The organism is Pseudomonas sp. MEJ086 (assembly GCF_030209025.1).
In the GTDB taxonomy this organism is placed as follows: Bacteria; Pseudomonadota; Gammaproteobacteria; order Pseudomonadales; family Pseudomonadaceae; genus Aquipseudomonas; species Aquipseudomonas fulva_A.
This window is the reverse complement of sequence record NZ_JARVSV010000012.1, coordinates 57,672-114,454: the sequence shown is the minus strand read 5'-3', so window position 1 is coordinate 114,454 and position 56,783 is coordinate 57,672. Positions and strand designations below refer to the sequence as shown.

52 protein-coding genes and 2 pseudogenes (2 of these 54 cut by a window edge) are annotated in these 56,783 nt (G+C 64.3%); 43 read left to right on the top strand and 11 right to left on the bottom strand.

Annotated elements, in window-relative coordinates; all coding sequences use genetic code 11:
* From QRN22_RS09720 to QRN22_RS09710, 3 genes are all read left to right on the top strand, one after another.
* Positions 1-1,307: the 3' portion of a sensor histidine kinase gene (locus tag QRN22_RS09720; RefSeq protein WP_042553420.1), read on the top strand. Its footprint begins 457 nt before the window's first position; 1,307 of the gene's 1,764 nt are visible here — the last part of the coding sequence; its start codon lies off the left edge, out of view; its stop codon occupies positions 1,305-1,307.
* On the top strand, positions 1,304-2,653 hold the full coding sequence (gene mifR / locus QRN22_RS09715; RefSeq protein ID WP_042553421.1) for a two-component system response regulator MifR: 1,350 nt from the start codon (positions 1,304-1,306) through the stop codon (positions 2,651-2,653). The genes QRN22_RS09720 and mifR overlap by 4 nt, the downstream gene beginning before the upstream one ends.
* 184 nt (positions 2,654-2,837) lie before the next feature.
* Complete coding sequence (locus tag QRN22_RS09710) at positions 2,838-4,142, top strand: MFS transporter (protein ID WP_042553422.1); 1,305 nt, start codon at positions 2,838-2,840, stop codon at positions 4,140-4,142.
* Between the two features lie 293 nt (positions 4,143-4,435).
* On the opposite strand, the gene QRN22_RS09705 is transcribed toward QRN22_RS09710, so the two are convergent.
* On the bottom strand, positions 4,436-5,392 hold the full coding sequence (locus QRN22_RS09705) for a CobW family GTP-binding protein (RefSeq protein ID WP_042553423.1): 957 nt from the start codon (positions 5,390-5,392) through the stop codon (positions 4,436-4,438).
* A 99-nt stretch (positions 5,393-5,491) separates the two neighbouring features.
* Here QRN22_RS09705 and QRN22_RS09700 point away from each other — a divergent pair, with 99 nt between their 5' ends.
* A complete protein-coding gene (locus tag QRN22_RS09700; protein WP_042553424.1) occupies positions 5,492-5,845 on the top strand; it encodes a hypothetical protein in 354 nt (117 codons plus the stop codon).
* Between the two features lie 131 nt (positions 5,846-5,976).
* On the opposite strand, the gene QRN22_RS09695 is transcribed toward QRN22_RS09700, so the two are convergent.
* From QRN22_RS09695 to dksA, 3 genes are read right to left on the bottom strand one after another with little or no spacing between them, the layout of a single operon-like run.
* Positions 5,977-6,624, bottom strand: coding sequence for a DUF1826 domain-containing protein (locus QRN22_RS09695; protein WP_042553425.1), 648 nt, complete (start codon positions 6,622-6,624; stop codon positions 5,977-5,979).
* Complete coding sequence (gene zigA, locus QRN22_RS09690) at positions 6,621-7,823, bottom strand: zinc metallochaperone GTPase ZigA (RefSeq protein WP_042553426.1); 1,203 nt, start codon at positions 7,821-7,823, stop codon at positions 6,621-6,623. Before zigA ends, QRN22_RS09695 begins: the two co-directional genes overlap by 4 nt.
* A gap of 25 nt (positions 7,824-7,848) precedes the next feature.
* A complete protein-coding gene (gene dksA / locus QRN22_RS09685; protein WP_042553427.1) occupies positions 7,849-8,253 on the bottom strand; it encodes an RNA polymerase-binding protein DksA in 405 nt (134 codons plus the stop codon).
* Between the two features lie 82 nt (positions 8,254-8,335).
* Here dksA and folE2 point away from each other — a divergent pair, with 82 nt between their 5' ends.
* From folE2 to QRN22_RS09620, 13 genes are all read left to right on the top strand, one after another.
* Positions 8,336-9,232, top strand: coding sequence for a GTP cyclohydrolase FolE2 (folE2, locus tag QRN22_RS09680; protein WP_042553428.1), 897 nt, complete (start codon positions 8,336-8,338; stop codon positions 9,230-9,232).
* A gap of 415 nt (positions 9,233-9,647) precedes the next feature.
* On the top strand, positions 9,648-10,238 hold the full coding sequence (locus tag QRN22_RS09675) for an amino acid synthesis family protein (RefSeq protein ID WP_042553429.1): 591 nt from the start codon (positions 9,648-9,650) through the stop codon (positions 10,236-10,238).
* A gap of 13 nt (positions 10,239-10,251) precedes the next feature.
* Positions 10,252-11,085, top strand: coding sequence for an alpha/beta fold hydrolase (locus QRN22_RS09670; RefSeq protein ID WP_042553430.1), 834 nt, complete (start codon positions 10,252-10,254; stop codon positions 11,083-11,085).
* The gene (locus QRN22_RS09665) at positions 11,082-12,563 is read left to right on the top strand and encodes an aldehyde dehydrogenase (RefSeq protein WP_042553431.1); all 1,482 of its coding nucleotides are present in this window, start codon (positions 11,082-11,084) and stop codon (positions 12,561-12,563) included. Before QRN22_RS09670 ends, QRN22_RS09665 begins: the two co-directional genes overlap by 4 nt.
* Positions 12,564-12,583: 20 nt before the next feature.
* The gene (locus QRN22_RS09660) at positions 12,584-13,069 is read left to right on the top strand and encodes a flavin reductase family protein (protein WP_042553432.1); all 486 of its coding nucleotides are present in this window, start codon (positions 12,584-12,586) and stop codon (positions 13,067-13,069) included.
* A 245-nt stretch (positions 13,070-13,314) separates the two neighbouring features.
* On the top strand, positions 13,315-14,766 hold the full coding sequence (locus QRN22_RS09655) for an NAD-dependent succinate-semialdehyde dehydrogenase (RefSeq protein ID WP_042553433.1): 1,452 nt from the start codon (positions 13,315-13,317) through the stop codon (positions 14,764-14,766).
* 176 nt (positions 14,767-14,942) lie between these two features.
* On the top strand, positions 14,943-15,341 hold the full coding sequence (locus QRN22_RS09650; protein ID WP_042553434.1) for a carboxymuconolactone decarboxylase family protein: 399 nt from the start codon (positions 14,943-14,945) through the stop codon (positions 15,339-15,341).
* A 37-nt stretch (positions 15,342-15,378) separates the two neighbouring features.
* Positions 15,379-16,128, top strand: a complete 750-nt coding sequence (locus tag QRN22_RS09645) for a GntR family transcriptional regulator (protein ID WP_042553435.1) — start codon at positions 15,379-15,381, stop codon at positions 16,126-16,128.
* 5 nt (positions 16,129-16,133) lie between these two features.
* Positions 16,134-16,697, top strand: coding sequence for an NUDIX hydrolase (locus QRN22_RS09640; RefSeq protein WP_042553436.1), 564 nt, complete (start codon positions 16,134-16,136; stop codon positions 16,695-16,697).
* Positions 16,698-16,827: 130 nt separating this feature from the next.
* Positions 16,828-17,541 (top strand): GntR family transcriptional regulator, encoded by a 714-nt coding sequence (locus QRN22_RS09635; RefSeq protein WP_042553437.1) that lies wholly within the window; start codon positions 16,828-16,830, stop codon positions 17,539-17,541.
* Positions 17,538-18,554 (top strand): ADP-ribosylglycohydrolase family protein, encoded by a 1,017-nt coding sequence (locus QRN22_RS09630; RefSeq protein ID WP_042553438.1) that lies wholly within the window; start codon positions 17,538-17,540, stop codon positions 18,552-18,554. Before QRN22_RS09635 ends, QRN22_RS09630 begins: the two co-directional genes overlap by 4 nt.
* Before the next feature lie 70 nt (positions 18,555-18,624).
* Positions 18,625-20,088 (top strand): purine-cytosine permease family protein, encoded by a 1,464-nt coding sequence (locus QRN22_RS09625; RefSeq protein WP_042553439.1) that lies wholly within the window; start codon positions 18,625-18,627, stop codon positions 20,086-20,088.
* A complete protein-coding gene (locus QRN22_RS09620) occupies positions 20,078-21,010 on the top strand; it encodes a PfkB family carbohydrate kinase (RefSeq protein ID WP_042553440.1) in 933 nt (310 codons plus the stop codon). The genes QRN22_RS09625 and QRN22_RS09620 overlap by 11 nt, the downstream gene beginning before the upstream one ends.
* 127 nt (positions 21,011-21,137) lie before the next feature.
* On the opposite strand, the gene QRN22_RS09615 is transcribed toward QRN22_RS09620, so the two are convergent.
* Positions 21,138-21,431 (bottom strand): DUF1330 domain-containing protein, encoded by a 294-nt coding sequence (locus QRN22_RS09615; protein WP_042553441.1) that lies wholly within the window; start codon positions 21,429-21,431, stop codon positions 21,138-21,140.
* Positions 21,432-21,505: 74 nt separating this feature from the next.
* Between QRN22_RS09615 and ribBA the strand changes: the two genes are divergently transcribed.
* The 8 genes from ribBA to QRN22_RS09575 all read left to right on the top strand — a co-directional run bounded on the left by ribBA (position 21,506) and on the right by QRN22_RS09575 (position 31,102).
* The gene (ribBA, locus tag QRN22_RS09610; RefSeq protein ID WP_042553442.1) at positions 21,506-22,612 is read left to right on the top strand and encodes a bifunctional 3,4-dihydroxy-2-butanone-4-phosphate synthase/GTP cyclohydrolase II; all 1,107 of its coding nucleotides are present in this window, start codon (positions 21,506-21,508) and stop codon (positions 22,610-22,612) included.
* Between the two features lie 386 nt (positions 22,613-22,998).
* A complete protein-coding gene (locus QRN22_RS09605; RefSeq protein WP_042553443.1) occupies positions 22,999-24,024 on the top strand; it encodes a polyamine ABC transporter substrate-binding protein in 1,026 nt (341 codons plus the stop codon).
* Between the two features lies 1 nt (position 24,025).
* A complete protein-coding gene (locus QRN22_RS09600; protein WP_042553444.1) occupies positions 24,026-24,934 on the top strand; it encodes an ABC transporter permease in 909 nt (302 codons plus the stop codon).
* A gap of 5 nt (positions 24,935-24,939) precedes the next feature.
* A complete protein-coding gene (locus QRN22_RS09595) occupies positions 24,940-25,749 on the top strand; it encodes an ABC transporter permease (RefSeq protein ID WP_042553445.1) in 810 nt (269 codons plus the stop codon).
* Positions 25,750-25,766: 17 nt separating this feature from the next.
* Positions 25,767-26,915: an ABC transporter ATP-binding protein gene (locus QRN22_RS09590; RefSeq protein WP_042553446.1), complete on the top strand. Its 1,149-nt coding sequence runs from the start codon at positions 25,767-25,769 to the stop codon at positions 26,913-26,915.
* Between the two features lie 316 nt (positions 26,916-27,231).
* Positions 27,232-28,242, top strand: a complete 1,011-nt coding sequence (locus QRN22_RS09585) for an ABC transporter substrate-binding protein (protein ID WP_042553447.1) — start codon at positions 27,232-27,234, stop codon at positions 28,240-28,242.
* Between the two features lie 149 nt (positions 28,243-28,391).
* Complete coding sequence (locus QRN22_RS09580; RefSeq protein WP_042553448.1) at positions 28,392-29,435, top strand: LLM class flavin-dependent oxidoreductase; 1,044 nt, start codon at positions 28,392-28,394, stop codon at positions 29,433-29,435.
* A gap of 272 nt (positions 29,436-29,707) precedes the next feature.
* Positions 29,708-31,102 carry a purine-cytosine permease family protein gene (locus QRN22_RS09575; protein ID WP_042553449.1) on the top strand — a complete coding sequence of 465 codons (1,395 nt, stop codon included), beginning with the start codon at positions 29,708-29,710 and terminating at the stop codon, positions 31,100-31,102.
* A 105-nt stretch (positions 31,103-31,207) separates the two neighbouring features.
* On the opposite strand, the gene QRN22_RS09570 is transcribed toward QRN22_RS09575, so the two are convergent.
* Entirely contained in the window at positions 31,208-31,831 is a 624-nt protein-coding gene (locus tag QRN22_RS09570) for a LuxR C-terminal-related transcriptional regulator (protein WP_042553450.1), read from the bottom strand.
* 204 nt (positions 31,832-32,035) lie between these two features.
* Here QRN22_RS09570 and QRN22_RS09565 point away from each other — a divergent pair, with 204 nt between their 5' ends.
* The 12 genes and pseudogenes from QRN22_RS09565 to QRN22_RS09515 all read left to right on the top strand — a co-directional run bounded on the left by QRN22_RS09565 (position 32,036) and on the right by QRN22_RS09515 (position 44,359).
* Positions 32,036-32,563: a dimethylamine monooxygenase subunit DmmA family protein gene (locus tag QRN22_RS09565; RefSeq protein ID WP_042553451.1), complete on the top strand. Its 528-nt coding sequence runs from the start codon at positions 32,036-32,038 to the stop codon at positions 32,561-32,563.
* Positions 32,560-33,486, top strand: a complete 927-nt coding sequence (locus QRN22_RS09560; RefSeq protein ID WP_042553452.1) for a PDR/VanB family oxidoreductase — start codon at positions 32,560-32,562, stop codon at positions 33,484-33,486. The genes QRN22_RS09565 and QRN22_RS09560 overlap by 4 nt, the downstream gene beginning before the upstream one ends.
* Before the next feature lie 15 nt (positions 33,487-33,501).
* Positions 33,502-34,518 (top strand): heme-dependent oxidative N-demethylase family protein, encoded by a 1,017-nt coding sequence (locus QRN22_RS09555; protein WP_042553453.1) that lies wholly within the window; start codon positions 33,502-33,504, stop codon positions 34,516-34,518.
* 26 nt (positions 34,519-34,544) lie between these two features.
* A complete protein-coding gene (locus QRN22_RS09550) occupies positions 34,545-35,675 on the top strand; it encodes an aminomethyl transferase family protein (protein WP_042553454.1) in 1,131 nt (376 codons plus the stop codon).
* Positions 35,676-35,754: 79 nt separating this feature from the next.
* Positions 35,755-37,125, top strand: a complete 1,371-nt coding sequence (locus QRN22_RS09545) for a trimethylamine monooxygenase (protein ID WP_042553455.1) — start codon at positions 35,755-35,757, stop codon at positions 37,123-37,125.
* Between the two features lie 9 nt (positions 37,126-37,134).
* Positions 37,135-39,480, top strand: coding sequence for a trimethylamine N-oxide demethylase (locus QRN22_RS09540; RefSeq protein ID WP_042553456.1), 2,346 nt, complete (start codon positions 37,135-37,137; stop codon positions 39,478-39,480).
* 62 nt (positions 39,481-39,542) lie between these two features.
* Positions 39,543-40,271 (top strand): annotated as a pseudogene (locus QRN22_RS09535) (PAS domain-containing protein); the annotation flags it as partial.
* Between the two features lie 15 nt (positions 40,272-40,286).
* Positions 40,287-40,517 (top strand): annotated as a pseudogene (locus tag QRN22_RS26590) (methyl-accepting chemotaxis protein); the annotation flags it as partial.
* Positions 40,518-40,742: 225 nt separating this feature from the next.
* Positions 40,743-42,113, top strand: coding sequence for an ammonium transporter (locus QRN22_RS09530; protein ID WP_042553458.1), 1,371 nt, complete (start codon positions 40,743-40,745; stop codon positions 42,111-42,113).
* Between the two features lie 48 nt (positions 42,114-42,161).
* Positions 42,162-42,341, top strand: coding sequence for a hypothetical protein (locus QRN22_RS09525; protein WP_042553459.1), 180 nt, complete (start codon positions 42,162-42,164; stop codon positions 42,339-42,341).
* Between the two features lie 348 nt (positions 42,342-42,689).
* On the top strand, positions 42,690-44,009 hold the full coding sequence (locus tag QRN22_RS09520; protein WP_042553460.1) for an ammonium transporter: 1,320 nt from the start codon (positions 42,690-42,692) through the stop codon (positions 44,007-44,009).
* Positions 44,010-44,020: 11 nt separating this feature from the next.
* The gene (locus tag QRN22_RS09515) at positions 44,021-44,359 is read left to right on the top strand and encodes a P-II family nitrogen regulator (RefSeq protein ID WP_042553461.1); all 339 of its coding nucleotides are present in this window, start codon (positions 44,021-44,023) and stop codon (positions 44,357-44,359) included.
* 150 nt (positions 44,360-44,509) lie between these two features.
* On the opposite strand, the gene QRN22_RS09510 is transcribed toward QRN22_RS09515, so the two are convergent.
* From QRN22_RS09510 to glnT, 5 genes are all read right to left on the bottom strand, one after another.
* Positions 44,510-44,845 (bottom strand): DMT family transporter, encoded by a 336-nt coding sequence (locus QRN22_RS09510; protein ID WP_042553462.1) that lies wholly within the window; start codon positions 44,843-44,845, stop codon positions 44,510-44,512.
* 120 nt (positions 44,846-44,965) lie between these two features.
* A complete protein-coding gene (locus QRN22_RS09505) occupies positions 44,966-46,288 on the bottom strand; it encodes an FMN-binding glutamate synthase family protein (RefSeq protein WP_042553463.1) in 1,323 nt (440 codons plus the stop codon).
* Positions 46,289-46,302: 14 nt separating this feature from the next.
* Complete coding sequence (locus tag QRN22_RS09500; protein ID WP_042553464.1) at positions 46,303-46,986, bottom strand: GltB/FmdC/FwdC-like GXGXG domain-containing protein; 684 nt, start codon at positions 46,984-46,986, stop codon at positions 46,303-46,305.
* Positions 46,987-46,998: 12 nt separating this feature from the next.
* On the bottom strand, positions 46,999-47,904 hold the full coding sequence (locus tag QRN22_RS09495; protein WP_042553465.1) for a class II glutamine amidotransferase: 906 nt from the start codon (positions 47,902-47,904) through the stop codon (positions 46,999-47,001).
* Positions 47,905-47,976: 72 nt separating this feature from the next.
* On the bottom strand, positions 47,977-49,311 hold the full coding sequence (glnT, locus tag QRN22_RS09490; protein WP_042553466.1) for a type III glutamate--ammonia ligase: 1,335 nt from the start codon (positions 49,309-49,311) through the stop codon (positions 47,977-47,979).
* Between the two features lie 245 nt (positions 49,312-49,556).
* On the opposite strand from glnT, the gene QRN22_RS09485 reads away from it, so the two are divergent.
* The 6 genes from QRN22_RS09485 to QRN22_RS09460 all read left to right on the top strand — a co-directional run.
* Positions 49,557-50,156, top strand: a complete 600-nt coding sequence (locus QRN22_RS09485; RefSeq protein ID WP_042553467.1) for a helix-turn-helix domain-containing protein — start codon at positions 49,557-49,559, stop codon at positions 50,154-50,156.
* 500 nt (positions 50,157-50,656) lie between these two features.
* Positions 50,657-51,523 (top strand): formyltetrahydrofolate deformylase, encoded by an 867-nt coding sequence (gene purU, locus QRN22_RS09480; RefSeq protein WP_042553468.1) that lies wholly within the window; start codon positions 50,657-50,659, stop codon positions 51,521-51,523.
* On the top strand, positions 51,520-52,398 hold the full coding sequence (folD, locus tag QRN22_RS09475; RefSeq protein ID WP_042553469.1) for a bifunctional methylenetetrahydrofolate dehydrogenase/methenyltetrahydrofolate cyclohydrolase FolD: 879 nt from the start codon (positions 51,520-51,522) through the stop codon (positions 52,396-52,398). Before purU ends, folD begins: the two co-directional genes overlap by 4 nt.
* Complete coding sequence (locus tag QRN22_RS09470; RefSeq protein WP_042553470.1) at positions 52,398-53,639, top strand: FAD-dependent oxidoreductase; 1,242 nt, start codon at positions 52,398-52,400, stop codon at positions 53,637-53,639. Before folD ends, QRN22_RS09470 begins: the two co-directional genes overlap by 1 nt.
* 13 nt (positions 53,640-53,652) lie before the next feature.
* The gene (locus tag QRN22_RS09465; RefSeq protein WP_042553471.1) at positions 53,653-53,949 is read left to right on the top strand and encodes a sarcosine oxidase subunit delta; all 297 of its coding nucleotides are present in this window, start codon (positions 53,653-53,655) and stop codon (positions 53,947-53,949) included.
* On the top strand, positions 53,946-56,783 hold the 5' portion of the coding sequence (locus tag QRN22_RS09460) for a 2Fe-2S iron-sulfur cluster-binding protein (RefSeq protein WP_042553472.1). It continues 60 nt past the right edge of the window; the window shows 2,838 of its 2,898 coding nt (coding positions 1-2,838); it begins with the start codon at positions 53,946-53,948; its stop codon lies off the right edge, out of view. The genes QRN22_RS09465 and QRN22_RS09460 overlap by 4 nt, the downstream gene beginning before the upstream one ends.

Below are 56,783 nucleotides of genomic sequence, written 5' to 3'. Positions count from 1 at the left end.
TGACCAGCGGCATCCCCGGTTACTTCCTGTCCCACGCGGTACGCGACGGCAGCGGGCGGTTTCTCGGCACCGTGGTGGTCAAGCTGGAGTTTCCCAGTATCGAGCAGGCCTGGAGCCAGAGCCCCCACGTGCTGCTGGTCAGTGACCGGCAGGGCATTATCTTCATCGCCAACCGCCCTGCCTGGCGCTATCGCGAGCTGCTGCCCATTTCCGCGGCGGTGCGCGACAAGCTCGCCGCCACCCGCCAGTACGACAAGAAACCCCTGGCGCCCTTGAGCTACCGGCAGCGCCAATCCCTGGCCGATGAAGGTCGCCTGGTGCACATCGTCAACCGCGAACTGGCCGGTGATTACCTGTGGGAAACCCGCGCCCTGGCAAGCGAAGACTGGACGCTGCACCTGCTGCGCGACACCCGCAGCATCGCCGACAGCACCCACACAGCCAGCCTGGCGGCCGGTGGTGCATGGCTGGCGCTGTTCCTGCTGGGCCTGGTGGTGCATCAGCGCTGGCGCATCGCGCGCCTCCGGCAACGGGCCAGTGACGATCTGCAGGCGCTGGTCGAGCAGCGCACGGCAGCGTTGCGTACCGCCCAGGATGGCCTGGTACAAGCCGCCAAACTGGCGGCCCTCGGACAGATGTCCGCCGCCCTCGCCCACGAGATCAACCAGCCGCTGACCGCCCTGCAGGTACACCTCGGCACGCTGCGCATGATCCTCGCCGACGGCGAACTGGAGGAAGCGCGCCAGTCTCTGGTCCGCCACGAAGAATTGCTGCAGCGCATGGCGGCGCTGGCTGGCCACCTGAAAACCTACGCCCGCAAGAGCCCGGGCGGCTTGCGCGAAACCCTCGAGCTGGGCGCCGTGCTCGACAAAGCCCTGCAACTCTTGGAGCCACGCCTGCGCGACGTCGAGGTACAGATCCAGCGCACGCCGGAGCAGCCGGCCTGGGTCGCCGGCGACGCGATACGCCTGGAACAGGTGCTGGTCAATCTGATCCGCAACGCCCTCGATGCGATGCAGCAGAGCCCGGCTCCACGCCTGGCATTCGAACTGACGCTCACGGACGATCACTGGTCGCTGCATATCGACGACAGCGGCGCGGGTATCGATGCCGAGGCCTTGCCGCAGTTGTTCGATCCATTCTTCACCACCAAACCGGTGGGCGATGGCCTGGGCCTCGGCCTGGCGGTGTCCTACGCCATCGTGCGTGAACTGGACGGCGACCTGCTGGCCGCCAACCGCCCCGAGGGCGGCGCGCGCTTCACCCTACGCCTGCCCGCTGCCACCGCCCCACAGGAGTTCGCATGACACCCAGCGTGATTTTCGTCGATGACGAGGCGCCCATCCGCGACGCCGTGCGCCAATGGCTCGAGCGTTCCGGCTTTCAGGTGCGTCTGTGCGCCAGCGCTCGTGAGTGCCTGGAGCTGCTGCCCGAGGACTTTCCCGGCGTGGTGATCAGCGACCTGCGCATGCCCGGGATGGATGGCATGGCGCTGCTCGAACAGGTGCAGGCGCGCGATGCGGAACTGCCGTTCCTGCTGGTGTCCGCCCATGGCGACGTGCCCCAGGCCGTGGAGGCCATGCGCCTGGGCGCCTACGATTTCATCGAGAAACCCTTCACCCCGGAACGCCTGCTCGGCAGCCTGCGTCGCGCGCTGGAAAAGCGTCGCCTGACCCAGGAAAACCGCCAGTTGCGCCAGCAGGTCGAGCACAAGGACGAACTGGCTGGCCGCCTGCTCGGCTTCTCCGCGGCCATGGTGCAGTTGCGACGTCAGGTGCTCGAACTGGCGCACACGCCGGCCAACGTGCTGATGCGTGGCGAAACCGGCAGCGGCAAGGAGCTGGTCGCCCGCTGCCTGCACGACTTCGGGCCACGGGCCAAGGGCCCCTTCGTCGCGCTCAATTGTGCGGCGATCCCGGAGAACCTCTTCGAGAGCGAGCTGTTCGGCCATGAGAGCGGTGCCTTCACCGGCGCCCAGGGCAAGCGTATCGGCAAGATCGAACACGCCAACGGCGGCACCCTGTTCCTCGACGAAATCGAAAGCATGCCCCTGGGCCAGCAGGTCAAACTGCTGCGCGTGCTGCAGGAGCGCCAGCTCGAACGGCTCGGCTCCAATCAGGTGATCGCCCTCGACCTGCGCGTGGTGACCGCTACCAAGCCGGATCTGCATGAGCGCGTGCGCGACGGCCAATTCCGCCAGGATCTGCTGTACCGCCTCAATGTCGCCGAGCTGCAGCTACCGGCATTGCGCGAGCGCCGCGAGGACGTACCCATGCTGTTCGAACACCATGCCAGGCAGATCGCCGAGCGCTTCGAGCGCCCGCTGCCGGCAGTCACTCCGGCACTGCTCGCCCATCTGCTGGCTCATGACTGGCCGGGCAACGTACGCGAGCTGGTCAACGCCGCCGAGCGTCACGTGCTGGCGCTGTCCGGCTCCGGCAACCCGCCTGCCGCTGTGGATAACTCGCTCAGCGCGCGCATGGAGAACTTCGAGGCGCAATGCCTGCGCGAGGCCCTGGCCAGCTGCCACGGCGACATGAAGCTGGTCACCGAGCTGCTGCAACTGCCGCGGCGCACGCTGAACGAAAAGATGCAGCGCCATGGCCTGCTGCGCACGGATTTTCTCGACAGCGACGCGCCCAGCGCGAGCTGAACCGCCTGGCAAGATTCCGCCAACCAACCTGCAGCACTAGCAGATTTCCGCTAGCAACCACCTTCTCGATTTCGTCATAACGCCCACAGGGCGGGGCTTTCAGCGGCTGGCACAGCTTCTGCAATGGCCCAGCCAGCGCCTGCACTGGCGTACAAGAATAATGACGAGATCGAGGTTCCCTCTGATGGAAAGCACCAGCACGCTGTCTGCCCCCGCGCAAACGCGCACCACGTCCCAACGCATCAAATCCATTTTCAGCGGCTCGGTCGGCAACCTCGTCGAATGGTACGACTGGTATGTCTACGCCGCTTTCTCGCTGTACTTCGCCAAGGCCTTCTTCCCACAGGGCGACATGACCGCCCAGTTGCTCAACACCGCTGCGATCTTTGCCGTCGGCTTTCTGATGCGCCCCATCGGTGGCTGGCTGATGGGCATCTACGCCGACCGCAAGGGCCGCAAGGCTGCACTTATGGCCTCGGTGCTGCTGATGTGCTTCGGTTCGCTGATCATCGCCCTGACCCCCAGCTATGAAACCATCGGCGTTGCCGCGCCGGTGCTGCTGGTGATCGCACGGCTGCTGCAGGGCCTGTCGGTCGGTGGCGAATACGGCACCTCGGCCACCTACCTGTCGGAGATGGCCACCAAGGAACGCCGCGGCTTTTTCTCCAGCTTCCAGTACGTGACGCTGATCTCCGGCCAGCTCATCGCCCTGGCGGTGCTGATCATCCTGCAGCAGACGCTGACCGTCGAGCAGCTGGAAACCTGGGGCTGGCGTGTGCCGTTCGTGATCGGCGCGCTGTGCGCGGTGGTCGCCATGTACCTGCGTCGCGGCATGGAGGAAACCGACTCGTTCAAGAAGACCGAGGCGCCGAAGGAAAACATCATGCGCACCCTGCTGCGCCATCCCAAGGAGTTGCTCACCGTGGTCGGCCTGACCATGGGCGGCACCCTGGCCTTCTACACCTACACCACCTACATGCAGAAATACCTGGTCAACACCGTGGGCATGAGCAAGAACGACTCGACCATGATCTCGGCCGCCACGCTGTTCCTGTTCATGCTGCTGCAACCGCTGGTGGGCGCGCTGTCCGACAAGATCGGTCGACGCCCGATCCTGATCGCCTTCGGGGTGCTGGGCACGCTGTTCACCTACCCGATCCTCACCACGCTGCACACGGTGCAGAGCTGGTGGGGCGCGTTCTTCCTGATCATGGCGGCGCTGATCATCGTCAGTGGTTACACCTCGATCAACGCGGTGGTGAAGGCCGAGCTGTTCCCCACCGAGATTCGCGCCCTGGGCGTCGGCCTGCCCTACGCGCTGACCGTGTCGATCTTCGGCGGCACCGCCGAATACGTGGCGCTGTGGTTCAAGAGCGTGGGCATGGAGAGCGGCTTCTACTGGTACGTGACCGGTTGCATCGCCTGCTCGCTGCTGGTGTACATCACCATGAAGGACACCCGCACCCACTCGCGGATCACCACGGACTAGCCTGCCAGGCCGGGCGCCCTGAGCGGCGCCCTTCTTAGAACCTGTTCACGATCTTTCGGATCCGCTTCAGCGCTTTGACTGCAAAGTGGCGGAAGCAGCCGTTCGGTTTGGTGGGCTGAAGCCCACCCTACAGCTGAATGGTGGGAGTAGAAGCTCGGTCTACATTCTGTGGGAGCGGGCCATGCCCGCGAAAAAATCGCGGGCATGGCCCGCTCCCACAGGTACTGCACCGATGACCGCTATCGCCTTGTAGCAGGCTATTTATGCCGCCCAAAAAGATCGTCAAAAGGCTCTTAAAGTCGGCAGGCCGCCATGCCGGCCTGCAGCGTCGCCTCGTTCTGAGCGCCGGCGAAGATCAGCTCCAGCCGCGAATCCTTGCGCCACTCGCTGTTCTGCCAGTGCAGCGCCTGCCCCTCCAGGGCATTGACCGACAGCCAGCCGGCATTGGTCTGCACCACCAGCTTGGCGCGCCGCCATGGCAGCGGCGTCAGCCACTGCTGCATCCGCAGCAGGTCGAAACGCTGACTGGGGTGCCAGCGCCAACCGATGCTCCAGCCCTCGGGCTGATCCTGAACCAGGCAGATCGGCTCCTCGGCGCTACGCCAGACGGTGACAGCAGGTAACGGGCCATCCGGCAAGCAGCGGCCATCGGTCACGGTGCCCACTGCATCAGCCAATGGCAGACGGTCGAACGGCAGCAGACCCTGGCTGGTCCAGTACAGTGCATGCGGCAGGCTTCGCGCGATGCGCGCACGGCTCGCCTCATCGACCTCTTCACTCTTGTTCAGCACCAGCAGCCCGGCATGGGGCAAAGCGTCACGCTGGTTGTCGGCGAGCGGCCGATCGGCAGCCAGCGCGGCGGCATCGATCACCATCAGCAGCGGCTGCACCGCCAGCACGCCTTCCCAGGGCGCCTGGCCCAGCTGCTCCAGCAGACTCGAGGGATGCCCCAACCCGGATGGCTCGATGAACAGGCGATCCGGTCTGGCCTTGCGCAACAGTCGACCGAGACCGACCTGAAAAGGCACGCCATTCACACAGCACAGGCAGCCACCGGCCACCTCGCTGAAACTCAGGCCATCCTCGTCACGGCTGAGCAGCGCGGCATCCAGACCGATCTGTCCGAACTCGTTGATCAGCACTGCCCAGCGCTCGTGCGCAGGCCGCTGGGCCAGCAACTGGCGAATCAGGCTGGTCTTGCCAGCGCCCAGTGGGCCGGCGATCAGGTGGGTAGGTATCTGTTTCAGCATGGCGCCATGGTGCCGGTTAGGTGGCCCGAGGAAAAGCTCGGCTTGCGGTAACCTCGCCACAGACTCTACAGTTCTGCATCATTTTCTGGAGTTGGGTCGATGCGCCGTTTGCTGCCTCTGGTGTTGTGTAGTCTCTCCGGCCTGGCCTGGGGCGAAGCCTGTGTGGTGCACAGCCAGGCCGAGCGCCTGGACGTGAAGGTCTGCCAGCAGAACCGCAGCATCCCGCCCAACCTGTTTCGCACCGGTTTCTGCCAGCCGCAGCTCAAGGGCCAGAAGGTCGATGTCAGCTTCGTCGAGCAGTGCCCCACCGGCGCCTTTGGCGTTTGCCGCAACGCCAAGGTGGGCGGCACGCCCTACCAGCAGGACGTTCACTACTACGGGGTAGCCAACGACGCCGCCTACCTCAAGCCATTCTGCGAACAGCAAAGCAAAGGCGTTTGGATGGCCTACTGAGCCGTCATCCAATCGTCATCCACGTGGGTCTTAATACAGTCTCTCTTCGCAGCCGGTCAGGCACTGGCTGCTCTATCGCTGCGCCTGGGCGCAGCTTTTTTTTGCCTGCCGTTCGAGCAGTCGCTGCCGCGTCACGCCAGCCAGTCCAGAGTCAGCAACAAACGCCGCTCTCCTGCCGGCAACGCTGGCGAGCGATGCACCAGACCTCGGCCTTCGTTGCCGATCCAGCGCTCGCCCTTGAGCAGCGCGACATGACCGCAGCCAATCTGCTCGACCACGGCATTGTCCGCCGGCAGCGCCTGGGGGCCACCGAGTTGCTGACGTGATACCGCGCCTTCACGCAGCCACTGACTGCCGGGGCCGGCGTAGCTGGTGATCAGCCGCAACGGCACACGGTCGACGTGGAAACGCGGGCACATGGCACCATCCAGCGCGCGCAGGCGCAAACCGATGCTGCGGGCGTCGAGCAGGCAGGCGTAGGCGCGGATCAGCCAGGCCACGTCGGCGAGAAACGCCGCCTGGCCGGGAATATCGCTGTAGCCGGCGAGCAAGCCGGGCAACGCGGGCTCGGCATCGGCGTCGCTCAGGTCGATGCTCAGCGATTGCGCCAGGGGCTCCCCCTGGGCCAGCAAGGTGCTGGCGAAGCCGGACAGGTGGTCCGGCAGCCTGCGCTGCCAGACCGCCAGATTGACCTCGTCACGCAACGCCTCGCCAAGCACGTCGATCTCTTCACCGCAAACCTGTTGCGGCATCACACGGGGTTTGAACGCCAGGATCATGCGGCCTCCTGCCAGGGTCCGAAAGGATCGGGCAACAGCCGCCAGGCCTCGGTGCCGGCAGCCATTTCCTCGTCGCTGAGCAGGCAGTCGTCCAGCTCCGCGTGCAGCAGCGCAAAGTCGATGTTCTGGCCGATGAATACCAGCTCCTGACGGCAATCACCGCTGGCGGCGTCCCACTGGCGGATGATGCCCTTGAGGCCATCTTCATCCTGGGGCCACTGGCTCTTCGGCACGAAGCGCCACCAGCGCCCGGCCAGGCCGTGGCGCATCAGGCCACCGGCCTGGGACCAGCTGCCGGCTTCCTGATACTTGCTGGCCAGCCAAAAGAACCCCTTGGAGCGCAGCAGCCTGCCGTTGCTCCACTCGCGGCTGAGAAAATCGAAGAAACGCTGGGGATGAAACGGCCGGCGCGCCCGGTAGGCACTGGAGGCGATGCCATACTCTTCGGTTTCCGGTACGTGCTCACCGCGTAGTTCCTTCAGCCAGCCCGGCGACTCGGCGGCACGTTCGAAGTCGAACAGGCCGGTGTCGAGGATCGCCTTCAGCGGTACCGCGCCCATGCTCATCGGCAGAATCTCGGCGCGGGTATTGAGGCCGCGCAGGATGGCAGTCAGCTCTTCGCGCTCGGCCTGGCTGATCAGGTCGATCTTGCTGATCAGCAGCACATCGGCGAACTCGATCTGTTCGATCAGCAGGTCACTGATCGAGCGTTCGTCGTCCTCGCCAAGGGTCTCGCCACGGCTGGCCAGGCTCTGGGCAGCCTGGAAGTCAGGCAGGAAATTCACTCCGTCGACCACCGTGACCAGGGTATCCAGCCGCGCCAGATCGGCCAGGCTCTGACCCTGCTCGTCGCGAAAGGTGAAGGTTTCGGCGATCGGCAATGGTTCGGAAATGCCGGTGGACTCGATCAGCAGGTAATCGAAGCGTCCGTCGCGGGCCAGCTTGCTGACTTCCTCGAGCAGGTCCTCGCGCAGGGTGCAGCAGATGCAGCCGTTGCTCATCTCGACGAGCTTCTCTTCGGCGCGGTTGAGGCTGACATCGCGCTGCACCTCGCTGCCATCGATGTTGATTTCACTCATGTCGTTGACGATCACCGCGACGCGCAGGCCGTCGCGATTCTTCAGCACATGATTGAGCAGGGTGCTCTTGCCGGCGCCGAGAAAGCCGGAAAGCACGGTAACGGGAAGACGGTCGGGCATGGTGGGTTCCTCATCAGCATCAGGTTCACAGGTCACGTTGATGGCGTTCGCGCTGTTCTTCGCGCTCTTTCGCCTCGATACACAGGCTGGCCGTGGGGCGCAGCAGCAAACGACGCAGGCCGATCGGCTCGCCGGTTTCGCGGCACCAGCCGTACTCGCCGCGCGCCAGGCGCTCGAGGGCCTGGTCGATCTTGTCGAGCAACTTCTTTTCCCGCTCCAGCAGGCGCATCTGCCATTGGTGCTGCTCTTCGCGGCTGGCGATGTCGGCCTCGTCAGCGGGCCGCTCCTGCTCGCGCAGCGCGCCGAATTCATCGTCGATGCGTTGCTGCAATTCCTCACGCTGACGGATCAGCAGATCCCGGAAGAAACCCTGTTGGGCTTCGTTCATGTAGTCCTGGGGCGGCAGGGCAAGCAGTTCATCGGCGGTCATGGCGGGCTCACTGGGTTAACTTTAAGTGTTATAACATAACATTTAAAGCCAAATCGTCATGCACGCCAAGCAAGGGTGATCAATGAACCTCCAGACAAACCTGCCCGATATCGCCGCACAGCGCAGTGCCAACTCCGCCACCACCCTCGACTGGGTCGGTATGCGCGGCATCGCTCTGCCCGTGCGGATAGGGGAACAGGCCATCAGCGCGCGAATCGATGCCGGCGTGAGCCTGGACGACGGCCAGACACGCGGTATCCACATGTCACGCCTGTATCTGGCGCTGGCCCACTTGCAGCGCGAACCGCTGTCGCCCGCCTCGTTGCGCCAGGTGCTGCAACGCTTCCTGGACAGCCACCAGGGTCTGTCGCTATGCGCTCACCTGGATCTGCGCGGCGAGTGGCTGATCGAGCGGCCAGCGCTGGTCAGCCCACTGTCCGGCTACAAGGCCTATCCGCTGACCATCCGCTCGCACCTCGACCCGGGCGGTTTTCATCTGGAGCTGGGTTTGCAGGTGAATTACTCCTCGACCTGCCCCTGCTCGGCGGCCCTGGCGCGGCAACTGATCCAGCAGCGCTTCAGCGACGACTTCGCCGAGCGCACGCCGGATTTCGAGCAGACGCATGCCTGGCTGGGCAGCAGTTCCGGCATCGTCGCCACACCGCACAGCCAACGCAGCGATGCACAGATTCGGATTCGCCTGGAGAGCGATGCTGACGCCCTGCCCTTCATCGAACTGCTCGAGCGCTCGGAGGCTGCCCTGGGCACCGCCGTGCAGACCGCCGTCAAACGCGCTGACGAACAGGCCTTTGCCCTGGCCAACGGCCAGAATCTGATGTTCTGCGAGGACGCCGCCCGCCGCCTGCATGAGGCGGTCCTGGCGATGCCCGGCGTCGGCGGCTTGCACATCCAGGTCACCCATGCCGAAAGCCTGCATGCCCATGACGCCGTGGCCTGCGCCAGCCACAACTGGCGCTGAGATACACGGGGGCGCCTGGCCAGGACACTGCGCGTCCGCTGCACCTCCAGTGAGGCAATCGTGGCCCGGGCGCAGAACGCCCCGGGCTGGGTTACCACGCAGCCCGTGGGAACCATCGAGACCACCGCACTGATCGTTCCTCACGCTCCCCGTGGGAACGCCTCGCCAGGACGCTGCGCGTTCGATGCACCTCCCGCGAAGTGACAGCGGAGCGCGCCAAGCTGGAGTACCACGCAGAGCGGGGGGACGGTCCAGCTTTTGCAATTCATAACTGCCTGAAACAACCCTTTTTAGCCGGCTGGCGCTGTCCCTGATTGCTGCCAAGGCGGCGCTGTGCCTGACGTTCAGAGAGGCTTGCATATTGTGTATTCTGGTATACCATAATACTCAACACCACCCAGCCGAAGGAGCTGTCATGAGTTTCGAGATTCGCAAGATCGTCAGCTATGTAGAAGAAACCCTGATCGAAGGCGGCAAGGCCACCGACAAGCCGGTCACCATGGTCGGACTGGCCGTCGTGATCAAGAACCCCTGGGTTGGCAACGGCTTCGTCGAAGACCTCAAACCAGTGATCAAGGCCAACTGCTCCGAGCTGGGTGAATTGATGGTCGCGCGCCTGACCGCCGCCATCGGTGGTGCCGACAAGATCGAAGCCTATGGCAAGGCTGCCGTGGTCGGTGCCGATGGTGAAATCGAGCACGCCTCGGCCGTTATCCACACCCTGCGCTTCGGCAATCACTACCGCGAAGCGGTGAAGGCCAAGAGCTACCTGAGCTTCACCAACAAGCGCGGTGGCCCGGGCACTTCGATCCAGATTCCGATGATGCACAAGGACGACGAAGGCCTGCGCTCGCACTACATCACCCTGGAAATGCAGATCGAAGATGCCCCGCGTGCCGACGAAATCGTCGTGGTACTGGGTGCCGCCAACGGTGGCCGCCTGCATCCGCGTATCGGTAACCGTTACATCGATCTGGAAGAACTGGCCGCCGAGAAGGCGCAGTGATCGGGAGCAGGCCATGATTCGGCATCTCGCTGAACGTACCCCCGCCGGCACCAGTTACCGGGTGATCGGCCAGGGCCAGCCCGTGGTGTTGATCCACGGTGTCGGCCTGACCAAGGACATGTGGGGCGGCCAGGTGGTTGGGCTGGCCCAGCATTTCCAGGTCATCGTCTATGACATGCTCGGCCACGGCGACAGCCCACGACCGGCAGCGGACACCGACCTGGCCGGTTACGCCGACCAGTTGCGTGAACTGCTCGATCACCTCGGCCAGCAGCAAGCCACGGTGATCGGTTTCTCCATGGGCGGCCTGGTGGCTCGCGCCTTCGCGCTGCACTACCCGCAGCGCATCGCCGCCCTGGTGGTACTCAACAGCGTGTTCAACCGCAGCCCCGAGCAACGTGCAGGCGTCATCGAGCGCACTGCCCAGGCCGCCGAACATGGCCCTGACGCCAATGCCGAAGCGGCGCTGTCACGCTGGTTCAGCCGTGAATACCAGGCGGCCAACCCGGCGCAGATCGCCGCCATCCGCCAGACCCTGGCCGGCAACGATGCCCAGGGCTACCTGACCACCTATACGCTGTTCGCCACCCAGGACATGTATCGGGCCGACGATCTGGCCGAGATCCGCGTGCCGACCCTGATCGCCACCGGCGAGCTCGATCCGGGCTCGACACCGCAGATGGCCGAGCAACTGGCGCGCTGTATTCCAGGTGCCAGGGCCGTGGTACTGGCCGAACAACGGCATATGATGCCGGTGGAATCGCCGCGCCTGGTCAACCAGATGCTGCTGGAATTCCTCAGAGAGGCCAGCCAGCTGCAGAACACCGCAAAGGGGATCGTCGCATGACACTCGCACGCTATCAGATGTGCATTGACGGCCAGTGGGTCGACGCGCAGTCCGGCAAGACCTTCGAGAGCCTCGACCCGGCACGCGCTGAGGCCTGGGCGGTGCTCCCGGATGCCGCCGGCGAAGACGTCGAGCGCGCCGTACAGGCCGCTCAGGCAGCGTTCGACAACCCGGCCTGGCGCAACCTGAGCGCCACTGCACGGGGCAAACTGCTGCGTCGTCTCGGCGACCTGATCGCCGAGAACAAGGAAGCCCTGGCCCAGCTGGAAAGCCGCGACAACGGCAAGCTGATCCGCGAAACCCGTGGCCAGGTCGGCTACCTGCCGGAGTTCTTCCACTACACCGCGGGCCTGGCCGACAAGCTCGAAGGCGGCACCCTGCCCCTCGACAAGCCAGACATGTTCGCCTACACCACCCACGAGCCGATTGGCGTGGTAGCCGGGATCATTCCCTGGAACAGCCCGCTGTACCTGACTGCCATCAAGCTCGCGCCAGCCCTGGCAGCGGGCAACACCATCGTGCTCAAGCCCTCGGAGCATGCCTCGGCGACCATCCTCGAACTGGCTCGCCTGGCACTCGAAGCGGGTTTCCCGGCCGGCGTGGTCAACGTGGTCACCGGCTACGGGCCGACCACCGGTGCGGCGCTGACCAGTCACCCGCTGGTACGCAAGATCGCCTTCACCGGCGGCGCCGCCACAGCACGCCATGTGGTGCGTGCCAGTGCGGAGAACTTCGCCAAGCTGTCACTGGAACTGGGCGGCAAGTCGCCGAACATCATCTTCGCCGACGCCGATCTCGACAGCGCCGTGAACGGCGTGGTCGCCGGCATCTACGCCGCCTCCGGGCAGAGTTGCGTGGCCGGGTCGCGGCTGCTGGTGCAGGACAGCATCTACGACGAATTCGTCGAACGCCTGGTCGAACGCGCCAAACGTATCCGCATCGGCAACCCGCAGGACGACGCCAGCGAGATGGGCCCCATGGCCACCGCTCAGCAACTGGCCGTGGTCGAGCGTCTGGTCGCCACTGCCGTCGCCGAAGGCGCGACGTTGCGCCTGGGTGGCAAACGCCCTCAGGTCGACGGCGAAGGCTGGTATTACGAGCCGACCCTGTTCGAGTGCGACGACCACTCGATGACCATCATGCAGGAAGAAGTCTTCGGCCCGGTGGCCTCGGTGATCCGCTTCAAGGACGAGGCCGAAGCGCTGGCCATGGCCAACGACTCGCAGTTCGGCCTTGCCGCCGGCATCTGGACCCGCGACCTAGGCCGCGCCCATCGACTGGCCAAGGGCGTGCGATCAGGCATCATATGGGTCAACACCTACCGTGCCGTATCGGCCATGGCGCCGATCGGTGGTTTCAAGAACAGCGGCTACGGCCGTGAAAGCGGCATCGACTCGGTACTGGCCTACACCGAACTGAAAACGGTGTGGATCAACCTGTCGCAAGCGCCGATGCCCGACCCGTTCGTGATGCGCTGAGCGCATCGAGGAAAGTACAAATGATCGAACCCGGACTGTACAAATCCGTCATGGCCGCCTTCCCCTCGGGGGTGACCATCGTTACCACGCTGGGCCCGGATGGCGGCATCGTCGGGATCACCGCCAGCGCCTTCAGCGCGCTGTCGATCGACCCTGCGCTGGTGCTGTTCTGCCCCAACTACGGCTCCGATTCCTACCCGGTGCTGCGCGACAGCAAGCGCTTCGCGATTCACCTGCTCTCTGCCGAGCAACAGGCCGAAGCCTATGCCTTCGCCGGCAAGGGCAAGGACAAGGCCGCAGGCATCGAATGGACCCTCAGCGAGCAAGGCAACCCGCTGCTGAAAAACGCCGCCGCGATCATCGAGTGCGAGCTGTGGCGCGAGTACGACGGCGGTGATCACGCCATCATGGTAGGCGCAGTGAAGAACCTGATTCTGCCTGAGGTCGCTCCGGTGCCGATGATCTATCACCGCGGCAAGCTCGGCGCCCTGCCGGCGTTGGCTTGATCGACGTGACTTCGGCGAGAACCTAAATCACCGTTGTAGGGTGGACCGGGGCGCGTAGCCGACGCCTCACCTACGCGGCCCGACCCGTCCACCGCTCTGCAATCGCAATGGTGGACAAAAAAAGCGTTGTCCACCCTACGATCCTGAACAAGCTTTAGGTTCCTCGCCGGTAGCGGTAAGAATTCCTCTTTTTACGGCCGCGTTCACTCACCCTCGAGCGCGGCCTGTTTTATTTCGGAGTCGCCATGACACCTGAAGCGTCGCGTCTGTTTCGTCAGTACGCCTACCTCGATGGCCAGTGGTTGGCCGCCGATGAAGGCGGCACCCAAGCCATCTTCAACCCCGCCAATGGCGAAGAGATCGGCCGGGTACCCGACATGGGCAGCGCCGAAGCTCTGCGAGCCATCGCCGCCGCCAATGCCGCCTGGCCAGCCTGGCGTGCGCGCACCGCCAAGGAACGCAGTGCGGTGCTCAAGCGCTGGCATGCGCTGATGCTGGAACATGCTGACGCACTGGCAGAGATCCTTACCCTGGAACAGGGCAAGCCACTGGCCGAAGCCAAGGGCGAAATCCTCTACGCGGCCAGCTTCATCGAGTGGTTCGCCGAGGAAGCCAAGCGCATCTATGGCGACACCATTCCCAGCCACAAGCCCGATGCACGCATCATCGTGACCAAGGAGCCGATTGGCGTGGTCGCAGCCATCACGCCGTGGAACTTTCCGGCGGCGATGATCACCCGCAAGGTCGGCCCGGCGCTGGCCGCTGGCTGCCCCTGCATCGTCAAGCCGGCGCCGGAAACGCCGTTTTCCGCACTGGCGCTGGCGGTGCTCGCCGAGGAAGCGGGCATTCCCCCCGGCATCTTCAACGTGATTACCGGCGACGCGGTGGCCATCGGCAACGAGCTGTGCGCCAGCGCCACGGTGCGCAAGCTGTCGTTCACCGGCTCCACGCCGATCGGCAAGCTGTTGATGCAGCAGTGCGCCAGCACCTTGAAGAAGGTCTCTCTGGAACTGGGCGGCAATGCGCCGTTCATCGTCTTCGACGATGCCGATCTGGAGCGTGCGGTGGACGGCGCGCTGATCGCCAAATTCCGCAATGCCGGGCAGACCTGCGTGTGCGTGAACCGCTTTCTGGTGCAGGACGGCATCCATGACGCCTTCGTCGCCCGCCTGGCCGAGCGCGTAGGCGAACTGAAGGTCGCCGATGGTTTTGCCGAAGGCGCGCAACAGGGCCCGCTGATCAATGAGCGGGCTGTGGATAAAGTCGCTGATCACGTCGCCGATGCCCTGGGCAAAGGCGCCAGGCTGATCTGCGGCGGCGAGCGTCACGCGCTGGGCCACGGTTTCTATCAGCCCACGGTGCTGGCCGAGGTCACCACCGGCATGAAGGTCGCACGCGAGGAAACCTTCGGCCCACTGGCTGCGGTGTTCCGCTTCCGCGACGAAGCCGAAGCGCTGCACATGGCCAACGATACCGAGTTCGGCCTGGCCGCTTATTGCTACACCCGCGACCTCGGCCGCGCCTGGCGCATGAGCGAGGGCTTGGAGTACGGCATGGTCGGCATCAACGAAGGGCTGATTTCCACCGAAGTGGCGCCTTTCGGCGGCATCAAGGCGTCGGGCCTGGGCCGCGAAGGCTCGCACTATGGCATCGACGACTATCTGGAAATCAAATACACCTTGATGGGTGGGCTTTGAGGTTAAGGCGACTGGGTTAAGGCGATAGCAGCCTTTCGTAGTCGGGGGACAATTGGTGGGCTAAAGCCCACCCTACGGCTAGATGCGCGGCTGTAGGGTGGGCTTCAGCCCACCAAATCGAAGGTCCGCTATCGCCTTACAGCGGCCTCACTGCGAATTAAACCGGGAGAGCGACCATGAGCAACGACAAGTACGAGAAGGGCCTGCAGATCCGCACCCAGGTGCTGGGCGAGGATTACGTGAAGCGCTCGGTGGAGAATGCCGACGACTTCAACCGCCCGCTGCAGGAGCTGGTCACCGAATACTGCTGGGGGCATGTGTGGGGTCGTGAAGGCTTATCGATGCAGGAACGCAGCATGATAAACTTGGCCATGATTTCCGCGCTCAACCGCCCGCACGAGCTGAAGTTGCACATTCGCGGCGCCCTGCGCAACGGTCTCAGCCGCGAGCAGATCCGCGAGATTCTGCTGCAGGTCGGCATTTACTGCGGTGTGCCTGCCGCAGTCGACAGCTTCCGCATCGCCCGTGAAGCGTTCGCCGAAGCGGATGCCGAAGCCCAGCAGGCCGAGGCATAGTTTGAGTGATCCCATACCTATAACTCGAGCCCTAACCATGAAACGCCAGCCGATCGACGATAGCTTCAAGGTCAACCGCAACCCCGTGACCCTGCGGGAGATCGTTCTGGACAAGCTGCGCAGCGCCATCATGAACTTCCAGCTGCTACCCGGCGACCGCCTGGTGGAGCGCGATCTGTGCGATCGGTTGGGGGTCAGCCGCACCTCGGTGCGCGAGGCGCTGCGCCATCTCGAGTCGGAAGGCCTGGTGGAATTCGCCGACGCCAAGGGCCCACGCGTGGCGATCATCACCCTGGAAGACGCCTGCGATCTCTACGAGCTGCGCTGCGTGCTGGAAGGCATGATCGTCCAGCTGTTCACCCTGCGCGCCCGCGCCAAGGACATCCGCGCCCTGGAGCGCGCGCTGGAGAACAACCGCCAGACCCTCGAAGAGGGCGAGCTGCCGGACGTCCTGGAGTCGGTTCAGGAGTTCTACAACGTGCTGATGGAAGGCTCGGGCAACGACATCGCCGCCACCCAGCTGCGCCAGTTGCAGGCGCGCATCAGCTACCTGCGGGCCACCTCGGTATCGCAGACCAACCGACGCAGCACCAGCAATCAGGAAATGGAGCGGATGGTCGAGGCGATCAAGAGTGGCGACCCGCTGGCCGCTCACCAGGCGTCGGTCGATCACGTACGTGCCGCGGCCAAGGTCGCCCTGGAGTACCTGGAAGCCAAACAGGAAGGTGCCAAGGCGCGGGACATCGTCGCCCCCATCGGTCTGAAAGACCCGCGTATCGGGAGCTGACCCCCATGCCCAGCCCGCGCTTCTGTCAGCAATGCGGCGGCGCGACGCTGGAACGGCGCCGCCCGGCCGGCGACGACCATTCACGGCTGGTATGCGCCGGCTGCGGGCATATCCATTACGAAAACCCGAAGATAATCACCGGCTGCATCATCGAGCAGGACGGCCGCTATCTACTCTGCCAACGCGCCATCGCGCCGCGCGTCGGCACCTGGACGCTGCCCGCAGGGTTCATGGAAAACGGCGAAACCACCGAAGAGGCGGCGCTGCGTGAAGTGCGCGAGGAGGCCGGCGTGGTCGCCGAAATCCTCTGCCCCTACTCGGTGTTCAGCGTGCCCTCGATCAGCGAGGTGTACCTGATCTTCCGCGCCCGGCTGCTGCACGATACCGGCTACTTCGGCAGTGAAACCCTGGCTCGCCGCTTCTTCGCCCCCGAGGACATCCCCTGGGAGCAGATCTACTACCCGGCCATCCGCCAGATTCTCGAACGCTACATCGCCGAACGCGAAGCGGGCATCTACGGGATCTACATGGGCAGCGACGACACCGGCAAGGTGCACTTCATCCGCTGAGCCTGGCCGCGCCGCCGCCCGCCGTCGCGCTGCAGCCATACGGGCGATCCCGAACCGCTGTGAACCCACGAGCCTGCCGTCGACCACAAAGCACTTGCAGAGCAGCCCATCTGGCGCTATTAATTTGTACATGATTAGACAGGTTCGATTCGACAAGAAAACCCGCGTGGTTCGCGCCCTGGCCGAACGCATCGAGCAAGGCGTGCTCGGCGCCGGTGAGCGCCTACCCGGCGAACACGAGCTGGCGGCGGCCTTCGATGTCAGCCGCGGTACGCTGCGCGAGGCGCTTTCCGAGCTCAAGCGACGCAATTACATCGGCACCCAGCCGGGGGTCGGCTCCGTGGTCACCTACGACGGCGTGCCTCTGCACCAGGGCGGAGGCTGGGCGCAGGCCCTCGCCGCCGGGGGTGTGCAGATACGGACCGAGCTGCTGGGCATCAGCGGTGTGGAGCTAGAGGAGTTTGCCGAACGCTTCGGCCGCGCTCGCTTCATGCTGATCGAGCGCCGGCGGCGGGCTGCCGATGACAGCCTGGTGTCCCTCGAGCGTGCACTGATTCCGGCCTGTGATGGCCTGGAGAACCTGGCCGAGGAGGGCCTGCTCGACGACTCGCTGACCGCCACGCTGGCCGCCCATGGCTATCGGGCCGGGCAGGGCAAGCAGTGGATCGGTGCCGCGCCGCTCGACGATGAGGCGGCCAGCCAGCTGCAGCGCACGCCGGGCAGCGTATTCCTCAAGGTGGTGAGGGAAACCTTCGATAGCCGCGGGCGTTTCATGGAGCGCGTCGAGAGCTACCTCGACCCCGTCCATTTCCAACTTCATCTCGATTTCGGAGGCGCACCGTGAGCCTTTTTCCCGCGGCGCGAGACCGCGCGCTCGGCGCATTCCATGGGCTGGCACTGGGCGATGCGCTCGGCATGCCGACTCAATCGCTGTCACGCGAGCAGATTCACACGCGCTATGGCCACATCGAAGGCCTGATCGATGCGGACGACGATCAACCCATCGCCCCGAACATGCCGGCTGGCGCTATTACCGACGATACCGAGCAGGCGATTCTGGTCGGCGAACTGCTGGTCGAAGGCCAAGGCCGCATCGCACCGACTGACCTGGCACAGCGCCTGATCGACTGGGAAGCGGTCATGCGCGCCAAGGGTTCGCAGGATCTGCTCGGCCCTTCGACCAAGCGGGCGATCGAGATGATTCTCGCCGGCGCCAGTCCGGAACAAGCCGGGCGCTTCGGCACCACCAATGGTGCGGCGATGCGCATCACCCCGGTGGGTATCGCCGCCGATGTACGTGACCACGAGCATTTCATGGCTCAGGTGCTGCAGGCCTGCCAGGTGACCCACAACACCGGCCTGGGTATCGCCAGCGCCGCCGCCGTGGCAGCGGTGGTGTCAGCCGGCATCAATGGCGACGACCTGACCAGCGCATTGGCTCTGGGCATCGAAGCCGCGCGCGAAGGCCAGAAGCGCGGTCACTGGGTGGCGGGCGGCAATATCGCTGCACGCATCGAGTGGAGCGCTCGGCTCTGCGACGCAACCAGCCCCGACGCATTGCCCGGTTTGATCTACGAGGTGATCGGCACCTCGGTGGCATCCCAGGAGTCCGTGGTCGCCGCATTCGCCCTGGCGCGTGCCGTCGCCAATGGGCAACTGACGCCTTATCAGGCCTTGTGCATGGCCGCCAGCCTGGGCGGCGATACCGATACCATCGCCGCCGTCCTCGGCGCCATGCTCGGCGCGACCCATGGCCTGGAGGCCTGGCCGAGCGCGGCGCTGGCTCAAGTCTGTGCGGTGAGCCAAATCGACCTGGCACCGTTGACCGACCAATTGCTTGCCTTGCGAACGACTTGAACCCCATGGGTGGCCGCCCGTGCGGTCACTCAGCCCTGCCAACAACAGCAACTATCGCAGGAGTCATGCCATGCGTGCATCCGAACAGGTGGGCCAGTTGGAAACCCGCGGCATCGAGCCCGTCCCCGAAAATGAATGCAACGGTCATCCGCTGCAGCTGTTCTGGGTCTGGTTCGCGGCCAATATCAGCATCCTCGGCTTGCCACTGGGCGCCACGCTGATCGCCTTCCAGGGGCTGTCGATCTGGCAGGCGCTGATCGTCGCGATTGTCGGTGCCGGTGGCTCCTTCGCCATCGTCGGCCTGCTGTCGATTGCCGGCCGCCGAGGTCGCGCTCCGAGCCTGACGCTGTCGCGGGCGATCTTCGGCATGCGCGGCAATATCGGTCCGACCCTGGTATCGCTTGGCTCGCGTCTGGGCTGGGAAACCGTCAACACCACCACGGCGGCCTTCGTACTGCTGTCGTTGGTGTCGATCATTCAGGGCACGCCGGTGGAGGCCAAGTCCGCACCGCTCCTCACGCTGCTGTTCATCGGCCTGTTCGTGCTGCTCACCTTGTGCGTATCTGGGCTCGGCCATGCCACGTTGTTGGTGATTCAGAAATGGGCAACCTGGGTGTTCGGCGCGCTGAACCTGGTGGTTGGCAGCTTTCTGGCCCTGCATATCGACTGGGCCCTGGTGTGGGCGGCGACACCGGCGCCGATGTCCGCCGTGCTGATCGGCGTCGGCACCATGGCCGCGGGTACGGGCATCGGCTGGGCCAATGCTGGCGCCGACATGTCGCGCTACCAGCACAAGAGCGTGCGGGCAGCCGGGCTGGTGGCCTCGGCGGCCTTTGGCGCGGGAATTCCGCTGGTGCTGCTGATCACCCTCGGTGGCCTGATCTCGGTGGGTAATGACCACCTCGCGTCGGCGACCGACCCCATCGTGGCGATTCGCGAGCTGCTGCCGACCTGGATGGCGGTGCCCTACCTGATCACCGCGTTCGGCGGCTTGCTGCTGTCCAACAACCTGTCGGTCTACTCCGCGGGCCTGACCACCCTGACCCTCGGCCTCAAGGTCAAGCGGGTCTACGCCGTGGTGGTGGACATCGTGGTGATCTTCATCGGCTCGATCTATTTCATGTTGATCGCCGAGAGTTTCTACGGCCCGTTCATCACCTTCATCTCCATGCTGGCCGTGCCGATCACCGCCTGGGTGGGTATCTTCCTGGTCGACTTGCGGCACCGCCAGCGCTACGAGGCGGCCGACCTGATGAACGTCAGCCCGAGCAGCGCCTACTGGTACGCCGGCGGCGTGGAATGGCGCGCCCTGGGCGCCTGGGCAGTGGCGATCGTGCTGGGTTTCAGCTTCACCACCGTGAAAATCGGCGCCGACAACGTGCTGTTCCATGGCTGGCTGGCCGACTCCTGGTTTGGCCACAATGGCCTCGGCTGGATCATCACCTTCATCGTCGCTGGCGGCCTCTACGCGCTGCTCGGTGGCTGTCGTGACCGCCGTGCCGCCGTGACTCACGAGGCCAGCCATGGCCGCTAGATTGCTGTACAGCGGCCAGGTCGTCGTCGACCTGGTGATGGCGGTCGACGCCTTGCCGAGCGTCGGCCAGGATGTACTGGCCAGCAGCGCGGCGTTCGAGGTGGGCGGTGGTTTCAATGTCATGGCGGCGGCCGCACGCAATGGCCTGAGCACCTGCTACCTGGGTCGTCACGGGGTCGGTCGTTTTGGTGACATGGCGCGCCACGCCATGGCAGTGGAAGGTATCGAATGCCGCCTGCCGCCAAGCACGGGCGGCGATACCGGCCTGTGCGTCGCGCTGACCGACGCCAGTGCCGAGCGCTCGTTCATTTCCCATGTCGGGGCCGAGGGCGTATTGCAGGCCCATGACCTCCGTAACGAAACCGCCGCTGCCGAAGACTGGGTGATGGTCAGCGGCTACAGCCTGCTGCATACCGGCAAGGCCGCTTCCCTGCTGAGCTGGCTGCAGCAAGGCGGTGCTGCCGGCACTCTGGTGTTCGATCCGGGCCCGCTGGCCTGCAACCCGGCTCTACCAGGCGCCGAGCAGTTACTTGATCGGCTGGCAATCTGGAGCAGCAACCGTGAAGAAGCCCTGCAATTTACCGCTGCCGACAGCCTGGAACAGGCTCTGCAGCGACTGACAGCACGCCTGCCGGAAGGAGCACTGGTGATCCTGCGTGACGGTCCGCAGGGCTGCTGGCTGGCCCGTGACGATTGGCGTCAGCAGGTACCGGGCTTTGCCGTGCAAGCGCTGGATACCAATGGCGCTGGTGATGCCCACATCGGCGTATTTCTGGCCAGCCTGGCTGCAGGGTTTTCCGAGCAGGCCGCCGCCGCGCGCGCCAATGCCGCAGCGGCCATTGCGGTGACCCGTCGCGGGCCGGCAACCTGTCCGCCGGCCGTCGAGCTCGATGCCTTTCTGGCAGCGCAGAGCGTGGTCTGATCTGAGTGGGTTGGCCGAGTCCGTCAACGCCTGACGGCTCGGTTGCCTGCCAACAGCCCATGCAAACGGCGCATCCAGCGTCGAGCAGCGAAAGCTGAACCCGGTCGTTCAGCCCTCCGCCATCCATTCAGGGCGCCATGCCCTCGACGATGATCACTTCCGAGCGCGCGGCGCCGGCCCGGTAGCTGCTGGCTTCCTGGTAGGCCTCGGAGCGGTAGCAGGCGACGGCCTGATCGTACGATGGGAATTCGATCACCACGCTACGCTGTGGTGTGGTCCGGCCTTCCTGGGCTTCGGAACGGCCGCCGCGGGCCAGAAATCTGCCACCGAAGGCGGCGAAGGCCGCCGGGGCGCGCTTGGTGTATTCCACATAGCGCTCGGGGTCGGTGACGTCCACGTGCGCGATCCAGTAACCCTTCATGATTGACCTCCTTTAATTTGATTTCGTATTACGGTATACCATAATTTAAAATAACCCAGCCGACGAGATCCGCCATGCCCTTCCATCCCATCCGTGAACTCATCGATGACTTCCGCCAGGGCAAGATGGTGCTGCTGGTCGATGACGAAGACCGCGAGAACGAGGGCGACCTGCTGCTCGCTGCGCAGTTCTGCACGCCTCAGGCGATCAACTTCATGGCCCGTGAAGCCCGCGGGCTGATCTGCCTGACCCTGACCGACGAGCACTGCCAGCGTCTGGGTCTGGAGCAGATGGTACCGAGTAACGGTAGCGTGTTTTCCACCGCCTTCACCGTTTCCATCGAAGCCGCCAGCGGCATCAGCACGGGCATTTCCGCCGCCGACCGTGCGCACACGGTGCTGACTGCCGTTGCGCCTGGCGCGAAGGCCGCCGACCTGGTGCAGCCCGGCCACATCTTCCCGCTGAGAGCCAAGGAAGGCGGCGTACTGACCCGCGCCGGGCACACCGAGGCGGGCTGCGATCTGGCCAGGCTGGCCGGCCTGACCCCGGCGGCGGTGATCGTCGAAGTCATGAACGAGGATGGCAGCATGGCGCGCCGCCCGCAGCTTGAGGCCTTCGCCCACTCCCACGGCATCAGGATCGGCACCATCGCCGACCTCATCCAGCACCGCCTGAGCACCGAGCACACCATTACCCGCATCGGCGAACGCGAGCTGCCCACCGTGCACGGCGAGTTCCGCCTGATCACCTATGAAGACCGCATCGCCGGGGGCGTGCACATGGCCATGGTGATGGGCGATATCCGTCATGACGAGCCGACCCTGGCGCGCGTGCATGCCATCGATCCGCTGCGCGATCTGGTAGGCGCCGAATACACCGGCCCGCGCAGCTGGACGCTATGGGCCGCTCTGGAACGCATCGCCGCCGACGGCAAGGGCGTCGTCGTGGTGCTGGCCAACCACGAGTCGTCCCAGGCGCTGCTCGAGCGCGTCCCGCAACTGACCCAGCCGCAGCGCCCGTTCAATCGCGGACAGACACGGGTCTATTCGGAGGTCGGCACCGGGGCACAGATTCTGCAGGACCTCGGCGTCGGCAAGCTGCGTCACCTGGGCCCGCCGCTCAAGTACGCGGGTCTTGCCGGCTATGAACTGGAGGTTGTCGAGACCGTGCCCTTCGAGTGAGCGGAGGCCACGGATGACCGGTTGCGCAAGCGGGACAAGAAGTGTGGCAAAGCGCTTGCGGAAAGTTTGGAATACCATAATATGATATCCCTAAGGCCAGCCAGTTTATCGTGTGCCCCGCAAGAACCTGTTCACGATCTAGCGAGCTAGAGCACTACAAGGCAAAAACAAGCGAGGAAGCGGAGTTTACGAGCTGTAAATGAGCATTCTGAGCTTGTTTTTAACGCAGTAGGGCCGACGCGCAGCAGATCATGAACAGGTTCTAAGGGAAAATCACAAAGACAGCACCCGATATCGGCCGCCATTCAGATCCCCTGGATCCACTGCTCCGGTTAAGCGGGCACAACGCTCGCTTGCGAAAAAACACAACAAAGAGGGCAAGCAAGATGGTGTTTATCAAAGGTGTGACCTCGGTGCTCGCCGCGAGCATTCTGAGTGCAGCAGTCGCCACCACGGCCTCTGCCGAAACCGTCAACTTCGTGAGCTGGGGCGGTAGCACCCAGGACGCGCAGAAGGCCGCCTGGGCGGATCCGTTCAGCAAGAGCAGCGGCGTCACGGTGGTGCAGGACGGACCGACCGACTACGGCAAGCTCAAGGCCATGGTCGAGAGCGGCAACGTGCAGTGGGACGTGGTCGACGTGGAAGCCGACTTCGCCCTGCGCGCGGCCGCCGAAGGTCTGCTGGAGCCGCTGGACTTCGGCGTCATCGAGCGTGAGAAGATCGACCCGCGCTTCGTCTCCGATCACGGTGTCGGTTCGTTCTTCTTTTCCTTCGTGCTCGGCTACAACGAGGGCAGCCTCGGCAACAAGAAGCCGGAAGACTGGAGCGCCCTGTTCGACACCGCGACCTACCCCGGCAAACGCGCCCTGTACAAGTGGCCGAGCCCGGGCGTGATCGAACTGGCCCTGCTGGCTGACGGTGTTGCCGCCGACAAGCTGTACCCGCTGGATCTGGATCGCGCCTTCAAGAAACTCGACACCATCAAGAAAGACATCGTCTGGTGGGGCGGCGGCGCACAGTCGCAGCAACTCCTGGCTTCCGGCGAGGCGAGCCTCGGTCAGTTCTGGAACGGCCGTATCTATGCCTTGCAGGAAGAAGGCGCACCGGTAGCGGCAAGCTGGAAGCAGAACCTGGTCATGGCCGACTTCCTGGTCATCCCCAAGGGTGCCAAGAACAAGGACGCGGCCATGAAGTTCCTGGCTCACGCCAGCGGCGCCAAGGGCCAGGCCGACTTCGCCAACCTCACCGCCTACGCGCCGGTCAACGTCGACAGCGTGCAGCGCCTGGACTCGGTGCTGGCACCGAACCTGCCCACCGCGCACGTGAGCGATCAGATCACCCTGGACTACGCCTACTGGGCGAAGAACGGGGCGGACATCGCCACCCGCTGGAACGAATGGCTGGTGAAGTGAGATGACCGCGCTCCGTACCCCTGAGGTCGGTGCAGCAAACCGTCGGCGCGACAGCGCCGACGGTAACGCGGAACGGGCGGCGCGCTGGCGCGGCGCCCCGTACCTGCTGCCGGCCCTGCTGTTCCTCGGGTTGTTCTTCCTGACGCCGCTGATCGGCCTGCTGCTGCGCGGCGTGCTGGAGCCGGAGCCAGGGCTGGGCAACTACGCACAACTGTTCGCCAATTCGGCCTACTCCAAGGTGCTGTTCAACACCTTCGCGGTAGCCGGGCTGGTGACCGTGATCAGCCTGCTGCTGGGGTTCCCCCTGGCCTGGGCGATCACCCTGATGCCGCGCGGCTGGGGCCGCTGGCTGCTGAATATCGTCCTGCTGTCGATGTGGACCAGCCTGCTGGCACGCACCTACTCCTGGCTGGTGCTGTTGCAGTCCTCGGGCGTGGTGAACAAGACGCTGATGGCCATGGGCATCATCGATCAGCCCCTGGAGATGGTGCACAACCTGACCGGTGTGGTGATCGGCATGAGCTACATCATGATTCCGTTCATCGTGCTGCCACTGCAGGCGACCATGAGCGCCATCGACCCGATGGTCTTGCAGGCCGGCTCGATCTGCGGCGCCAGCCCATGGCGCAACTTCTTCAAGGTATTCCTGCCGTTGTGCAGGCCGGGCATTTTCTCGGGTGGTCTGATGGTCTTCGTGATGTCCCTGGGTTACTACGTGACCCCGGCGCTGCTTGGCGGCGCGCAGAACATGATGCTGCCCGAATTCATCATCCAGCAGGTGCAATCGTTCCTTAACTGGGGCATTGCCAGCGCGGCGGCAGCCTTGCTGATCCTCATCACGCTGGTGCTGTTCTACGTCTACTTGAAGCTGCAACCGGAATCGCCGGTGGCTTCCAGCACTGCGAGGTAAACGCCATGCTGCTGTCACCCAATGCCATGGGCCGCGGCCTGCGCTACGGCCTCAATACGGTCACCGCGCTGATCGCCGTGTTCCTGCTGCTACCGATTCTGTTCATCGTGCTGCTGTCGTTCGGCTCCTCGCAGTGGCTGGTGTTTCCGCCACCGGGCTGGACGTTCAAGTGGTACGGGCAGTTCTTCTCCAACGCCCAGTGGATGGACTCGGCGCTGGTCAGCCTCAAGGTGGCCTTGCTGACGACCATCTGCGCGGTCGCCATCGGCATGCCCAGCGCCTTCGCCCTGGTACGTGGCCGCTTCCCTGGCCGTGAGCTGCTGTTCGCGCTGTTCACCCTGCCGATGATCGTGCCACTGGTGATCATCGCCGTGGCGGTCTACGCCTTGTTCCTCAAGCTCGGCTACACCGGCACGCTGTTCGCCTTCGTGGTCAGCCACGTGATCGTCGCGCTGCCGTTTACCATCATCTCGATCATCAACTCGCTGAAGCTGTTCGATCAGTCCATCGAGGATGCCGCGGTGATCTGCGGCGCCACGCGCCTGCAGGCCATCGTCAAGGTGACCTTCCCGGCGATCCGTCCGGGCCTGGTGGCCGGCGGCCTGTTCGCCTTCCTGGTTTCCTGGGACGAAGTGGTGCTCAGCGTGATGATGGCCAGCCCCGGCCTGCAGACGCTGCCGGTGAAGATGTGGACGACGCTGCGCCAGGATCTCACCCCCGTGATCGCCGTCGCCTCGACGCTGCTGATCGGTCTTTCCCTGCTGGTCATGGTCATCGCCGCCATCGTGCGCCGGCGCACCGACGTCAAAGCCTGAGTGCCGAGGAGAATTTCATGAGTGCTGTCATCCAAGAAAACCGGGCACCACAAACGCTGGTCAGCCTGCGCAACCTGAACAAGCATTACGGCGACTTCACCGCTGTGGATAACATTTCCCTGGAGATCCAGGAGGGCGAATTCCTCACCTTTCTCGGCTCCAGCGGCTCGGGCAAGAGCACCACGCTGTCGATGCTGGCCGGCTTCGAAACCCCCAGCTCCGGGGAAATCCTGGTCGAGGGCAAATCCCTGGTCAACGTGCCGCCGCACAAGCGCGATATCGGCATGGTGTTCCAGCGCTACTCGCTGTTTCCGCACCTCGACGTGCGCCAGAACATCGCCTTTCCCCTGGCGATCCGCAAACTGAGTGCCGCCGAGCAGCAGCGCCAGGTCGAGGCCATGCTCAAGCTGGTGCAGCTCGGCGAGTTCGCGCACCGCCGTCCGGCGCAACTTTCCGGCGGCCAGCAACAGCGCGTGGCGATTGCCCGCGCGCTGGTCTACGAACCGCGCATCCTGCTGATGGACGAACCCCTCGGCGCGCTGGACAAGAAGCTGCGTGAAGACCTGCAGGACGAGTTGCGTCACCTGCATCGGCGCCTAGGCATCACCATCGTCTACGTGACCCACGATCAGGAGGAAGCCATGCGCCTGTCACAGCGTATCGCCATCTTCAGCCACGGCAAGATCGTCGGTCTGGGCAGCGGTTATGACCTTTACCAGAACCCGCCAAACGCCTTCGTCGCCTCCTTCCTCGGCAACTCCAACTTCCTGCGGACGAAGGTCAGTGGCCAGGCCGCCGTGCAGTTCGAGCAGCAGAGCCTGTCGATCACCCCGACCGCCAATCTGCAGAACGATCAGGACGTACTGCTGATGCTGCGCCCGGAAAAAGCCCAGGTGCTGCCGCAACAAGTCGCTGCGCAGACGCCCCTGCCAGCGGGCTGGAACGAGATCCCCGTGCAGGTCGCCGAAGTGGTGTTCCTTGGCGAGAGCCTGACCTGCCACGTGGTCACACCCGGCGGCTGCCACCTGACCCTCAAGGCCATGGGCAGCGGCCTGCAACCCCTGCAGCCTGGCGCCCAGGCGCGTGTGCGCTGGGCCGCCAGCGATGCCTGCCTGTACGACAGCTGGAACGAGAGCGACCTGACCAAGGGCGCCGGAGCGCACTGAGTGGTTGTGCGATATGTCTTGGTAAAGCAGTCGGCATAGTCAACGCCAAAACCTGTGGGAGCGGGCGGGGACGCCTAGTCCATGCCCGCTCCCACACTGGATCGCTGAAAGCCTCTCAACCGTTACACCCGCCCAGGCAAGTGGTACCGCTTTTCCCACGCAATACCAGCGTAACGGGCGGATAGCACTGCCGCCGCCCGCTGCAGCGCCTCCGCCATTCTGGAGCGCATTTTGCAATACGCCAGTACGGCGCGTGGCCACGGCAGGTTCGCCGGGTCGGCAGCCAGGGCGTCTTTATCGTTCGGGAGGGATTTCCATGCGTACAGTGCTGGCCATGCTGCTGGGGTTGCAGCTGTTGTCGACCGCTCATGCCGAGCAGAGCATCACCTTCGTCAGTTGGGGTGGCACCACCCAGGCAGCGCAGACCCGCGCCTGGAGCGAACCCTTCACCCAGCAGACCGGCATCCGTGTCGAGCAGGCCGGGCCCACCGACTATGCCGCTTTCAAGGCCATGGTGGAGAGTGGCCAGGTGACCTGGGACGTGGTCGATGTGGAGGCGGATTTCGCCCTGCGGGCCGGCCGGGAAGGGCTGCTCGAACCTCTGGATTTCAAGCAGATCGCCAAGCGCACCATCGACCCGCGCTTCGTCACCATCTACGGCGCCGGCTCGTTCTATTTTTCCTTCATCCTCGGCTACAACACCCAGGCCCTGCGCGAGGCGCCGCAGAGCTGGGCGGCACTGTTCGACACGAGTACCTTTCCGGGCAAACGCGCGCTCTACAAGTGGCCGAGCCCAGGTGTGCTGGAGATAGCCCTGCTCGCCGACGGGGTCGCCGCCGACAAGCTGTACCCGCTGGATCTGGATCGCGCCTTCAGGAAGCTCGACAGCATCAAGGGCGATATCGCCTGGTGGGGCAGTGGTGACGAATCACAGCAGTTGCTCGCCTCCGGGACCGCCAGCCTGGGCATGTTCTGGAACGGCCGGGTCAATGCGCTACACGATCAGGGCGCCCCGGTGGGCATGAGCTGGCAGCAGAATCTGGTGGCCGGTGACTTTCTGGTGATACCCCGGGGTTCGCGCAATGTCGCGGCAGCGCGCACCTTCATCGCCCATGCCACCAGCCCGAAACCCCAGGCCGACTTTTCCTCGCTGACCGGTTATGCGCCGGTCAATCTCGGCGCCTCGGCATTGGTGGACCCCAAGCTGGCGGAGAACCAGCCCGGTGCCCACAAAACCGGGCAGATCACGCTGGATTTCAAATACTGGAGCCTCAACGGCGAGCGCATCGCGCAACGCTGGAGCGCCTGGCAAGCCGCCAACCACTGACGCTTTTCGATAACACTGGTCGCCTGCCCCTCGCCAAAGTATTTTATATTATGGTATACCATGAACCATAAGCCTCGTGATCCTGCACGGCGGCCAGCCCCGACAGCGCCTCAAACGCACCGGGCTTTATAAAAATCGAGGAAAGCGACATGAAATTCTCTTTGTTCGTCCACATGGAACGCTACGACCAGGAAGTCGGCCACCGCGAGCTCTTCGAGCAACTGACCGAGCTGACCCTGCTGGCCGAAGCTGGTGGTTTCAGCACCGTGTGGGTTGGCGAGCATCACGCCATGGAATACACCATTTCGCCGAGCCCGATGCCGATTCTGGCCTACCTGGCTGCCCGTACCAGCACTATCCGTCTGGGTGCCGGCACCATCATCGCGCCGTTCTGGAACCCGATCCGCGTAGCAGGCGAATGCGCCCTGCTCGACGTGATCAGCAACGGCCGCATGGAAGTCGGTCTGGCCCGCGGTGCCTATCAGTACGAATTCGATCGCATGGCCGGTGGCATGCCCGCCAGTGATGGCGGCAAGTACCTGCGCGAGATGGTGCCGGTGGTCAAGGCACTGTGGAAAGGTGACTACGCCCACGACGGCGAAATCTGGAAATTCCCTACCAGCACCTCGTCGCCCAAGCCGCTGCAGCAACCACTTCCGCCGGTGTGGATCGCCGCACGTGATCCGGACTCGCACAATTTCGCAGTCGCCAATGGCTGCAACGTGATGGTCACGCCATTGATGAAGGGCGACGAGGAAGTGGTCGACCTGAACAACAAGTTCAATGCCGCCCTGGCCAACAACCCGGACGTGCCACGCCCACAGCTGATGGTGTTGCGCCACACCCACGTACACCTGGCAGACGACCCCGAGGGCTGGAAGGTCGGTGCCGCTGCGATCTCGCGCTTCTACCGCACCTTCGATGCCTGGTTCGGCAACAAGATCACCCCGGTCGACGGCCTGCTGGAGCCGAGCCCCGAAGAGAAATTCAAGGAGCGCCCGGAGTTCGAGCTGGAGAACATCCGCAAGAACACCATGATCGGTACGCCCGAGGAAATCATCGCGCGCATTCGTCACTACCAGGAGCTGGGCGTCGACGAATTCAGCTTCTGGGCTGACAACAGCCTGCCCCACGCCGAGAAGAAAAAGTCCCTGGAGCTGTTCATCCAGCACGTGGTGCCAGCCTTCCGCTGAGCCCGCAACCGCTGCCCGGCCATGCCGGGCGGCGGCCTTCGCCCTTGCGGCGAGACGCAAAACCCTATCCGAATAAAGACAAGAAGTAGGTTTTCCCATGGTGTCCCGCACAACCTTGCTGCTCTACCCCTGCCCGTTCTCCCCCGTCTGCGGGCTCTCCCGCGACAGGCGCAGCTGACCCGCTCAGCCGCAACCACCCACGCATCCCCTCCGGCTCTGCCCCGTTCACGCGGAGCAGCGTGCCGTCGCCAATTTGCGCAGGAGAGCAGTCCATGTCCCAGCAAGAGCTCATCGAAAGCAACAGCGTTGGCCAGGTCGCCGATGCCGATCGTCACGGCCGTGTCCGTGATCTGTTCACCCTCTGGTTCAGCACCAATATCGCGCCGCTGCCCATCGTCACCGGCGCCATGGCCGTGCAGGTGTTCCACCTCAGCCTCGGCTGGGCGATCTGCGCCATTCTGGTCGGCCACCTGCTCGGCGGCATCGTCCTGGGTCTGGCCTCTGCCCAGGGTCCGCAACTGGGCTTGCCGCAGATGTTGCAGAGCCGCGGCCAGTTCGGCCGTTACGGCGCCCTGCTGGTGGTGGTGATCGCCGCGGTGCTGTACATCGGTTTTTTCATCTCCAACTGCGTGCTGGCCGGCAAGTCGATCCATACCGTGGCGCCGGATCTGCCGCTGCCTGCCGCGGTGCTGATCGGTGCCTGCGCCGCAACGCTGATCGGCATCCTGGGCTACAACTTCATCCACACCCTCAACCGCATCGGCACCTGGGTAATGGGTATCGGCCTGCTCGCCGGGTTCATCGCGCTGTTCGCCAACGGCCTGCCAGCGGATTTCGCCAGCCGTGGCGGCTTCAACCTCGCCGGCTGGCTGGCGATGGCCTCGCTGGGCGCCATCTGGCAGATCTCCTTCGCGCCCTACACCTCGGACTACTCGCGCTACCTGCCGAAAAACGTGGGTATCTGGAAACCCTTCATCGCCACCTATACAGGCGCCGTTCTCGGTACCTCGCTGTGCTTCGTGTTCGGCACACTGGTGGCGCTGTCGGTGAGCGCGGACACCGATACCATGGACGCGGTCAAGCAGAGCACCGGGGTATTCGGCCCGGTACTCATGGTGCTGTTCATCCTCAGCATCATCAGCCACAACGCCCTGAACCTGTACGGTGCGGTATTGGCACTGATCACCTCGGTACAAACCTTCGCCGCCGACTGGGCACCCAGCCGTCAGGCCCGGGTAGCGCTTTCGGCAATTTTGCTGGTGGCCTGCTGCGTGGTCGCGGTCAGCGCGCCTGCGGACTTCATCTCGCGCTTCATGCAGCTGATCCTGGCGATGATGATCGTGCTGGTGCCCTGGGCGGTGATCAATCTCGCCGACTTCTACCTGGTGCAGAAACAGCGCTACCACATCCCTTCACTGTTCGACGCCACTGGCGGCATCTACGGGCGCTTCAACCCCAACGCGGTGAGCGCCTACGCGGTGGGCATCCTGGTGCAGCTGCCGTTCGCGGTCACGCCGATCTACACCGGGCCGATGGCCAGCAAGCTCGATGGCGCCGACCTGTCCTGGCTGGTGGCGATCGTCGTTACCCTGCCGCTGTACCTGCTGCTGTCACGTCGCGACACGGTGTACCGGCGCAAGCAGATATCCACCCTGTCGCGCGCCTGACGCTGGCGGCCAAGCCAGGCTACCGGGCTGATCCGGGAAAACAGATAGCGGCATGAGAAAGCCCCCGCCCTCGAGCGGGGGCTTTCGTTTCGGGTCAACGGCTATTCAGCCTGCCACCTCGAAGATCGCACCTTCCACGCCTAGCACCTCGCCAGTGGCCGAATACACGCCAACCCCCGTCTCGCAGACCTCCTTGATTCGCCCATCGGCGCAGCAGATGCGGTAACGCAGGTGAAAGGGCTCGTGCTTGAGCAAGGCGCATTGCACGCAATACCAGACGTAATCGGCGTACTCGGCCAGGATCAGTGAGCCGAAGCTGTGAGCGGGATCGCGGGTCAGGTATTCGGCGCAGTAGCCGGTCAGTTGCAGGCAGCCTTCGCTGACGTAATCCATGTACCAGGTGCGGGCGTTGTCGCCGCGATAGATCAGCACCGGCAGATCGTTGATCAACCCTGCGACACCCCCTGCCCCAACGCTGACCTGGGTACCGGCCGAGGCCTTGCCAGTGTGCCGATGCACCCAGCTGGCCAGCTCCAGACGCGAGTGCAGGTGAAACTTGCGCAGCAGGCTGCGCACGTAGATTTTCACCGTGCCGTCGCTGATGCCCAGCTCGCGGGCGATCTGCTTGTTGCTGTTGCCCGCAGCGATCAGCTGCAGGGTCTGCTCCTCACGTTCGGTCAGCGCGTTCGACGCTGCCGCGGGAGCCGGGGCGAAACCGGCTGCACGCATGTTCTCCTCCCCGTCTTCTGCGGTGTTAGGCCACTACCGACAGCAACTTCCATGCCTCGACCAGGGCGACTACCCCTTTAGGCATACCTCCTCAGGTGGATTGAGCGCGCAGGCGTGGCAGGAAATTATCTTGCCTACAGAGAAACACCAGCCATGCACCAACATATGACCTGACCGCTTCAATCCAGAGCAACAAGGATCGCCATGACCCGCACAGCCGAGCTGCATCCCTTCAGCGTGCCGCGATACCCCAGCGGCGACCCTGCCCAGCGGGTGACCCTTCAGCTCCTGGTCACCCAGGACGCCGGCCAGCAACGACAGGCGCAATTGCTGGCCCGTATCGACGCCAGCGAGCTCTGCCACCTGGCGCTGCCGCAGTACGCCGACGAAGCCGCGCTGGGCGAGGCGCTGGGCACGCTGTTGAGCGAAGCCCGGGTCGGGGTGCACCTCGAGCTGCACGGCGACGAAGCCTTCATCTGGTCGCTGCGCGGTGTGGCACGAGCAGCCGGTCTGCTGGCCGAAGAGATCACCCTGCATTGCAGCGAAAGCGGCCGACGCATGCTGTTCTGCGTGCATTGCGCCAGTCTGCAGGTGGGCACATCCGCCGATCTGCAAGCCTGCAGCCACTGCGCTGTGCTGCTGGAAGTGCGCCGGCATTTCTCCGAGCGCCTGGGTGCCTACCTCGGCGTCTGCGCGGATGCCGACCAGCCCTATGCGCAGGCCCGACCATGACCGCCTTCGAGGTGCGGGTCGGTGAGACCCGGATGATCACCCCGGTGATCCGCGAGCTGTCGCTCCAGCCCTTGAGTGGCACGCTGCCGGCCTTTTCCGCTGGCAGCCACGTGCAGGTGCACCTGCCGAACGGCAAGCGCAACGCCTACTCGCTGCTCAGCGACCCGAGCGACACCAGCCACTACCGGATCGCCGTGCGCCAGCAGGCGCAATCACGCGGCGGCTCGCGCTACGTGCATGAACGGTTGCAGACCGGCGATCGGTTGCGGATCTCGCCGCCGGCCAACCTCTTTGCGCTACACAGCACGGCGCGCCTGCACGTGCTGATCGCCGCGGGTATCGGCATCACTCCGTTCCTTGCCTATAGCACCGAACTGCTGCGCCGCGGCGACGCTTTCGAACTGCATTACGCCTACCGCACCGGGGTTAGCGATGCCTACGTGGAGACCCTCCGCGAGCGGCTGGGCAAGCGCCTGCACATTTACGAAAGCGGCAGCCGACGTCTCGACCTGGGCCAGTTGCTGAGCCATCGCCCGCTCGGCACTCACGTCTACGCCTGCGGCCCGCAATCTCTGCTCGATGCCCTGCGCGAACAGAGCCTGGCGCTCGGCTGGCCAGCGGCGCGGGTGCACTGGGAGGCCTTCGCCGCGCCGGAGCCGGGCGTGCCCTTCATCGTGGAACTGGCGCGCAGTGGCCGTCAGGTGGCTGTCGGCGCCGAGCAAAGCCTGCTCGAAGCCTTGGAGGGTGCGGGTGTGGAGCTGCCCAACCTGTGCCGCGGCGGGGTCTGCGGCCAGTGCCAGACGCCCTACCTGAAAGGCGACGTGGAGCACCGCGACCTGTTTCTCGCCACCGCCGAGCGCGCCACCAGCCTGATGCCCTGCGTCTCGCGTGGCTGCGGCAGCCCGATCCTGCTGGATATCTGATACCGGAGACGTGCCATGACCCTGATCTTCAAACCGGCAGAAACCTACCGGGACGACTTCAGCTTCCGCAACAGCCCGGCCGCTATCGCCCGGTTCCCGTTTCCGTTCCCGGAAGATGCCTACATGTACTCGGTGAACATCGAGCCAGCGGTGTCGCGCGATCCGGGCTCGGTGTTCGAGCACTGCTTCGATGTGGACGAACACTACCTGTCGGAGATGGCCGAGCGCGCCCGCGTTCTGGAGCGTGACCCCGAGCGCTGCCTGGTGATGCCGCACATGGCCCAGGCCGCCTGGGATCTGCTGGAAATGCTGATGCAGCAGCTGGCCGCTGACTACCCGCAGCACTTCCAGCTTGAACGTAACGGCACGGCCTGGCGCTGGCGCAACCTGGCCATGGGCATCGATCAGCACTTCACCTTTGGCGCTGCCGACAGCCTGCCGTGCGAGCCGCTGGAATACATCACCCGGCAGATGCAGGGCGATTTCGCGGTGCTCGACCAGCGTGACGGCGACCTGTTCATGGACGCCGGCATGGTCACCTGCCCGGCCGACTGGTCGCTGCGTTTCGACGCCGGCATGAGCTTCAAACAGTGGCACTCGCCCGTACCGATGGCCAACCAGATGGGCATCTTCGAACGCGCCCTGAAGTTTCTGCTGAACATTCAGGTCGGCCACCCGGTGCGCCGACTGAACTGGACGCTGACCATCAACCCACGCCTGGACACCTCGCCGGAGACCTTTCACGAATGGGGCAGCGACCGCGGCTCGGTCACCCCGGACAACGTCGGCCGCCTGGTGCACCTGCGCGTGGAGCTGCAGCTGATGGCCCGCCTGCCGCGCTCCAACGCCGTGCTGTTCAGCATCCGCACCTACCTGATCAGCATGGAAGAACTGGTCAGCAACCCGGCCTGGGCGCGCCGCCTGCACCGCGTGCTACGCGACCTGCCGGATGCCATCGCCGACTACAAGGGCATGACCCGCTACCGTCAGACCCTGGTGGACTGGCTGCGCCAGTTCGATTCCGAAGCCTGACCCGATCACTACACGAGGATTTTCCCATGGCCAACTCATGGCGCATCAGCGCCCTGCGCGAACGCCACCTGGCGCTTGGTTCGAACCTGGAAGACTGGAACGGCATGGGCACCGCCTGGACCTATGCCAGCGATCTGGCCGACCATCATGAGGCGATTCGCACCCGCGCCGGGCTGATGGACGTCTCGGGGCTGAAGAAGGTGCACTACGTCGGCCCCCACGCCGAAAGCCTGCTCGACTACGCCACCACCCGCGACATGGCCAAGCTCTATCCCGGCAAGTCGGTGTACGCCTGCCTGCTCGACGAGGACGGCACCTTCATCGACGACTGCATCGTCTATCGCACCGGCCCCAACGCCTTCATGGTGGTGCACGGCGCCGGTACCGGCTACGAGATGCTGATCCGCTCGGCACAGGGTCGTCAGGTCGCTGTTCTGTTCGACGACGACCTCCACGACCTTTCCCTGCAAGGCCCGGCAGCCGTGGATTTTCTCGCCGAGCACGTACCCGGCATCCGCGAGCTGCCCTACTTCCATCACCTGCAGACCCGGCTGTTCGACCGCCCGGTGATGATCTCGCGCACCGGCTACACCGGCGAGCGCGGTTACGAGATCTTCTGCAAGGCCGCCGATGCGCCGCTGATCTGGGACGGCATCCTGGAAAAAGGCCAGGGCCACGGCATCATCCCCTGCGCCTTCACCGCCCTGGACTGGCTACGCGTGGAGAGCTACCTGCTGTTCTTCCCCTATGACAACTCGCAGATGTACCCCTTCGCCGACCAGAAGGCCGGCGACACGCTGTGGGAGCTGGGCCTGGACTTCACCGTGTCGCCCGGCAAGCGCGACTTCCGGGGTGCCGCCGAGCACTACCGGCGCCAGGGCCAGGAACGCTTCAGGATCTTCGGTGTGCTGCTCGATGGCGAGCAAGCCGCCGAGGGGGGCGACAGCCTCTGGCACGAGGGGCGTCAGGTCGGCCTGATCACCTGCGCCATGTACTCGCGCCTGAGCGGACGCTCCATGGCCATCGCCCGGGTCGAACCCGATATCGCCGAGCAGGGCGTATCGATGCAGGTGCGCGGCAGCCTGGAGGTGAGCGCCATCGCCCATACGCTGCCCTTCGACGACCCCGAGAAGAAGAAACGTACCGCCAAGGGCTGATAAACCCGCGCCGGCTCGCTCCCAGGCGTTGCAGGGGAGCGCCGAGCATCGCGACGCCTCGCCAACCGGAGAACCGAACATGAACCAACGAGTCGCCATCATCGGCGCCGGCCCGTGCGGCCTGGCCCAGTTGCGAGCCTTCCAGTCCGCCCAGGCCGATGGTGCGCAAATTCCCGAACTGGTCTGCTTCGAGAAGCAGACCGACTGGGGCGGCATGTGGAACTACACCTGGCGCACCGGCCTGGACGAGCACGGCGAGCCGGTGCACGGCAGCATGTACCGCTATCTGTGGTCGAACGGGCCGAAGGAGTGCCTGGAGTTCGCCGACTACAGCTTCGACGAGCATTTCGGCCGGCCCATGGGCTCCTACCCACCACGCGAGGTGCTCTGGGACTACATAAAGGGACGCGTCGAGAAAGCCGGCGTGCGGCCTTACATCCGCTTCGATACCGTGGTGCGCGACGTCACCTTCGACGCCGCCAGCGAGCTGTTCACGGTCACCGCCCACGATCATCTGCATGACCGCACCTACAGCGAAACCTTCGACTACGTGGTGGTCGCCAGCGGCCACTTTTCCACACCCAACGTGCCTGACTTTCCCGGTTTCGAGCGCTTCGCCGGACGCGTGTTGCACGCCCACGACTTTCGCGACGCTCTGGAATTCAAGGGCAAGGACGTGCTCATCGTCGGCGCCAGCTATTCGGCCGAAGACATCGGCTCGCAGTGCTACAAGTACGGTGCCCGTTCCATCACCAGTTGCTACCGCAGCGCGCCGATGGGCTACAAATGGCCGGCCAACTGGGAGGAGCGCCCACTGCTCAGCCACGTGCAGGGCAGCACCGCGTTCTTCGCAGACGGCAGTTGCAAGCACATCGACGCCATCATCCTGTGCACCGGCTATAAGCACCACTTCCCCTTTCTGCCGGAAGCGCTGCGCCTGAAAACAGGCAATCGCCTGTGGCCGCTGAACCTCTACAAGGGTGTGTTCTGGGAGCAGAACCCGCGGCTGATCTACCTCGGCATGCAGGATCAGTGGTACAGCTTCAACATGTTCGACGCCCAGGCCTGGTACGCCCGCGACGTGATTCTCGGGCGAATCGCCCTGCCCGCCGCCGAGGGCATGCACGCTGAAAACCTGGCCTGGCGCCAGGAAGAGGAGACGCTGGAAAGCGCCCAGCAGATGTTCGAATTCCAGGGCGAATACATCCGCCAGTTGATCGCCGCTACCGACTACCCGAGCTTCGACATCGCCGAGGTCAACGCCACCTTCCTGCAGTGGAAGAAAGACAAGTACGACAACATCATGGGCTACCGCGACAAGTGCTATCGCTCACTGATCACCGGCACCCTGGCCACGCCGCATCACACCCCCTGGCTGGAGGCCCTGGATGATTCGCTGAGTGCCTACCTGGCCGACGCACCCACCGACCGCCTGAAGTCCGCCAGCTGAGGCGCTGCCATGAACCTGCCTGTGACAAGCCGCCCACTGGAGCCGGCGCTGTTCGCCCGCGCCGCAGACCTGGAACGCCACCGAGTGGCTCCTGGCGGGCTGACGGTGTTGACCCTGGAGCCGGGGGATCGCCTGGAGGTGATCGACCTCGAGGGCGACCAGCCTGCCGAACTGCTGGCCTTCACCGAGGATGGCCGCGAAGCGCTGGCGGCACTGGGCCTGCAAGCCAGCGCTGGTGCCGATGCCATCGCCCACCTGCTGCACGATGGCAGCCGCGAGTCGATTCACGTCAGCAACGGGCTCACTCGTCGTGGTGTGGACTGTCGCCGCCTGCCGGCCGCCGCCCGGCTGTGGCCCGCCGCCACACCCGCAGGCTTCAGCCGCGAATTGCTGGCCAACGCTGCGCTGTGCGTGATCGTCGCCGCCCCTGGTGGGCGTAGCGCAGTGCACAGCCAGCAACGCGCCAGTGAACTCCGCGTGCTGCTGCATCGCGCCAACCCGCGCAGGCTCTGGGTGCCGCCACTTCCCGCGCCGCTGGGCGAGGTGATCGACGAGTTCACCATCCACCCCGGCAGCGCACGCGACTACCTCGTCGCAGCCGGGCAGTTCGTCCAGGTGATCGACGTTGCCGGGCGCCAGTGTTCGGATTTCGTCGCCTTCGACCGCGCCGGCCTGGATGCCGGACGCGAGATCGACCTCGACCCCACCGTCACCCGTACCCTGAACGGCAACGCCTACCCGGGGCCGGGCCTGTTCAGCCGCTTCTACGACCGTGACATGCAAGCCATGCTGGAGGTAGTGCGCGATACCGTCGGCCGCCACGATACCTTCGCGCTGGCCTGTGCGGCGCGCTACTACGAGGCGCACGGCTACTTCGGCCACGCCAACTGCAGCGACAACATCAGCCGCGCCATGGCCGCTCACGGCGTAGACCCGCGCGCCGGCTGGCCGGCGATCAATTTCTTCTACAACACCGCCATCGACGCGCACCAGCACCTGACGCTGGACGAACCCTGGTCGCGCCCTGGCGATTACGTCCTGCTCAAGGCGCTGACCGATCTGGTCTGCGCCAGCAGTTCCTGCCCGGACGACATCGACCCCGCCAATGGCTGGCAGCCCACCGATATCCATATCCGCGTGTATTCCGAGAAGGAGCGTTTCAGTCTCGCCATGGCCACTCGAAAAACAGCAGATGCCGATCCGGTGCTGACCCGCGAAAGCGGCTTTCACGCCGGCACCTCGGCCCTCACCCGGCAGTTCGTCGACTACCGGGGTTTCTGGACACCGACCCGCTTCGACGGCTACGGCGCCACCGAGGAATACCACGGCTGCCGCGAACGCGTGGCGGTGATGGACCTTTCCGCGCTACGCAAATTCGAGGTGCTCGGGCCTGACGCCGAAGCGCTGCTCGACCACTGCCTGACCCGCGACGTGCGCAAGCTGGCGGTCGGCCAGGTGGTGTATTCGGCGATGTGCTTCGAGCACGGCGGCATGCTCGACGACGGCACCCTGCTGCGCCTCGGCGCCGATGCGTTTCGCTGGATCGGTGGTGAGGATTACGCCGGCATCTGGCTGCGTGAACAGGCCGCAAAACTGGGCATGAAGGTGTGGATAAAGAGCGCCTCCGAGCAGATTCACAACGTCGCCGTGCAGGGCCCGCTGAGCCGCCAACTGCTCGCGCAGATGATCTGGACGCCCGGCACCCAGCCAGCGCTGGAAGAGCTGGGCTGGTTCCGCTTTCTGGTCGGCCGCCTGGATGACTACAACGGCCCCCCCGTGATGGTGTCGCGCACCGGCTATACCGGCGAGCTGGGCTATGAAATCTGGTGCCATCCGCACGATGCGCTGCAGGTGTGGCAACGCCTGTGGCAGCTCGGTGAACCCCTGGGCCTGGTACCGCTCGGTCTCGAAGCGCTGGACATGCTGCGTATCGAAGCCGGGCTGATCTTCGCCGGTTACGAATTCGACGACCAGACCGATCCGTTCGAGGCCGGCATTGGCTTCTGTGTGCCACTCAAGAGCAAGGCGGCGGATTTCATCGGCCGCGATGCGCTGGCAAGGCGCAGCGCAGCACCCCGCCACAAGCTGGTCGGCCTGCAGCTGGAAGGCAACGAAACCGCGGCCCACGGCGACGGCGTATACAGCGGCCGGGCCCGTGTCGGCGTGATCACCAGTGCCACGCGCTCACCACTGCTGGGCCGCAACATCGCCCTGTGTCGCCTGGATGTTGGCTACTGCGAGCCGGGTACCGCCGTCGAGATAGGCAAGCTCGATGGCCAGCAGAAGCGCATTCGCGCCCAGGTCGGCGCCAGCACCGTCGCCTACGACCCGGACAAGAGCAGGGTACGGGCATAACCGAACCGCTTGTGGAAAGAGAATTGCTTGGTGATGGCCATTCGATCTCACGGAGGTGGCCCATGTGGTTCAGCAATGCATCCCGAAACCTGGCCGATGAACTCAGCCAGTGGCTCAACCGTCTGTTCGACGGCCAGCCCAGCGCGGCTGCCGCACAGCATCATCTGCAGCGCGACGCTCGGCTGTTCAGCAGCCTGCAGCGGCTGCAGCGCGACTGGGACGAATTGCAGCGCATTCGCCAGCAGGCCGAATGCCAGGCGCCGCCGCCCTGCAGTGCAGAGGAGTACGCCGCACTCCGGGAAGACCTCGCCGAGGCCCGGGCGCAGATCGGCGAACTCCTCCACGCCCGTGACGACAGCCAGCGGCGCCTGCACGAGCTGGAAGCCGAGCGCGCCCATTGGGACGAAGAACGCCAGGTCTGGGAACTGACCAAACGCACCCTGACCGAAGGCAGCTGGGCGATGAACGTGGTGGGCGGCGACCCCGACCATCCGCAGAACCTGATTCGCTGGTCAGAGCAGTTCCGCGAGCTGATCGGCTACAGCGCCCAGGAATTTCCCGATGGCTGGGACAGCTATTTCAAGGTGGTCAACGCCGATGACCTGAAACAGGTCATGCAGGCCTTCAATGCCTCGATGGTCGACACCGGCGGTGATGGCTTCTACGCCGTCGAATACCGCATGCGCCACAAGACCCGTGGCGAGGTGTGGTACCGCGAACGCGGCCGCTGCCTGCGCGATGCCCAGGGCCGCCTGCTGTATGTCACCGGCGCCGTACGCGAGATCAGCGACGAGAAGACCACCGCCACGCTGCACCAGCGCGAACAAGCCAACATCCAGGCCACCTACACGCAGATTGCTCAGGTCGCCGGGGGGATTCGCAGCATTGCCGAGCAGACCAACCTGCTGGCCCTCAACGCCGCCATCGAAGCGGCACGGGCCGGCGATCAGGGTCGCGGCTTCGCCGTGGTCGCCGACGAAGTGCGCAATCTGGCGCGACGCACCCAGGAATCGGTGCAGCAGATTCAAGGCATGCTGCAGAAGGAGCGCTCGGGCGAACCAACTTCAGGCAACAAGCCATGAAAATGAACTGAAAAAGTGCAGAAAAACAGGCTAACGCCCGCGATAAGCCCAGCCACGGCCATTACTGATGGCACACTCATTGCTTTCTCAAAAAGAAATTTTGTTTATCAAAGATAAAGCTTTCGACTCGACCTGCCTGCGCACCACTTATTCCAATAAACCGCTTTCGAGGATTCAGTGATGGAAGAACAGAAGACCCCGCCTACGCTCGAAGAGCTGCAGGCCCTGATCGAAATGACCAACACCCTGAACATGGAGATGTTCTATTGGTGGTGTACCGCGTTGATGATCTGCATTCACGCAGGTTTTCTGTCTTACGAGATCGGCGCCTCGCGCCTGAAGAACGCCCTGGCGGCGGGCGTGAAGAACATCCTCGCGTTCGGCTTCATCGTACCCAGCGTGTTCCTGCTCGGCTGGGCGGTCTACAACGCCTTCCCCGACGGCCTGGTACCGCGCATGGACGCCCTGATGGCCGGCATGCCGTGGAGCAAATCCATGGGCCCGAACATCCAGGACAACGCCACCGGTATTTTCTGGGGTGCATTCGCGCTGTTCGCCGCCACCACGGGTTCGATTCTTTCCGGGGCGATCATCGAGCGCGCGCGGATGAGCGCATTCATCATCATGACCATCGTGCTCGGCGGCTTTCTCTGGCTGCTGGCGGCGGCCTGGGGCTGGCACCCGGAAGGCTGGCTGACCGTCAAATGGGGCTACCATGACGTCGGCGCAGCGGGCGTGGTGCACATGATCGCCGGCTTCTTCGCCCTCGGCGTGCTGATCAACCTCGGTGCACGCATCGGCCGCTTCAATCCGGACGGCAGCGCCAACGCCATCGTCGGCCACAGCATGCCGATGAGCGTGGTCGGCCTGATGCTGATCATCGTCGGCTTCTTCGGCTTCCTCGGCGGCTGCATCATCTACAACTCGGGCGCTCAGTGGATCAACATCTACGGCCAGCCGACCAACCTCTCCGCCTTCTCCTTCAACACCCTGATGGGTTTTGCCGGCGGCCTGATCGGCGCCTACCTGACCACCCGTGAACCCTACTGGATGATGTCCGGTGGTCTGGTGGGCATCATCTCGGTAGCACCCGGCCTGGACCTCTACCACCCCGGGCTGGCCTACCTGATCGGCATGGGCGTGTCGGCCCTGGCGCCGCTGGTCAACAACCTGCTGCTCAAGTTCAAGCTGGACGATGCCGTCGGCGCGTTCGCCGTGCACGGCTTCGGCGGTTTCGCCGGCCTGCTGATCAGTGGCATCTTCCTGGCCGGTTACCCGAACGTGAACGGCATGCCGGAGATCAGTTTCTTCGGCCAGCTCGGCGGCGCACTGGTGATGGCAGCGCTGGGCTTCTTCCCCGGCTACGGCATCTCCTACGCCCTCAACAAGGCCGGCATCCTGCGCGTGCCGGCGCATGCCGAGGAACGTGGCCTCGACCTGACCGAAGTGCCGGCCCAGGCCTATCCGGAGTGGAGCAGCATGTACGGGCAGAGCAGTACGGTGGGTGGCAACGCCGCACAGCCGCCACTGACCGCCGCCCCCGCCAAATGACCCCTGGCCGGCCGCAAGGGCGGCCGGCTCATCCCGAGGAGTATCGCCATGAGCATCACCACCTACGAAGGTGCCAGCGCCGTATTCACCTTCGCCGACAAACCCGCCATCCTGATCTTCATCAGCTTTCTGGTCGCCGCCGTCAGCCTCTACGCGCTGATCGCGACCATCATTCACGAGAAACACAGCTACGCACTGCCTGATGAAGAACTCGACAAGCTGAAATGACCCTTCGACCGGCGGCAACCGCCGCCGGTCATCCCTCGCAGCACGCCCTTGCTCTGCCCACTAAGTAGCAGCCCCACACCTTGCGCACCAGGACAATGCACGGCGCGCACGTCAGGTATTCCGCGGCCCTCAGCCAACATGTAACAAATTGTTTTGAGCTCAGTGGGTTAGCTGATACAGCTCGACGCGCAACGATTCTGGCAGGCCTATTGCTTTACCAGAGGGGAAGTTAATTGCCCCACAGGAATATAAGCCGGTGCTTCTGCGCTGACCTTCCGCGGGGCAGCAGATCCGGTCCGCCACCGACAGCGGCCGGCTCAATCACCCGTCGGTTGGAGGCAACAGGCAATGGTTCGGTGTTCACAGATAGGCCGCAGTATGTTGGTTTTTCCTCTGGTGCTCGCCAGCGCCGCCGCTCTCGCCGACGAGGCGGCAGCGCCGATCGACAGCGGCGACACGGCGTTCGTGGCGCTCTGCTCGCTGGTGGTACTGCTGATGACCCTCCCGGGCCTGGCGCTGTTCTATGGCGGTATGGCACGAACCAAGAACGTCCTCTCGGTTCTCATGCAGGTGTTCTGCACCGCATCGCTGATGTCGGTGCTGTTCGCGATCTACGGCTACAGCCTGACCTTCACCAACGGCGGCTCGCTGCACGCGGTGATCGGTGGCCTGGACAAGCTGTTCATGGTCGGCATCACCAAGGACTCGGTAGTTGGCACCATCCCGGAGTATCTGTACTTCCTGTTCATGCTGCTGTTCGCGGCCATTACCCCGGCGATCATCGTCGGCGGGTTCGCCGAGCGCATGAAGTTCGCCGCGGTGATGGTGTTCATGGCCGTGTGGCTGACCATCAACTACATCCCCATGGCTCACATGGCCTGGGGCGGTGGCTGGGTGTTCGATCTCGGCGTGCAGGACTTCGCTGGCGGCAATGTGGTGCACCTCAACGTCGGTATCGCCGCACTGGTGGGAGCCTGGCTGCTGGGCCGCCGTCGCGGTTTCGGCACGCCGTCGCTGACGCCGCACAACATGACCATGACCCTTACCGGCGGCTCCTTGCTGTGGGTGGGCTGGCTGGGTTTCTGCGGTGGCTGCGCACTGGCCGCCAACGGCTACGCCATGCTGGTGATGGTCAACACCATGCTCGCCAGTTGCGCAGGCGCATTGGGCTGGATGATCGTGGAATGGCGACACCGTGGCCGGCCGAGCCTGTTCGGCGCGCTGTCCGGGGCCATTGCCGGCCTGGTGGCCGTCACCCCGGCCTGCGGCTTCGTAGGGCCGATGGGCGCCATCCTGCTGGGCTTCATCGCAGGCCCGGTGTGCGTCTGGTCGGTAGAAAAGCTCAAGCCGATGATCGGCCTGGACGATGCCTTCGACGTGTTCGGCGTGCATGGCGTCGCGGGCATCCTCGGCGGCCTGCTGACTCCCGTGTTCGCGCTTACCGCCATTGGCGGCCAGGGCTTCGTCGAAGGCCGCGGCCTGCTCGACCAGTTGCTGGTCAACGGCGGTGCCATCCTGTTCAGCATTGTCTTCTCGGCCATCACCAGCCTGATCGCTTACAAGATTGCCGACGCAGTCTGCGGTGGGCTGCGCGTGGACGAGGAAACCGAGGTTGATGGCCTCGATCTCTCCGCCCATGGCGAAGTCGGCTACAAGTACTCGAACTGAGGGTCACAGCGATGAAACTGATCACCGCGATCATCAAGCCCTTCCTGCTCGACGCCGTGCGTGAAGCGCTCACCGACGTTGGCGTCAACGGCGTCACGGCCACCGAAGCCAGGGGCTACGGCCGGCAGAAAGGGCACACGGAGGTCTACCGGGGCGCCGAATACGAGGTGCAACTGCTGCCCAAGATCAAGCTGGAAATGGTGGTGTCGGACGACCTCTGTCAACACGCCGTGGACGTCATCCTGAAAACCGCCCACACCGGCAAGATCGGCGATGGCAAGGTATTCATCCAGAACCTGGAAAGCATCGTACGGATCAGAACCGGCGAACTGGACGACGCCGCCCTCTGAGCCTGCCAGCCGCACCCGGAGCACGCTCTGGGTCGGCTGACGGCCAGCACCTCTTCGACGAACCTGGGTGCTGAACGACACAACCCGATGGCACACGTGCGCAGCCAATTCGCTCAGGGCTGGCGCCTGGGCGAATCGATCGCCCCGGGCTCAGCCCACCGGACTGAACAGCTTCAGGCCGGCCACTCCACAGATGATCAGCACCAGGCAAACGAGTCGCGCCAGCGTAGCGGGTTCGTTGAGGTAGACGATGCCGTAGATCGCCGTGCCGACCGCACCGATACCGACCCACACGGCATAGGCGGTGCCCATTGGCAGGTAGCGGGCCGAGAGCGCCAGCAGGTACATGCTCAGGGCGATGAAGACGATGCAGTAAAGGCTCGGCCAAAGCCGCGTGAAGCCCTGGGTACGAGGAATGGCGGAGGCGTACATCACTTCGCAGATGCCGGCGGCGAGCAGTGTCATCCAGGCCCAGGATGCAGTCATTCGAATTCCCTTCCACTACGCGAAACAGGCCGTGTGAAAAACCGGCCGGTCGAACGCGGAGTTTTTCACACAGCCTGAGGAAAGCCGGCCCCCCAGAGAGAGGCCGGCCGACGGATGCTATCAGTAACCCTGCCCAGGCACCCAGCTGGTGCCAGCCAGCGGCACCCGTGCCATGGCTGCGGACTCCACGGTCAGTGCCACCAGGTCCTCGGGATCGAGGTTGTGCAGGTGCGACTTGCCACAGGCACGGGCCATGGTCTGGGCTTCCAGCACCAGCACTCGCAAGTAATTGGCCAGGCGGCGGCCACCTTCGACCGGATCGAGGCGCTTGGACAATTCCGGATCCTGGGTGGTGATACCGGCCGGGTCGCGGCCGTTCTGCCAGTCATCGTAGAAACCGGCGGCTGAACCGATCTTCTTCAGCTCCTCGTCCAGGCGTGGGTGGTTGTCGCCCAACGCGATCAGCGCTGCCGTCCCGATGGCCACGGCATCGGCGCCCAGTGCCATGGCCTTGGCCACGTCGGCACCGTTGCGGATGCCGCCAGAGACGATCAGTTGAACCTTGCGGTGCATGCCCATTTCCTGCAGCGCCTGCACGGCTTGCGGAATGGCCGGCAGAATCGGGATACCGACGTGCTCGATGAACACTTCCTGAGTCGCTGCGGTGCCCCCCTGCATGCCGTCGAGGACGATCACGTCAGCACCGGCCTTCACCGCCAGCTTGACGTCGTAGTAAGGGCGGCTGGCACCGATCTTCACGTAGATGGGTTTTTCCCAGTCGGTGATTTCACGCAACTCGGCGATCTTGATCGCCAGGTCGTCCGGCCCCGTCCAGTCGGGGTGGCGACAGGCGCTGCGCTGGTCCACGCCAATCGGCAGGGTACGCATGCCCGCCACGCGCTCGGTGACCTTCATGCCGAGCAACATGCCGCCGCCGCCGGGCTTGGCACCCTGGCCGAGGACGATCTCGATGGCGTCGGCCTTGCGCAGGTCGTCGGGGTTCATGCCGTAGCGCGACGGCAGGTACTGATAGACCAGATGCTGGGACTGGCCGCGCTCTTCCGGCGTCATGCCGCCGTCGCCGGTGGTGGTGCTGGTACCGGCGATACTGGCGCCACGGCCCAGGGCTTCCTTGGCATTGGCCGACAGCGCGCCGAAGCTCATGCCGGCGATGGTTACCGGAATCTTCAGGTGCAGCGGCTTCTTGGCGAAACGGTTGCCGAGAATGACGTCGGTGCCGCACTTCTCGCGGTAACCCTCCAGCGGGTAGCGCGACACGCTGGCGCCGAGCAGCAGCAGGTCGTCGAAGTGCGGCAGCTTGCGCTTGGTACCACCACCGCGAATGTCGTAGATACCGGTTTCGGCGGCGCGCTGGATTTCCTGGATGGTCAGACGATCGAAGGTGGCCGACTCGCGCAGCACGGGGGGTTGTTTATCGCTCATGATGAGGCTCCTGATCAGTACGCGCTGGCGTTATCGACTTTGAAGTTGTACAGCTGGCGAGCCGAGCCGTAGCGTTTGAAATCGGCGGCGTTTTCCTTGAAGCCGGCGCGATTGAGCAGCGCTTGCAGCTCTTCCAGATGCTCCGGGCGCATCTCTTTCTCGATGCAGTCGGAGCCCAGCGATTCCACGCTGCCTTTGACGAAAATCTTGGTCTCGTACAACGAATCGCCCAGCGCATCGCCAGCATCACCACATACGACCAAGCGCCCGGCCTGGCCCATGAAGCAGCTCATGTGGCCAATGCTGCCGCCGACCACGATGTCGATGCCCTTCATGGAAATGCCGCAACGTGCGCCGGCATCGCCCTCGATCACCAGCAGGCCGCCATGAGCCGTCGCACCGGCGGCCTGGGAAGCGCTGCCTTTGACACGTACATAGCCGCTCATCATGTTCTCGGCGCAGCCCACACCGACGTTGCCGTGTACGGTGATCGAGGCTTTCTGGTTCATGCCCGCGCAGTAGTAGCCGGCATGCCCCTGGATATCGATGGACACCGCTTCGTTGACGCCGACGGCGAGGTTATGCGCGCCATTGGCGTGGGTGACCACCCACTCGCGGTCCTGCACATTGTTGACCTGGTCATGCAGCGCCTGGTTGAGGTCACGCACGGTTGCTACGGATAGATCGATGGTTTTCATGCTGCGTGCTCCTTAGGCCGACTCGCGTTCCCAGATGTACATAGTGGCGGGAACGGGCTCCCAGACCCTGGCCTTGTCGATACCCGGCAGGCTGGACAGCGCCTGGTATTCGGAGGCCATGGCGACGTAGTCATCGGTCTCGGCGAGGATCGCCGGCTTGCAGGCGATCGGGTCGCGGATCACCGCAAAGCCGTTGCGGGTGCCGATGGCGAAGGTGAAGAAGCCGTCGAGGGCCTCCAGTGAGTTGTCCAGGGCCTGTTTCAGGGAGTCACCCTGCTGCAGACGCCAGGCCAGGTAACCGGCAGCGACCTCGGTGTCGTTCTCGGTTTCGAAATGAATGCCTTCGCGGCGCAGTTCCTGACGCAGGCGGAAGTGGTTGGACAGCGAGCCGTTATGCACCAGGCACAGGTCGGCACCGGTCGAGAACGGGTGGCTGCCCTCCATGGTCACGGCACTTTCGGTGGCCATGCGGGTGTGGCCGATGATGTGGCTGCCCTTCATCGAAGCCAGGCCGAAGCGCTCGGAAATTTCTCTGGGCAAGCCCATGCCCTTGAGGATCTCGATGCTCTGCCCGGCACTCATGATGCGCACGGTCGGCGCCAGCTCGTTCAACACAGCGCGTACGGTGGCTTCTTCGGCCTTGATCTTGAGCACGATGGCGCTGGCGTTCTGAAACCAGTCCAGCTCGGCACCGAGCTTTTCCTTCACGGCGCTCACCAGGGCGGTGAAGTCGTAGCCCTCCGTGGTGGCCTGCAGGGTCAGCTTGACCCAGCCATCGGCCACTTCATCGCCATAGATGGCGAAGCCGGCGCTGTCCGGGCCGCGGTCGGTCATGGCCTCGAGCATCGGTTCGAACAGCTTGCCGAGCTGCGCTTCCAGCTGCGGATTTTTCAGGTAAAGCCCCACGATTCCACACATAGCTAAAAACTCCTGGGCAGAAGGCGCCCTACCCACGGACGGGCGCCGGAAACGGTTGAAGAGAAGGTCGGATCAGAAGAATTCGGTGTAGCGCTTGATCTCCCAGTCGGAGACGTGGCGGCTGTATTCCACCCACTCCATGCGCTTGAGCTTGATGAACTCACCGACGATCTCCTTGCCCATGACTTCGGCAAACAGCGGGTCGGCCTCCAGCGCATCGCAGGCTTCCTTGAGCGACTGCGGCAGGGTCTTGATGCCTCTCGCGGCAATGGCTTCCAGGCCGAGCGAGTAGAGGTTTTCGTTACAGATCTGATCGGGCATCAGTTGCCGGTCGATACCGTCCAGCCCGGCAGCGATGATCGCGGCGCTGACCAGATAAGGATTGCAGCCGGCATCCGGCAGGCGGAATTCCAGGCGACCATAGGGCACACGCACCATCGCCGAGCGGTTGTTGGCACCAAAGGCGATGAAGGCCGGCGCCCAGGTGGCGCCGGACAACGAGTTGCCGACCACCAGACGTTTGTAGGAATTCACCGTCGGCGCGGCGAAGGCGCACAGCGCCGGGCCGTGAGCCAGCAAGCCGGCGGCGAAGTGATAAGCGAGTTTCGACAGGCCCATGCCGTTCTTGTCGCTGGCATCGAAGAACAGGTTCTTGCTCTCGGCACTGGCGATGGAAAGGTGGAAGTGCATGCCGTTGCCAGCGCGCTTCGGATCCGGTTTGGGCATGAACGAGCAGATCATGCCCAGATCGTTGGCGATTTCGCCGGCCGCCATGCGGAAGAAGGTGAAGCGGTCAGCCGACTCCATGGCGTCGCTGTAGGTGTAATTGATCTCGAACTGGCCGTTGGCGTCTTCGTGGTCGATCTGATAGATGTCGAAGCCGACCGGCTGCAGCGCCTCCGTCAGTTTTTCCAGAAACTCGCGAGAGCGCGACAAGCCTTTGTAGTCGTAGCATGGCTTGTCGAGGTTATCGCTGGCGTCGACCAACTGCAGGGTGCCGTTGGCGTCACGGCGCATCAGGTTGAACTCGGGTTCCAGGCCGGTATTGAGCGTCCAGCCGCGCGCCTCGAGACGCTCCACCTGCTGCTGCAGAACATAGCGGCTGTCGTAAGGCCAGGGCTCGCCATCGACGTGCCCGATGCACACCACCCGGCCGTAACCTGGCTGCCACGGCACGGGAATCAAGGTCGACAGGTCGCCTTTGGCCATGAAGTCAGGCCCATGGGGCTCCATACCCATGCCGCAGATGGCGAAGCCAGCGAACCCTGCCCCAGCTTCCGCCACCGCTTCGAGGCCCGACACCGGCACCGACTTGGTCTTGGCCGAGCCGTGGATATCCACGAACTGGGCAAGCACATACTTGATCGCATGTTTCTCGATGATCTGCTGGGTTTCACTTGGCAACATCATGTGCCTCCTGTCGACTCGATGATTATTCCGATTAGGAAATTAACTTTCCCAATAAGAATGCAATCAACTTGCCAATCTTGAGCACATCACGCGCGACCCAGCTGCCGTGCGGGTTTTCTTCTATCCACAGAGGAAAAATGCTTTCATAGCAGGAATCTCACACCGCCCGGCGTGCACCGTTGCGAAGCAGCCTGATCATTCCTGGTGCGAATTTATTATTCATAATTAGAAAATGGCCCTGCATGAGCAAATCAACAGAAACGCCGCCCCGTCTGAAACTGGAGCAATACCTCGGCATGCAGATCCGCCGTCAGCGCCAGGCTCAGGAACTGAAGATCGCCGAAGTCGCGCGCATCGCCGGCATCAGCCAGGGCATGCTCAGCAAGATCGAGAACGCTCAGGTATCCACCAGCCTCGATACCCTGAGTCGACTGTGCGATGTGCTGGGCATGCCGATGTCCAAACTGTTCAGCCAATACGACCAGCAGGGCAGCGGCGCGCTGCTGGTGAAGGCCGACGAAGGCCTGGAAGTAGTGCGTCGTGGTACCGAGAAGGGTCACACCTACCACCTGCTGAACCATACCCGCGGGCCGAAGAAGAGCTTCGAGGCCTATATGGTCAGCATGGACGATGCCAGCGAGGAGTTTCCCACCTTCTCTCACCCGGGCACCGAGTTCCTGCACCTGCTCGAAGGTGAACTGGTCTATCGCCACGGCAACCAGCTCTACCCCATGCAGGCCGGCGACAGCCTGACCTTCGACGCTGAAGTTCCCCACGGCCCGGAACAGCTGGTACAGGTGCCGATCCGCCTGCTGTCGATCATGAACTACGGCAAGGAGTGAAGGCCGGGTTCATTCGGCGGCTATGTGGCGATAGCAGCCTTTCGTAGTCGGGGGACAATTGGTGGGCTAAAGCCCACCCTACGGCTAGATGCGCGGCTGTAGGGTGGGCTTCAGCCCACCAAACCGAAGGTCCGCTATCGCCTTTAAACAGCTCACGTCGCACTCAACGCCCTTCTTACAGCGCGCCCTCCAGGTCGAACAGAGCTGGCTGGTGGCGTCATACCTCTTTCCGTTTTCTCGCCTCAGAGACGAACCCGCGACCTGGCTGCGGACTGCCGCCGGGAACGGCGATGACGTCCTCGCCATTATCCTCGCGACCACATCCTATAAATTCCTGTGGGGATAAATAAATTCCCCACAGGCATGGACACGAACAAAACATTCGCTTATAAAAATCACCATCAAGAAAATTAGATTCGTCACAAGAAAATATTTTCACAGACGAACCGCGCATTCACCCATGAAGAATTCCCTGCCGCCGCCCCTTCAGAGGATCCGACATGCAGCACGCCCAGAATCAGTACGTGATCAAGATCAGTTGCCCGGCCACGTCGGGCATCGTCGCCGCGGTGGCGTCCTTTCTCGCCGAGCATCAGTGCTACATCAGCGAGATGTCGCAATTCGACGACGAGGTCAGCAGCACCTTCTTCATGCGCGCGGTATTCCGTTTCAACACCGGCGTGACCGATGACCTGGCGAAGATCGAGGAAGGCTTTACCGCGGTGGCGGGCGCCTTCGACATGACCTGGGGTCTGTTCAGCACCAGCAAGCCCATGCGCGTGCTGCTGATGGTCAGCAAGTTCGATCATTGCCTGGCCGACCTGCTCTATCGCCACCAGAAGGGCGAGCTGAACATGGAGATCACCGCCATCGTCTCCAACCACCTCGACCTGCGTCCCATGGCCGAGCGCGAGGGCATCCGCTTCATCTACCTGCCGGTGACCAAGGACACCAAGACCGGGCAGGAAGCCGAGCTGATGAAGATCGTCGATGAAACCGGCACCGATCTGGTGGTGCTGGCGCGCTACATGCAGATTCTTTCCAACAATTTGTGCAAGCAGCTGGCTGGCCGGGCGATCAACATCCATCACTCGTTCCTGCCCGGTTTCAAGGGTGCCAAGCCTTACCACCAGGCGTTCGAACGCGGCGTGAAGCTGATCGGCGCCACCGCCCACTACGTCACCTCGGATCTCGACGAGGGCCCGATCATCGAGCAGGAAGTGCAGCGCGTGGATCACGCCCTGCGACCTGACGACCTGGTCGCCATTGGCCGCGATACGGAAACGGTGGCGCTGTCGCGAGCGGTGAAATATCACATCGAGCACCGCGTGTTCCTCAATGGCGACCGCACGGTGATCTTCCGATGAGCCCGTTGATCGACGGCAAGGCCGCGGCCGCCCGCGTACTCGCCGACGTACGGGCAGAGGTCGAGCAGTTGCACGCTCAGGGCGTCGAGCCGGCGCTGGCCGTGGTGCTGGTCGGTGACGATCCGGCCAGCCACGTCTACGTGCGCAACAAGGTGCTGCGCGCCGGTGAAGTCGGCATTCGCTCGCTCGAATATCGCCTGCCGGCCGAAGCCAGTGTCGCCGAGGTGCTGGACGTGGTCGGCGCGCTGAATGTCGACCCGGCCGTGCACGGCATTCTGGTGCAGTTGCCACTGCCCACACACATCGACGAAGTGCGCGTGCTGCAAGCCATCGACCCTGGCAAGGATGTCGACGGTTTCCATAGCGAGAACGTTGGCGGCCTGAGCCAGGGCCGACCGGTGCTGACACCCTGCACGCCAGCCGGCTGCATGCGTCTGCTGCGTGACACTCTGGGCGACCTTTCCGGCAAGCACGCCGTGGTGGTCGGCCGCTCGAACATCGTCGGCAAGCCAATGGCCGCGCTGCTGCTGGCGGCCAACTGCAGCGTCAGCGTGGTGCACTCGCGCAGCATCGAGCCGCAGAAGCTGTGCAGCCAGGCCGACATCGTGATCGCCGCCGTCGGCCGCCCGAGAATGATCGGCGCCAGCTGGATAAAGCCCGGTGCCGTGGTGATCGACGTCGGCATCAACCGCATCGAAGAAGACGGCAGAAGCCGCCTGGTCGGGGATGTGGATTTCGCTGCCGTGCAGCCCGTGGCCGCGGCCATCACCCCGGTACCCGGTGGAGTCGGCCCCATGACCATCGCCATGTTGATGCACAACACCGTCCTCGCCGCCCGTCAGCAGACCGGCCAGGCCATTCAGGAGGCTCGCTGATGCCTTTCTCGCTGCTCAAATACGGCCTGTCGTCGGAATATCCCGTCGAGGTCGACCTGCCCGCACCGAAGGAACTCAAGTCCTCCTACGACGTGGTCATCATCGGCGCCGGCGGGCATGGCCTGGCCACCGCCTACTACCTGTCGCGGTACCACGGCATCAGCAATATCGCGGTGCTGGAGAAAGGCTACCTGGGGGGTGGCAACACCGCGCGCAACACCGCGGTGATCCGCTCCAACTACCTGACCAGCGAGGGTGTGAAGTTCTACATCGAGTCGGTACGGATGTTCGAAAACCTCTCCAACGAGTTCGACTTCAACATCATGTACTCCGGCCGTGGCCAGCTCACTCTGGCCCACACCGACGCCAGCGTGCGGGCGTTCCGCCAGCGCGCCGAAGTGAACAAGCACTTCGGCGGGCGCACCGAGATGATCGATCGCCAGCAGATCCGCGAGCTGGTGCCGAGCCTGAATCTCGATCCCGGCCATATTCCGGTGCTCGCCGGCCTCTGGCACATCGACGGCGGCACCGCGCGCCACGACGCCGTGGCCTGGGGCTACGCCAAGGGCGCAGCCAAGCGTGGGGTGGAAATTCACCAGCTGACCGAGGTACAGGACTTCGTCGTCGAGGCCGGGCGCATTCGCGCGGTGAAGACCAATCGCGGCACCATTCAGTGCGGCTGCGTGGTTCAGGCGGTGGCCGGTACCAGCTCGCTGCTGATGAACAAGCTGAATATCAAGGCGCCGATCCACACCTATCCGCTGCAGGCGATGGTCACGCAGCCGTTCAAGCCGTTCCTCGATCCGCTGGTGAGCTCCTCGGCCCTGCATTGCTACGTGCAGCAGACCAGCCGTGGCGAGATCGTCTTTGGCGGAGGTTCCGACCCCTACCCGCTGTACAACACCCGTTCGACCCTGGACCTCAAGGAAAGCCTGCTGGCCTCGGCAGTGGAAATGTTCCCCTTCATGGCCAACGCCAAGCTGATGCGCCAGTGGGCCGGCATCACCGACATGACCCCGGACTACAGCCCGATCATGGGCCTGTCGCCCATCGACGGTTACTACCTGGATGCCGGCTGGGGAACCTGGGGATTCAAGGCCACGCCGATCTGCGGCAAGACCATGGCCGAGCTGGTCGCCAGCGGCGGTAAGGTTCCGCAGCTGATCGCACCGTTCGGCCTGGATCGCTTCAGCCGCTTCCAGCAGGTCAACGAAATGGGCGCCACGGCGGCCAGCCACTGACGGGTTACAGCCAATGAAGATCATGACTTGCCCGCTCAACGGGCCGCGCAACATCAGCGAATTCACCTACGGCGGCGAACTCAAGCACATGCCCGACCCGACGACCTGCAGCGTCGCGCAATGGGCCGACTACGTGTTCAACAGCGAGAACCTGCTCGGTGTGGTCACCGAATGGTGGATGCACACGCCGTCGAGCTACTGGTTCCTGGCCGAGCGCCACACCGGCAGCGACGAGATCCTGCGTACCTTCGACCCTCGTGAACTGTTCGACCAGCGTGTCGATTTCGCCGCACCGGAGGCCGCCCAATGAACCGCCTGCCCGCCCCCATGGGGTTGCTGATCGACCGCAACAGACCACTGACCTTCAGCTTCGACGGCCGCTCGTGCCAGGGTTTTGCCGGCGATACCGTCGCCAGCGCCCTGGCTGGCGATGGCCGCTGGCTGCTGTCGCGCTCGTTCAAGTACCACCGCCCCCGCGGCCCGCTGACCATGGCCGGCCAGGACGCCAACACCCTGGTGCAACTGCCGGACGAACCCAACGTGCTGGCGGACGACTACCCGCTCGCTGCCGGTATCAGCGTCACCCCACAGAACGTCAATGGCAGCCTGGAGAAGGATCGCGACGCGATTCTCGGCAAGTTCTCCAAGTTCATGCCGGTAGGTTTCTACTACCGCGCGTTCTACAAGCCCAAGGGCATGTGGAAGCGCTGGGAACCGCTGATCCGCAAGAAGGCCGGCCTCGGCGTGCTCGACCTCGGGTTCGAGCCGACCTATCACGACAAGGCCTACCTGTTCTGCGACCTGGCAGTGATCGGCTCCGGCCCAGCGGGCCTGTCCGCCGCCCTGCACGCGGCCAACGGCGGTGCCAAGGTACTGCTGATCGAACAGAACCCGGTACTCGGCGGCTCGCTGACCTACGCCCGCTTCGGCCTCGACGCCAATGCCGCCATGGGCCTGCGCGAAGAACTGGTCAGCGCGGTGAAGGGCCATGCCAATATCCGCGTGCTCGACCACGCCCTGTGCAACGCCTGGTTCGCCGACAACTACCTGCCGGTGATCCAGGGCAACCGCCTGTACAAGGTGCGCGCCAGGCAGTGCATCATCGCCAGCGGCTCCTTCGACCAGCCGGTGATTTTCCGCAACAACGACCTGCCGGGGGTAATGCTGACCAGCGCCGCCCAGCGTCTGATGCGCCTGTACGCGGTGAAACCGGGCAAGCGCGCGGTGGTACTGACCGGCAACGATGACGGCTACCTGGCCGCCCTCGATCTGTTTGACGCGGGTGTGGAGGTCGCCGCGGTGGTCGACATGCGCGAGCGTATCGATACGCCCGGCCTGGTCACTGCGGTGCAAGCCAAGGGCATTCCCTGCCACGCCGGACACACCGTGTATGAAGCGCTCGCCGACAAGCACGCGCGCCACATCAGCGCTGTCGACGTCAGGCGTATCAGCGCTCGAGGCAAGGTGGCCGAGGCCAGCACGCGGATCGATTGCGACCTGTTGTGCATGTCCGCCGGTTACATGCCGGTCTACCAGTTGCTCTGCCAGGCCGGCGGCAGCCTGCGTTACGCCGACGAACATGCGGCGTTCTCGATCCATAACCTGCCGAAGATGCTCCGCGTAGCCGGCTCGGTGAACGGCCGCCACGACCTGCAGCGGGTAATCGCCGACGGTCAGCGCGCCGCCAGCGAAGCCCTCGTCGACCTCGGTCTGGGCGGCGCTCCGGGAGACGGCGCGGACAAGGACGACAGCCGGGTCAACTTCCCCTGGCCGATCTTCGCCCACCCCCAGGGCAAGGAATTCGTCGACTTCGACGAAGACCTGCAGATCCGCGATATCGTCAACGCCACCCGTCACGGCTACCGCGACGTGCAACTGGTCAAGCGCTTCTCCACCGTCGGCATGGGGCCGTCCCAGGGACGTCACTCGGCGCTGCCCACGGCGCGCCTGGTCGCCGATGCCACCGGCCGCAGCGTCAGCGAAACCGGCGTGACCACGGCGCGCCCGCCTTTCTCGGCGGAGAAGCTTGCGCACATTGCCGGCCGCGGCTTCGACCCCTATCGGCAGACCGCCATGCACCGCCGTCATGTCGAGCTCGGCGCCAGGCTGATGCCAGCAGGCGTCTGGCAGCGCCCGGCGTTCTACGGCAAGGCCGAAGATCGTGAAGCCTGCATGCAGGCCGAGGCCCGCCATGTGCGTGAGAAGGTCGGCCTGATCGACGTGTCCACCCTGGGCGGCCTCGACATCCGCGGGCCGGATGCCGCCGAGCTGCTGGAACGCATGTATACCTTCGGTTTCAAGAAGCTCGCCGTCGGCCGTACCCGCTACGCGCTGATGACCGCCGAGGATGGCGTGGTGATCGATGACGGGGTGGCCTGCCGCCTGGCCGAGCAGCACTTCTACGTATCGGCGACCACCAGCGGCGTGGATCGCGTCTACCGCAGCATGCTCAAGTGGAATGCGCAGTGGCGCCTGAACGTCGACATCGCCAACGTCAGTGCCGCCTTCGCCGCGGTCAACCTGGCCGGGCCGCTGTCGCGCCAGGTACTGGAAAAGCTCTGCAGCGATGTCGACCTTGGCGCTGAGGGCTTCCCCTATCTCGGCGTGCGTGAGGGCAGCGTTGCCGGGGTGCCGGCGCGGCTGCTGCGGGTCGGTTTCGTCGGCGAGCTGGGTTACGAGATCCACGTGCCGGCGCGCTTCGGCGAGCACCTCTGGGATGCGCTGATGGAGGCCGGCAAGGCCGAGGGCATCCGCCCGTTCGGCGTGGAAACCCAACGCCTGCTGCGTCTGGAAAAAGGCCACGTGATCATCAGCCAGGACACCGATGGCATGACCCACCCTGCGGAGATCGATATGGGCTGGGCCATCGGCCGCAAGAAGCCCTTCTTCGTTGGCAAACGCAGCATCGAGATCCTCGAAGCGCAGCCCCTCAAACGCAAGCTGGTGGGCTTCACCCTGCCCAGGGGCAGCACCAAACCGCTGGAAGGCCACCTGGTGCTCAAGGGCCCGGACATCAGCGGCAACGTCACCTCGTGCGAATACTCCGAGACCGTCGGCGCGATCATCGGCATGGCCTACGCGGGCGCCGATCAGGCTACGCCCGGCACGCAGATTCCGATTCGCGTGGAAGGCGGTGAAATTGTC

What these genes read in the sequence shown, in the direction of transcription:
- QRN22_RS09635 (WP_042553437.1), top strand. Translation starts at nt 16,828, where the DNA reads ATGATTAGACAGGTTCGATTCGACAAGAAAACCCGCGTGGTTCGCGCC.
- QRN22_RS09470 (WP_042553470.1), top strand. Translation starts at nt 52,398, where the DNA reads ATGCCTTTCTCGCTGCTCAAATACGGCCTGTCGTCGGAATATCCCGTC.
- ribBA (WP_042553442.1), top strand. Translation starts at nt 21,506, where the DNA reads ATGCCCTTCCATCCCATCCGTGAACTCATCGATGACTTCCGCCAGGGC.
- QRN22_RS09560 (WP_042553452.1), top strand. Translation starts at nt 32,560, where the DNA reads ATGACCGCCTTCGAGGTGCGGGTCGGTGAGACCCGGATGATCACCCCG.
- QRN22_RS09650 (WP_042553434.1), top strand. Translation starts at nt 14,943, where the DNA reads ATGAGCAACGACAAGTACGAGAAGGGCCTGCAGATCCGCACCCAGGTG.
- QRN22_RS09525 (WP_042553459.1), top strand. Translation starts at nt 42,162, where the DNA reads ATGAGCATCACCACCTACGAAGGTGCCAGCGCCGTATTCACCTTCGCC.
- QRN22_RS09550 (WP_042553454.1), top strand. Translation starts at nt 34,545, where the DNA reads ATGGCCAACTCATGGCGCATCAGCGCCCTGCGCGAACGCCACCTGGCG.
- QRN22_RS09660 (WP_042553432.1), top strand. Translation starts at nt 12,584, where the DNA reads ATGATCGAACCCGGACTGTACAAATCCGTCATGGCCGCCTTCCCCTCG.
- QRN22_RS09520 (WP_042553460.1), top strand. Translation starts at nt 42,690, where the DNA reads ATGGTTCGGTGTTCACAGATAGGCCGCAGTATGTTGGTTTTTCCTCTG.
- QRN22_RS09500 (WP_042553464.1), bottom strand. Translation starts at nt 46,986, where the DNA reads ATGAAAACCATCGATCTATCCGTAGCAACCGTGCGTGACCTCAACCAG.
- QRN22_RS09700 (WP_042553424.1), top strand. Translation starts at nt 5,492, where the DNA reads ATGCGCCGTTTGCTGCCTCTGGTGTTGTGTAGTCTCTCCGGCCTGGCC.
- QRN22_RS09530 (WP_042553458.1), top strand. Translation starts at nt 40,743, where the DNA reads ATGGAAGAACAGAAGACCCCGCCTACGCTCGAAGAGCTGCAGGCCCTG.
- dksA (WP_042553427.1), bottom strand. Translation starts at nt 8,253, where the DNA reads ATGACCGCCGATGAACTGCTTGCCCTGCCGCCCCAGGACTACATGAAC.
- folE2 (WP_042553428.1), top strand. Translation starts at nt 8,336, where the DNA reads ATGAACCTCCAGACAAACCTGCCCGATATCGCCGCACAGCGCAGTGCC.
- QRN22_RS09600 (WP_042553444.1), top strand. Translation starts at nt 24,026, where the DNA reads ATGACCGCGCTCCGTACCCCTGAGGTCGGTGCAGCAAACCGTCGGCGC.
- QRN22_RS09515 (WP_042553461.1), top strand. Translation starts at nt 44,021, where the DNA reads ATGAAACTGATCACCGCGATCATCAAGCCCTTCCTGCTCGACGCCGTG.
- QRN22_RS09565 (WP_042553451.1), top strand. Translation starts at nt 32,036, where the DNA reads ATGACCCGCACAGCCGAGCTGCATCCCTTCAGCGTGCCGCGATACCCC.
- zigA (WP_042553426.1), bottom strand. Translation starts at nt 7,823, where the DNA reads ATGCCCGACCGTCTTCCCGTTACCGTGCTTTCCGGCTTTCTCGGCGCC.
- QRN22_RS09705 (WP_042553423.1), bottom strand. Translation starts at nt 5,392, where the DNA reads ATGCTGAAACAGATACCTACCCACCTGATCGCCGGCCCACTGGGCGCT.
- QRN22_RS09620 (WP_042553440.1), top strand. Translation starts at nt 20,078, where the DNA reads ATGGCCGCTAGATTGCTGTACAGCGGCCAGGTCGTCGTCGACCTGGTG.
- QRN22_RS09655 (WP_042553433.1), top strand. Translation starts at nt 13,315, where the DNA reads ATGACACCTGAAGCGTCGCGTCTGTTTCGTCAGTACGCCTACCTCGAT.
- QRN22_RS09665 (WP_042553431.1), top strand. Translation starts at nt 11,082, where the DNA reads ATGACACTCGCACGCTATCAGATGTGCATTGACGGCCAGTGGGTCGAC.
- QRN22_RS09615 (WP_042553441.1), bottom strand. Translation starts at nt 21,431, where the DNA reads ATGAAGGGTTACTGGATCGCGCACGTGGACGTCACCGACCCCGAGCGC.
- QRN22_RS09605 (WP_042553443.1), top strand. Translation starts at nt 22,999, where the DNA reads ATGGTGTTTATCAAAGGTGTGACCTCGGTGCTCGCCGCGAGCATTCTG.
- QRN22_RS09640 (WP_042553436.1), top strand. Translation starts at nt 16,134, where the DNA reads ATGCCCAGCCCGCGCTTCTGTCAGCAATGCGGCGGCGCGACGCTGGAA.
- QRN22_RS09645 (WP_042553435.1), top strand. Translation starts at nt 15,379, where the DNA reads ATGAAACGCCAGCCGATCGACGATAGCTTCAAGGTCAACCGCAACCCC.
- QRN22_RS09695 (WP_042553425.1), bottom strand. Translation starts at nt 6,624, where the DNA reads ATGATCCTGGCGTTCAAACCCCGTGTGATGCCGCAACAGGTTTGCGGT.
- QRN22_RS09675 (WP_042553429.1), top strand. Translation starts at nt 9,648, where the DNA reads ATGAGTTTCGAGATTCGCAAGATCGTCAGCTATGTAGAAGAAACCCTG.
- purU (WP_042553468.1), top strand. Translation starts at nt 50,657, where the DNA reads ATGCAGCACGCCCAGAATCAGTACGTGATCAAGATCAGTTGCCCGGCC.
- QRN22_RS09575 (WP_042553449.1), top strand. Translation starts at nt 29,708, where the DNA reads ATGTCCCAGCAAGAGCTCATCGAAAGCAACAGCGTTGGCCAGGTCGCC.
- QRN22_RS09540 (WP_042553456.1), top strand. Translation starts at nt 37,135, where the DNA reads ATGAACCTGCCTGTGACAAGCCGCCCACTGGAGCCGGCGCTGTTCGCC.
- QRN22_RS09585 (WP_042553447.1), top strand. Translation starts at nt 27,232, where the DNA reads ATGCGTACAGTGCTGGCCATGCTGCTGGGGTTGCAGCTGTTGTCGACC.
- QRN22_RS09555 (WP_042553453.1), top strand. Translation starts at nt 33,502, where the DNA reads ATGACCCTGATCTTCAAACCGGCAGAAACCTACCGGGACGACTTCAGC.
- QRN22_RS09580 (WP_042553448.1), top strand. Translation starts at nt 28,392, where the DNA reads ATGAAATTCTCTTTGTTCGTCCACATGGAACGCTACGACCAGGAAGTC.
- QRN22_RS09590 (WP_042553446.1), top strand. Translation starts at nt 25,767, where the DNA reads ATGAGTGCTGTCATCCAAGAAAACCGGGCACCACAAACGCTGGTCAGC.
- QRN22_RS09485 (WP_042553467.1), top strand. Translation starts at nt 49,557, where the DNA reads ATGAGCAAATCAACAGAAACGCCGCCCCGTCTGAAACTGGAGCAATAC.
- QRN22_RS09510 (WP_042553462.1), bottom strand. Translation starts at nt 44,845, where the DNA reads ATGACTGCATCCTGGGCCTGGATGACACTGCTCGCCGCCGGCATCTGC.
- QRN22_RS09625 (WP_042553439.1), top strand. Translation starts at nt 18,625, where the DNA reads ATGCGTGCATCCGAACAGGTGGGCCAGTTGGAAACCCGCGGCATCGAG.
- glnT (WP_042553466.1), bottom strand. Translation starts at nt 49,311, where the DNA reads ATGTTGCCAAGTGAAACCCAGCAGATCATCGAGAAACATGCGATCAAG.
- folD (WP_042553469.1), top strand. Translation starts at nt 51,520, where the DNA reads ATGAGCCCGTTGATCGACGGCAAGGCCGCGGCCGCCCGCGTACTCGCC.
- QRN22_RS09595 (WP_042553445.1), top strand. Translation starts at nt 24,940, where the DNA reads ATGCTGCTGTCACCCAATGCCATGGGCCGCGGCCTGCGCTACGGCCTC.
- QRN22_RS09710 (WP_042553422.1), top strand. Translation starts at nt 2,838, where the DNA reads ATGGAAAGCACCAGCACGCTGTCTGCCCCCGCGCAAACGCGCACCACG.
- mifR (WP_042553421.1), top strand. Translation starts at nt 1,304, where the DNA reads ATGACACCCAGCGTGATTTTCGTCGATGACGAGGCGCCCATCCGCGAC.
- QRN22_RS09570 (WP_042553450.1), bottom strand. Translation starts at nt 31,831, where the DNA reads ATGCGTGCAGCCGGTTTCGCCCCGGCTCCCGCGGCAGCGTCGAACGCG.
- QRN22_RS09670 (WP_042553430.1), top strand. Translation starts at nt 10,252, where the DNA reads ATGATTCGGCATCTCGCTGAACGTACCCCCGCCGGCACCAGTTACCGG.
- QRN22_RS09465 (WP_042553471.1), top strand. Translation starts at nt 53,653, where the DNA reads ATGAAGATCATGACTTGCCCGCTCAACGGGCCGCGCAACATCAGCGAA.
- QRN22_RS09545 (WP_042553455.1), top strand. Translation starts at nt 35,755, where the DNA reads ATGAACCAACGAGTCGCCATCATCGGCGCCGGCCCGTGCGGCCTGGCC.
- QRN22_RS09495 (WP_042553465.1), bottom strand. Translation starts at nt 47,904, where the DNA reads ATGTGTGGAATCGTGGGGCTTTACCTGAAAAATCCGCAGCTGGAAGCG.
- QRN22_RS09505 (WP_042553463.1), bottom strand. Translation starts at nt 46,288, where the DNA reads ATGAGCGATAAACAACCCCCCGTGCTGCGCGAGTCGGCCACCTTCGAT.